Source organism: Amphibacillus sediminis NBRC 103570 (assembly GCF_001552275.1).
GTDB lineage: Bacteria > Bacillota > Bacilli > Bacillales > Amphibacillaceae > Amphibacillus_B > Amphibacillus_B sediminis.
Genome location: NZ_BCQW01000023.1, coordinates 1 through 46,741, shown reverse-complemented (window position 1 = coordinate 46,741; position 46,741 = coordinate 1). Strand labels below are relative to the sequence as shown.

Annotated in this window: 35 protein-coding genes, 1 pseudogene and 1 riboswitch; of the genes and pseudogenes, 29 read left to right on the top strand and 7 right to left on the bottom strand. The window is 37.9% G+C overall.

The window, feature by feature from the left end:
- Together ASE01S_RS12490 and ASE01S_RS12485 are read left to right on the top strand one after the other, a co-directional pair.
- Window positions 1-910, top strand: a 910-nt coding sequence (locus ASE01S_RS12490) for an immunoglobulin-like domain-containing protein (protein ID WP_217995658.1), incomplete at its 5' end; no start/stop codon positions are given.
- A 421-nt stretch (window positions 911-1,331) separates the two neighbouring features.
- Window positions 1,332-1,721, top strand: a complete 390-nt coding sequence (locus ASE01S_RS12485; RefSeq protein WP_067842887.1) for a VOC family protein — start codon at window positions 1,332-1,334, stop codon at window positions 1,719-1,721.
- Window positions 1,722-2,128: 407 nt separating this feature from the next.
- On the opposite strand, the gene ASE01S_RS12480 is transcribed toward ASE01S_RS12485, so the two are convergent.
- Window positions 2,129-2,917, bottom strand: a complete 789-nt coding sequence (locus ASE01S_RS12480; RefSeq protein WP_067842884.1) for an SDR family oxidoreductase — start codon at window positions 2,915-2,917, stop codon at window positions 2,129-2,131.
- Between the two features lie 234 nt (window positions 2,918-3,151).
- Window positions 3,152-3,255: riboswitch (SAM riboswitch) on the top strand.
- Between the two features lie 345 nt (window positions 3,256-3,600).
- On the opposite strand from ASE01S_RS12480, the pseudogene ASE01S_RS12475 reads away from it, so the two are divergent.
- The 4 genes and pseudogenes from ASE01S_RS12475 to ASE01S_RS12460 all read left to right on the top strand — a co-directional run.
- Window positions 3,601-4,884, top strand: a pseudogene (locus tag ASE01S_RS12475) (O-acetylhomoserine aminocarboxypropyltransferase/cysteine synthase family protein); the annotation flags it as partial.
- 342 nt (window positions 4,885-5,226) lie between these two features.
- Window positions 5,227-6,813 carry a PTS transporter subunit EIIC gene (locus ASE01S_RS12470; RefSeq protein ID WP_067842878.1) on the top strand — a complete coding sequence of 529 codons (1,587 nt, stop codon included), beginning with the start codon at window positions 5,227-5,229 and terminating at the stop codon, window positions 6,811-6,813.
- Entirely contained in the window at window positions 6,800-8,122 is a 1,323-nt protein-coding gene (locus ASE01S_RS12465) for a 6-phospho-alpha-glucosidase (RefSeq protein WP_067842875.1), read from the top strand. The genes ASE01S_RS12470 and ASE01S_RS12465 overlap by 14 nt, the downstream gene beginning before the upstream one ends.
- A 90-nt stretch (window positions 8,123-8,212) precedes the next feature.
- A complete protein-coding gene (locus ASE01S_RS12460) occupies window positions 8,213-9,352 on the top strand; it encodes a glycerate kinase family protein (protein ID WP_067842872.1) in 1,140 nt (379 codons plus the stop codon).
- On the opposite strand, the gene ASE01S_RS12455 is transcribed toward ASE01S_RS12460, so the two are convergent.
- Window positions 9,321-10,058 carry a MurR/RpiR family transcriptional regulator gene (locus ASE01S_RS12455; RefSeq protein WP_067842869.1) on the bottom strand — a complete coding sequence of 246 codons (738 nt, stop codon included), beginning with the start codon at window positions 10,056-10,058 and terminating at the stop codon, window positions 9,321-9,323. The genes ASE01S_RS12460 and ASE01S_RS12455 overlap by 32 nt on opposite strands.
- Before the next feature lie 1,017 nt (window positions 10,059-11,075).
- On the opposite strand from ASE01S_RS12455, the gene ASE01S_RS12450 reads away from it, so the two are divergent.
- The 6 genes from ASE01S_RS12450 to ASE01S_RS12425 all read left to right on the top strand — a co-directional run bounded on the left by ASE01S_RS12450 (window position 11,076) and on the right by ASE01S_RS12425 (window position 18,623).
- Entirely contained in the window at window positions 11,076-12,365 is a 1,290-nt protein-coding gene (locus ASE01S_RS12450; protein WP_067842866.1) for a sugar ABC transporter substrate-binding protein, read from the top strand.
- Between the two features lie 65 nt (window positions 12,366-12,430).
- Window positions 12,431-13,744, top strand: coding sequence for a sugar ABC transporter permease (locus ASE01S_RS12445; RefSeq protein WP_281176909.1), 1,314 nt, complete (start codon window positions 12,431-12,433; stop codon window positions 13,742-13,744).
- Between the two features lie 56 nt (window positions 13,745-13,800).
- Window positions 13,801-14,604, top strand: a complete 804-nt coding sequence (locus ASE01S_RS12440; protein ID WP_373277957.1) for a sugar ABC transporter permease — start codon at window positions 13,801-13,803, stop codon at window positions 14,602-14,604.
- A gap of 564 nt (window positions 14,605-15,168) precedes the next feature.
- A complete protein-coding gene (locus ASE01S_RS12435) occupies window positions 15,169-16,926 on the top strand; it encodes a glycoside hydrolase family 13 protein (RefSeq protein WP_067842861.1) in 1,758 nt (585 codons plus the stop codon).
- 491 nt (window positions 16,927-17,417) lie between these two features.
- Window positions 17,418-18,302: a 5'-3' exonuclease gene (locus tag ASE01S_RS12430; RefSeq protein WP_067842859.1), complete on the top strand. Its 885-nt coding sequence runs from the start codon at window positions 17,418-17,420 to the stop codon at window positions 18,300-18,302.
- A gap of 12 nt (window positions 18,303-18,314) precedes the next feature.
- Complete coding sequence (locus tag ASE01S_RS12425; RefSeq protein WP_067842857.1) at window positions 18,315-18,623, top strand: DUF898 family protein; 309 nt, start codon at window positions 18,315-18,317, stop codon at window positions 18,621-18,623.
- A 357-nt stretch (window positions 18,624-18,980) separates the two neighbouring features.
- Here the strand turns inward: ASE01S_RS12425 and ASE01S_RS12420 are convergent, their stop codons facing one another.
- Entirely contained in the window at window positions 18,981-20,927 is a 1,947-nt protein-coding gene (locus ASE01S_RS12420) for an FtsX-like permease family protein (RefSeq protein WP_067842855.1), read from the bottom strand.
- Window positions 20,917-21,678, bottom strand: a complete 762-nt coding sequence (locus ASE01S_RS12415) for an ABC transporter ATP-binding protein (RefSeq protein ID WP_067842852.1) — start codon at window positions 21,676-21,678, stop codon at window positions 20,917-20,919. The genes ASE01S_RS12420 and ASE01S_RS12415 overlap by 11 nt, the downstream gene beginning before the upstream one ends.
- 518 nt (window positions 21,679-22,196) lie before the next feature.
- Between ASE01S_RS12415 and ASE01S_RS12410 the strand changes: the two genes are divergently transcribed.
- Both ASE01S_RS12410 and ASE01S_RS12405 read left to right on the top strand, forming a co-directional pair.
- Entirely contained in the window at window positions 22,197-22,685 is a 489-nt protein-coding gene (locus ASE01S_RS12410) for a hypothetical protein (RefSeq protein ID WP_067842849.1), read from the top strand.
- Between the two features lie 105 nt (window positions 22,686-22,790).
- Window positions 22,791-23,732: a hypothetical protein gene (locus ASE01S_RS12405; protein ID WP_067842847.1), complete on the top strand. Its 942-nt coding sequence runs from the start codon at window positions 22,791-22,793 to the stop codon at window positions 23,730-23,732.
- A 393-nt stretch (window positions 23,733-24,125) separates the two neighbouring features.
- Here the strand turns inward: ASE01S_RS12405 and ASE01S_RS12400 are convergent, their stop codons facing one another.
- Window positions 24,126-25,115, bottom strand: coding sequence for a sensor histidine kinase (locus ASE01S_RS12400; RefSeq protein WP_067842844.1), 990 nt, complete (start codon window positions 25,113-25,115; stop codon window positions 24,126-24,128).
- The gene (locus ASE01S_RS12395; protein ID WP_067842842.1) at window positions 25,108-25,803 is read right to left on the bottom strand and encodes a response regulator transcription factor; all 696 of its coding nucleotides are present in this window, start codon (window positions 25,801-25,803) and stop codon (window positions 25,108-25,110) included. Before ASE01S_RS12395 ends, ASE01S_RS12400 begins: the two co-directional genes overlap by 8 nt.
- Before the next feature lie 137 nt (window positions 25,804-25,940).
- On the opposite strand from ASE01S_RS12395, the gene ASE01S_RS12390 reads away from it, so the two are divergent.
- Complete coding sequence (locus ASE01S_RS12390) at window positions 25,941-26,732, top strand: sulfite exporter TauE/SafE family protein (RefSeq protein ID WP_067842839.1); 792 nt, start codon at window positions 25,941-25,943, stop codon at window positions 26,730-26,732.
- A gap of 313 nt (window positions 26,733-27,045) precedes the next feature.
- On the opposite strand, the gene ASE01S_RS12385 is transcribed toward ASE01S_RS12390, so the two are convergent.
- Complete coding sequence (locus ASE01S_RS12385) at window positions 27,046-27,540, bottom strand: GNAT family N-acetyltransferase (protein ID WP_157065215.1); 495 nt, start codon at window positions 27,538-27,540, stop codon at window positions 27,046-27,048.
- Window positions 27,541-27,935: 395 nt separating this feature from the next.
- Between ASE01S_RS12385 and ASE01S_RS12380 the strand changes: the two genes are divergently transcribed.
- The 14 genes from ASE01S_RS12380 to ASE01S_RS12320 form a co-directional block, all read left to right on the top strand.
- Window positions 27,936-28,655, top strand: a complete 720-nt coding sequence (locus ASE01S_RS12380; RefSeq protein WP_067842832.1) for a GntR family transcriptional regulator — start codon at window positions 27,936-27,938, stop codon at window positions 28,653-28,655.
- A gap of 640 nt (window positions 28,656-29,295) precedes the next feature.
- Window positions 29,296-31,308 (top strand): cache domain-containing protein, encoded by a 2,013-nt coding sequence (locus ASE01S_RS12375; protein WP_245630377.1) that lies wholly within the window; start codon window positions 29,296-29,298, stop codon window positions 31,306-31,308.
- Window positions 31,274-31,666 (top strand): helix-turn-helix domain-containing protein, encoded by a 393-nt coding sequence (locus ASE01S_RS16230; protein WP_245630376.1) that lies wholly within the window; start codon window positions 31,274-31,276, stop codon window positions 31,664-31,666. The genes ASE01S_RS12375 and ASE01S_RS16230 overlap by 35 nt, the downstream gene beginning before the upstream one ends.
- Before the next feature lie 765 nt (window positions 31,667-32,431).
- Window positions 32,432-34,018: a PTS transporter subunit EIIC gene (locus tag ASE01S_RS12370; RefSeq protein WP_067842829.1), complete on the top strand. Its 1,587-nt coding sequence runs from the start codon at window positions 32,432-32,434 to the stop codon at window positions 34,016-34,018.
- 74 nt (window positions 34,019-34,092) lie between these two features.
- On the top strand, window positions 34,093-35,475 hold the full coding sequence (locus ASE01S_RS12365; protein WP_067842826.1) for a sulfatase family protein: 1,383 nt from the start codon (window positions 34,093-34,095) through the stop codon (window positions 35,473-35,475).
- Window positions 35,476-35,511: 36 nt separating this feature from the next.
- Window positions 35,512-36,249, top strand: coding sequence for an N-acetylmannosamine-6-phosphate 2-epimerase (locus ASE01S_RS12360; RefSeq protein ID WP_067842892.1), 738 nt, complete (start codon window positions 35,512-35,514; stop codon window positions 36,247-36,249).
- 361 nt (window positions 36,250-36,610) lie between these two features.
- Window positions 36,611-37,864, top strand: a complete 1,254-nt coding sequence (locus ASE01S_RS12355) for an anaerobic sulfatase maturase (RefSeq protein ID WP_157065213.1) — start codon at window positions 36,611-36,613, stop codon at window positions 37,862-37,864.
- A gap of 359 nt (window positions 37,865-38,223) precedes the next feature.
- Window positions 38,224-39,156 (top strand): MBL fold metallo-hydrolase, encoded by a 933-nt coding sequence (locus ASE01S_RS12350; protein WP_067842819.1) that lies wholly within the window; start codon window positions 38,224-38,226, stop codon window positions 39,154-39,156.
- Window positions 39,157-39,298: 142 nt separating this feature from the next.
- Entirely contained in the window at window positions 39,299-39,961 is a 663-nt protein-coding gene (locus ASE01S_RS12345; protein WP_067842816.1) for a reverse transcriptase-like protein, read from the top strand.
- Window positions 39,962-40,327: 366 nt separating this feature from the next.
- Window positions 40,328-40,519 carry a hypothetical protein gene (locus tag ASE01S_RS12340; RefSeq protein ID WP_067842814.1) on the top strand — a complete coding sequence of 64 codons (192 nt, stop codon included), beginning with the start codon at window positions 40,328-40,330 and terminating at the stop codon, window positions 40,517-40,519.
- A gap of 256 nt (window positions 40,520-40,775) precedes the next feature.
- Window positions 40,776-44,351 carry an endo-1,4-beta-xylanase gene (locus tag ASE01S_RS12335; protein WP_067842811.1) on the top strand — a complete coding sequence of 1,192 codons (3,576 nt, stop codon included), beginning with the start codon at window positions 40,776-40,778 and terminating at the stop codon, window positions 44,349-44,351.
- A gap of 209 nt (window positions 44,352-44,560) precedes the next feature.
- The gene (locus ASE01S_RS12330; protein WP_067842808.1) at window positions 44,561-45,169 is read left to right on the top strand and encodes a TetR/AcrR family transcriptional regulator; all 609 of its coding nucleotides are present in this window, start codon (window positions 44,561-44,563) and stop codon (window positions 45,167-45,169) included.
- 18 nt (window positions 45,170-45,187) lie between these two features.
- A complete protein-coding gene (locus tag ASE01S_RS12325) occupies window positions 45,188-46,042 on the top strand; it encodes an ABC transporter ATP-binding protein (RefSeq protein ID WP_067842804.1) in 855 nt (284 codons plus the stop codon).
- On the top strand, window positions 46,039-46,741 hold a 703-nt coding region (locus ASE01S_RS12320; RefSeq protein WP_067842801.1), incomplete at its 3' end, for a fluoroquinolone export ABC transporter permease subunit. The genes ASE01S_RS12325 and ASE01S_RS12320, both read left to right, overlap by 4 nt.

Genomic DNA, 46,741 nt, shown 5'->3' with positions numbered 1-46,741 from the left:
CAGTTTGATGAAATGGTTTATGATTGTATTTCTTGTTTTGCTTATAGCTTGTGACCAAGATACGACTACTAGCAGCGATATTCGCACGGATTGGGAAGCTGGCAGTGGTGAACTATCTGATCATATTGGCTCTTCAGATGTTGACCTATTTTTAAGCATTCCATTCTCTCAAGAATTCTTTTATGATCAGCAACAGCTTGCTGAATTAACAGGCTATCAAGCTCCAACTGGTGAGTGGTTTGCTCATAATGGACAAGGTATGCTCGGTTATACTATTTCTAATGGGAACTTATTACCTGGTGCTTTCATCGAGTTAGGCTTTCATCTGGATCAGGAAGAGAAGCTCCAGTTTAACCATAAGGTTAGAATACAGTTAGTGGAATTAGACTCAACCTTAGAACCGATTGAGATTATTGATGAAAAGCTAATTGAAGTTGAGCAAATTGAACCATCGTATACTACGCTTTACCAGAGTCAATTACCTGAACAGGAAAACAAGATCTATTTGTTAAGTGCTGAAATTTTAGCGGAGAATGGGAAGGTTGAAGATACGTTATTAGGTCTAATGCTTGTTCCTGCCCAAGAATTAAATGCCCAACTCTCATTAGATCAGGCTAGCTATCAATCAGATGAGCAAGCTAAATTGCAGATTGAAAACTTTGGTCCAACTACAATTTTTTTAGGTATGCATTATCAAATCGAACAAAAAATAGATGATAAATGGTGGGAAGTCCCCCTTGACTTAGCTTTTATAGAGATTGCAATTATTCTATCCCCTGGTGATAAGCATGAGCAAATTATTGAATTAACGGATCTTGGTCCAGGTCATTACCGTGTTGTTAAACAAATAAGTGCAGAAGGTATTGCAGATCTCACTACTTTACTTGGAGCAGAATTTACTATTGAATAGTTATTTATTAGAGGCTTTAAAATAAATGCAGTGAATAGCAACGAATAAAAGAGATTTTTCCAGTCAGGGGTTTTAACCATGGACAGCTATCCATAACGATGCTCTGACTGGAAAATAGCATGGAAAGGCATTTCATGAAAGTTGTCTTAGTCTGGTTGGATTTAGCTAACTTAAGCTCATGCTCCTTCATATCGTATCTAACTTTTTCCTTCACTTTATCAAAGTTATCCAATTCTAATTTATCCCCCATCTTGCTTTAAATAGGTTATAATCGTGTTAGGTGAGTTAATAAGTTAATATACAGAATAAAATATAGTGGTAGTATTTAATTCAACAATGAATTTCTTTGGGATAGACAGCTTCAAAGTATTAGTTAGTAATTCAAAGAAAAACGACGGTGTTTAAGAAAGGGGGGAAAATGATGACGATCGTCCGTCCTTTTCTCATGTTTACTGGACAAGCTGAGGAGGCGATGCGCTTATATGTGAATGGTTTTAATGATGCGGAAATTAATGAACTACATCGCTATGCTCATAGTGAGGAAGGTGATCAAGCTAAAGTTCAACAAGGCGTTATTACCATTCATGGTCAGCAAATTTTTTTTACAGATAGTATAGTTAAGCATCAATTTGATTTTACCCCATCAGTTTCATTGTTTGTAAAATTTGATACGTTAGTCGAACTTGAGTATGCGTACCAAACGCTGATTGAAAGAGGAGAGGTTTTAATGCCTTTAGATCAATACGGTTTTAGTAAAAAGTTCGTCTGGTTTAATGATCGTTTCGGTGTTTCATGGCAATTAAGCTTATAATAATAAAGAGCTGTTCCAATCTGAAATTGGGATCAGCTCTTTACTTGTTTTATCGCGGTGTAACTGGCTGGGGCTGCGATTACTCGCCCCATCGAAGGGCTTTTGTAAGACTACCACTACAAGAAATAAGGGAACACGTTATGTCTAAGTGGGAGATCCAACAGCCAGTAACGGCCCGATTGGTTCAACTATCGTTCAGTGGGGGAGAGAGAAAGCTGACTAAGTTCACGACGTCGTGTCGCAACGTCTGTACGAGCATATTCTATGCGTCGAACCCCCCACTGAACGAAGTTTCACTTGATTAAGTGTGGTACATCCTGATTGGATTATTTTTTTCTTTTTACTGGGGTTGCATTTATTCCAATATTTTAGTCTATGCCATTTGAAGGGCGACCTTTAAACACGTATTAAAGTAAAGTTGAAGCACCGTCAATAAATACTTCAGTGCCAGAGATATGGCTAGAAGCGTCTGATGCTAAAAAATAAACAAGCTCTGCAACCTGATCTGGAGTTCCTGGCTTATGTTCTAATGGCTGAGACCCTTCTGGGTAGATAACAGGTATTCTGACTTTTTTTAAATTTTCTTCCTCTTTAAAAGTATTTTCTCCGATGTTGGTTTCAATGGCACCAGGACAAATAATATTAACACGAATTTTATAATGAGATAGCTCTAGTGCTGCCATTTTACCAAGTGCCATTTGCCCAGCTTTACTTGCGCTATAGGCAGACATACCAACTGCCGAAAATTTACGATTCCCATTTATCGAACTGGTAATGATTATACTTCCACCAGCTTTCTTCATATGAGGAACGGCGTACTTTGTGGTTAAGAATGTTCCCTTTAAGTTAGTATGTAGAGTCATATCCCATTCATCTGGGGTAATATCCTCAATTGGAGCCACCTTCCCATTGATACCGGCATTGGCAAAGACAATATCAAGCCTGCCAAATTCCTCGACAACTTTATCGATAGCAGATTTGATCCGATCTGGATTCTTGATATCGGCTTCTGCTAATACGACTTGACTCCCTAATTGCTCTAACTCGCCCTTTAATGCCTCGGCTTTATCTTCCTTTAAATCAATTAAACCTACTTTTGCCCCCTCTTGGGCTAGCTTAATCGCACTTGCGCGGCCAATCCCTGAACTTGCCCCTGTAATGATTGCCACCCTACCGTTTAAGGTGGATTTCGTCATATCATCGACTCCTTTAAACATGTGTTATTTTATCTATACCCACTTCGTGATAAAGTAATCCCTCAAAGTCAAAAGCGTCTTGGTATATGTGCTTCCAGAACTTATCTAGCTTATCTCGATAAATTCCCGATGGGAATATATGGTTTACCAAAGGCCTTTACAGGTGGAGATAAAATAAGGACTAGACAGAATGAATATCTATGTTATAATCAGTTTAATCTAAATATTTAGACAATTTTATCACGAGTGGACGAGAGAACTGGCTCTGTGACTCCACGGCAACCTACTATTTGGTAAGGTGCCCCAACCAGCAAAGCTTAGGCTTTGGATGATGAAGCAAATTAGCATTCGGAAACCTGCTTTCATCATTGGTGAAGCAGGTTTTTTTGTCGTAGAAGAGGCAGTCTTAAATCGGGAAGAGAAGGGAATGTAGTTAGATTGTCGGATCAACGGTTCAACTGATTGTCTAAAAGCCACCGAGCTATACGGATCATGCCATCAATAGCTCTAAATTTAAGCCTGGATTTATTGGATCAACAGACAAGAGCAAGCTCGACAGCTCTTATAAAAGTCGTAGTCGTTAAATATTTTTATTTCATATCTCTCAGATTGGCAAGGTCCTGCAAAAGAATGGAAGAACGAGCTGTTGTTTTGATAAATTAAAAAATTTAGGAGGAAAGTACATGACAAACCAACAAAATAGCTATGCGATTGAAACTCTTGCATTACATGGAGGACAATCACCAGACCCAACAACTGGGTCAAGAGCAGTCCCTATCTATCAGACTACTTCATACGTATTTGATGATACGGAGCATGCTGAACGATTATTTGCGTTAGCGGAGCCGGGTAATATTTATTCACGAATCGGAAATCCAACCGTCGATGTATTTGAAAAGCGTGTCGCTTTATTAGAAGAAGGAGAAGCGGCCGTTGCTACTTCATCAGGAATGGCAGCGATTACGTTGGCTATTTTAAATATAGCCTCAGCAGGAGATGAAATTGTCGCGGCAACGAATCTTTATGGTGGAACTTATAATTTATTTTCAGTTACTCTACCGCGATATGGGATTAAAGTGAAATTTGTTGATCCTAACGATCCAGAACAAATTGCGACTGCTATTACGGAGAAGACAAAAGGGGTTTTTGCTGAGATTATTAGCAACCCGAATTTACATGTCCTTGATGTTGAGCAGATTGCTAAGGTCGCACATAATCATGGTATCCCACTAATCGTTGATAATACATTTGCAACACCTTATTTAGTTAAGCCGATTTTACTCGGTGCTGATATCGTCATCCATTCTGCTACCAAATGGATCGGAGGTCACGGAACAACGATTGGGGGAGTAATTATTGACGGTGGTCGATTTGATTGGCAATCTGGAAAATTTCCAACCTTTACCGAGCCGGATCTTAGTTATAATGGCATTCGCTATGCTAATGATTTCGGAGCACTTGCCTTTATTACGAAGCTAAGAGTACAACTATTACGTGACTTTGGTGCAGCACTGAGTCCTTATAATGCTTTTCAATTAATTCAAGGACTTGAAACATTACATTTGCGTGTTCAGCGACATAATGAGAATGCTGCTCAGCTCGCTGTCTACCTTACAAATCATCCAGCGGTTGATTGGGTCGACTATCCGGGACTTAATAACCATCCATCCCATCAGTTAGCTAAACAGGTATTGAACGGTGGCTTTGGATCTATTATTGCCTTTGGCATCAAAGGCGGCCGTGATGCTGGCCGTAGGTTAATCGACAATGTTAGCTTGTGGTCCCATGTGGCCAATGTCGGTGATGCCAAATCATTGATTATTCACCCTGCCACTACGACACACCAACAGTTATCTAAACAAGAGCTAGAAGCTATGGGAGTACGAGAGGAACTGGTTAGATTGTCTGTAGGCCTTGAGGCGATTGATGATTTAATCGATGACTTAGACCAGGCATTAATTAAGGCACAAGCCTAGACCCTAAAGTTTTAGGCCTTATCAGTTATTGAATCAAGTTCAATAAGTATGTCAGAATACTTACTATTCAAGGAAACGGACATGTGGCAATAGAGCCATGTGTCCGTTTATTGTGCCTGCCATTTAAGGCCCAAAGCCTTTATCAATTATGGGTTGCACACATCTTACATGCCTAAAACACTCGATTCACAAAATGTAAACGTGTACAATAACACACGTTTGTGTACAGGTCGTAAATGGTTCATTTTGTTTGTAATCCGGTAGCATCTATTGTAATCGGTTTCGGACTCTATTATATTTGATGGTGCAAAGAGATAAGGGAGGTTTAGTTAAATGAAAGATTTTTTGCAAAAATTAGGTAAATCATTAATGATGCCGATTTCAATTATTGCAGCGGCAGGTATTTTCTTGGGGTTGGGATCTGTACTACAAAATCCTGACATCGTTGGTGAGACGTTTGTTTCATTCACCGTTGTCCAAAATATTATCGGTTTTATTCGTGCGTTGGCTGGTGCACTATTTGGTAATTTACCTATCTTATTTGCAGTATCGATTGCCATTGGTATGGCTAGAAAAGAAAAGCCAACAGCAGCATTCTCAGCCGTTATCGGATTTATCCTTTTCCACATCACATTGAACTATATTCTAGCACTTAACGGCATTACTGCTGAGACCACTTCCGTTGATTATTTAGTAGGGACTGGCTTATCTCAATTGGAAGCAACACAGCTCGCTTCTCAATACGAGACAGTACTTGGGATTTTCACATTAAGAATGAATGTATTTGGAGGCATTCTGGCTGGTGCATTAGTAGCTGCACTACACAATCGCTACTATAATATCGAGTTACCGATGGCGATTAGCTTTTTTGGTGGTAAACGATTTATCCCAATCATCACAACAGTCGTTACCCCTGTGCTTGGTTTAATTATGTATTATGTATGGCCATTCCTTGGGATGGCAATTGAAAGTACAGGTCATGTCATTGCTAACTCTGGTGCAATTGGGACATTCATATTTGGATTCTTAGAACGTTTACTTGTTCCAACTGGCTTACATCATATTCTTAATCAGCTTGTTCGCTTTACACCAATTGGTGGAGTGACCATGATCGATGGCGAACAAGTTGTAGGAGCATTAAATATATTCAACACGGCATTAGCACAGGATATTCTTGATTTTGATTTAATGGCTACAGCCACACGCTTCTTAGCGCAAGGAAAGGTTCCATTTATGGTCTTTGGTTTACCTGCAGCAACATTTGCTATGATCAAAACGGCTAGAAGTGGTGAGCAAAAACGAGTCAAAGGATTACTTTTTGCAGCAGCGTTAGCGTCATTTACAACAGGTATAACAGAACCAATAGAGTTTTCTTTTATCTTCGTATCACCGATTTTATTCGTATTTCATGCGTTTATGGCTGGATTATCGTTTATGCTCATGGATTTATTTAACGTTGTCATTGGTAATGTTCAAGGTGGGGTCATTGACCTCGGTGTCTTTGGTGTTCTACAAGGAATTGAAACACGTTGGTACTTTGCTGTTCTTGTAGGTATCGGTTACGCCTTTGCCTATTACTATGTTTTCAAAACTGTTATTTTGAAAAAGAATGTTCAAACACCTGGACGTGAAAAGCTAGATGAGGGTCATGATGTTGTCATTCACGATGATGGTCATTTAGGTGAAACCATTGTCAAAGCATTAGGTGGGGTTGATAACATTGAGGAAATTGAAAATTGCTTCACCCGTCTCCGTCTCGTTGTTAAAGATGCCAATATTGCAGATGAACAAGCATTAAAGAATACCGGAGCTGCCGGTGTGGTCAAAATTGATGATACTCACCTACAGGTGATTTACGGCCCACAAGTAGAAGGGATTGCCCAAAAAGTAAAAGGAGTGGCAGGAAATGAAGAGAAATAATATTGTATTAGTTGGCGGAGGGTCAACATGGACACCAGGGATATTAAAAGCGATGACGACACATTTAGATCAATTTGCATTAAATCGTGTGGTCTTATATGATATCGATGCCGAGCGTCAAAATGTTATTGGCGAATTTGCTAAAATTTTATTTAAAGAGGAAGCGCCAGAAGTAGAAGTTGAATACACAACTGATAAAGAGATCGCTTATAAGGATGTTGATTTTGTTTTTTGTCAAATGCGCACAGGTGGCTTCGACATGCGCGAAAAGGATGAAAAAATTCCGTTAAGCTTAGGGGTGATTGGTCAAGAAACATGTGGCCCTGGTGGCTTCGCTTATGGACTTCGCTCTATCCGTGATATGGTTGAAATGGTGAAAGATGTGCGTCGCCTAAGTCCAGATGCTTGGATATTAAACTACACCAACCCAGCTGCTATTGTCGCTTTAGCATTAGACCGCTTGTTCCCAGATGATAAACGTATTTTAAATATATGCGACCAACCTGTTAATTTGATGCGTTCATATGCTAAGCTAATCGATTATGATGTAAATAAGCTTGAACCAACATATTTTGGCTTAAATCACTTTGGCTGGTTCACTGCGATTTATGATCAAGAGGGAAATGACGTTGCGCCTAAAATTAAAGAAATTGTTGCTAACGGCGGGTTTCGACCTGTAGATGCTGAGCAACGCGATCAATCTTGGCTAGATACCTATGCCATGGTAGAGGATATGCTCCGGGACTTCCCTGATTATTTACCAAACACTTATTTGCAGTACTATCTCTATCCTGACTATAAATTATCAAAGCTTGATCCAAATTTTACCCGCACAGATGAAGTGAGAGCAGGACGTGAGAAAAAAGTTTTTGCTGAATGTGCTCGTATTGTTGAAAATGGGACAGCTGCTGACTCTAGTGTCGTTCATAATGATGCCCATGGTGATATGATGGTTGAGGTAGCTGCCTCAATTGCCAACAATCTACGGAAAACGTATATTGTGATTGTTCGGAATGACGGAATTGTAGCTAACTTACCAGATGATGTCATGATTGAGGTGGCGTCATCGCTAGGTAAAAATGGACCTGCCCCTTATTCAGTAGGACAAATTGATACCTTCTATAAAGGTTTAATTGAGGGGCAACATGCCTTTGAAAGATTAACTGTTGAAGCTTATATTGAAGGCTCCTATACCAAAGCGCTTCAGGCGTTAACTTTAAACCGAACAGTTGTTGACGCAAAGAAGGCTAGACAAGTACTCGATGCTTTAATTGAAGCAAACAAGGATTATTGGCCTGAGCTTAAATAGCCGTGCTAAATGAGAGAGTGGAAGCAGGACTGACCTGCTTTTGCTTTTTTTGTTATCATGTTTTTAACGAAATACAAAAGGAGAATGAACATGGATGTTTTAGTGGCAATGGATTCCTTTAAAGGATCAATGACAAGTGATGAGGCTAATGCTGCCGTCCAGTTAGCTATTGGAGCTCAACATAAAGTGACAACCTATCCGATTGCAGATGGTGGTGAGGGAACGGTTGCTGCTTTTGTCCAATTACTAGATGGTGAGACAGTAACAGAAACCATTACTGGACCGGACGGATCTCAAATAGAAGGGAAATATGGTTGGATTCAAGATGAAAAACTAGCCATTATTGAGGTAGCCGAAGGAGCTGGTATAACTAAAGTAAAGCCAGAAACGCTTAATCCCTATTTCCATACCAGCTTTGGTGTAGGTGAGCAAATAAAGTCTGCTCTAGATAAAGGTGCACAGGAAATGATCATTGGATTAGGTGGGAGTGCTACTGTAGACGGAGGAGTGGGCTTGCTTCAAGCATTAGGTGTCAAATTTTTAGATCAAAATGGAGCTGAGCTTGACCTGCTTCCGATCCAACTTAATCAAATCAAATCAATTGACAAAAGTCAGCTTGATCCACGCTTGTATAAAGTTAAAATTACGATTGCCTCAGATGTCTCTAATCCATTGTTAGGTGAACAGGGGGCTACGTATATATTTGGTCCACAAAAAGGCTTAGCAAGTCAAACTTTAGCGGCATATGAGCAATCTCTTTCCCAATATGCGCAGCTCGTAAACACAATAACACAGACACATTGTCAGGATGAACCAGGTGCAGGAGCCGCGGGTGGAATTGGCTTTGCGTTCTATTCTTTTTTTGAAACTCGGTTTCAAAGTGGTTTTTCTCTTCTTGCTGAACGGGGAAAATTAGCAGAAAAAATAGCTAAAGCTGATTTAGTTATAACGGGTGAAGGAAAATTTGATTCTCAATCATTAAATGGAAAGGTACCGATTGGGATTAGCGGTTTAGCTCAATCTTGTCACAAGCCTACCATTGTATTTGCAGGTAGTGTTGAAGAAGGTTTAACGGCAATGCCAGAGCGAAATATTATGGCAATTATTCCGATTATTGATCAGCCAATGGATCTAACTCAGGCAATAAAAAATGGTCCGCAGCTACTACATCAAGCAGCCAAGCGCACCATGCTTCTCATTATGTGTGGTATTTCTTTAAATACTCATTAAATAGCAGGTTGATCAAGTAATGAATACTAAAACGATCAGCCGCATCGATACCACTAACTCGAACCTCAGTGGTGAAACCATAGAGTTGGAATGTCGTACGTTTGGCTAGTGGATTGTTGGAAAACCCTGTTATGCTTAGCGTTTTGGCACCAGCTACATTAGCAATCGTAGTAGCCTCTAAAATATTGTCAGTTGTGCCACTTATACTAATCGCAATTGCCAAATCCTTGTCTGTTAACAAACTTGCGTTATGTTTCATCACGTGAGGATCGACAAAGATTTGGCTATTTTTCCCGACTAATTGTAGCCTAGCATCAAGCTCCTGTGCCGGGAAACGAGAAAGCCCCACTGCAAAAAATAGTATTTTATTAGCATGATGAATACAATCGACGAGATGGTCGATTAACTCTGTATTAACTAATTGTTTTGTTTTTATAATCTGTTCATCAAGTGATGTTACCTCGACAAAGTCCGTTTTAGTTTGTATCGAAGCATAGAGCCCCTCTTTAAAATCAGTAAAGCCTTTAAAATCCAATTTTTGACAAAGTCGAATAATAGTATTAGGGGCAGTAAAGTTATCCTTCGCAGCTTCTCGAATCGTCAAATCTTTAATTTCACTTGAACGTTCTAATAAATAATCTAAGATGGACTGTTCTGTTTCGTTTAAGCGGTGTTGATTTTCTTTTAGTCGATCGTAAAAATACATCCATACCACACCCTTTCAACTCTACACCAATAAAAGAATTTTATCATAAGTTGACGGCGGTTTCATAGAGAAAGATTCATCTTGTGAGTGGTTAGCTCGGTTAAGCCAATGCCAATAAGTAAGTTTGAACGGAAAATAGCCTCGGTCAACACCAAAGAAACATCGAATAAATCTTATATCTTTACCACCTTCATTCAGCAGCAGAAGTCTCTTACTTCTAGATAAGTGGTAAGGCGAATGACTAATTCTCTTTCATTCAGGGGGGTAAACCTGGTTGAATCAAGTTAAAGCCTCCGGCGGATGCTACAGATTTTCAGTGCAATTTTATCGAACGAAGTACAATAAAATCTGGTTACAAATTCGCCAAGGTACATTTGAGATAAAGAGAAGGGACTAATTTTAAATGTTTACTATAATCAAGCGTTCTTAATTAAATAATAACGATACTGAATTGTGACAAACTTCTTTTAAACAGACATATTTAGGTCACACTTTTCATAGAATAGAGAAAACGTTTGCGCTGAATTTTGCCTAGTTATTTGAGTATGTTAGGTAAAAACGAGCAAAAACGATGATTAAATCAAATGTAAAAGTCGTTGCATGTTTCAAAGTAATGACATTGTTCCTAATATGAAGAAGACGATAATTTTTAGTAATCAGTTACAAATTAGTGCAAACGTTTTACAAAAATGTAGCTATAATCAGACAAAAAATTCAGAAAATAACCGAAGCGATTTTCGGTCAGGATGGAATGTGGTAGATAGATTAATTTGTTCATAAATGTCTTGATATAACAATAATTAAATCGATTTCATAGAATTTATTTTTTTTTGAAAAAAAGGTTGTCAGATCGTTAGAACTGGTAGTATAATGGAATCAATAAATAGTGCAAGCGATTTCACTTTATTAACTTGTGCTGTTTAGTGCAATCGTTTGTCTTTGTGGTTGATCATTAAGTTTTTACAGACAAATGTTTTGCACCTTTTATTCGTTTAAATTTTGGAGGGGGAAATAAACATGGTAAAGCGTAAATCGATCTGGTTTAATGCACTTTTAATGTCGGTGTTAATGTTTTTCTTAGTTGCCTGTGGTGGAGGAGACTCAACCGAGGACGTCGATACGTCTTCAGAAAGTGACGGTGATGAACAAGTAACAGAAGAAGGAGTTCCTGAAAAGCCGGATTTCTTAAAGGTTTGGGTTAATGATGAAGAACGTCAGTTAGATGCCTATGAGCAAATTTTTAGTAATTTTACAGATGAATATGGTATTGAGGTTGAATTAATCCCGTATTCTATGCTTGATCAGTTAGATGGGATTAGCTTAGATGGTCCATCGGGACAAGGACCAGACTTGTTTTTTCAACCGCATGACCGAATTGGAGATGTACATCTTCAAGGGGTAGCCGCTGAATTGGAGTTCACTGAAGAACAACAAGCCCGTTTAGCAGGATATAATGAGAGTGCACTGACCTCACTGAGCTATGATGGTATTCAGTATGGTATCCCAGCTGTAGTTGAAACCTATGCTCTATTCATTAATACGGATTTAGTTGATCAGGCACCTGAAACTTATGAAGAGCTGATTGAAACAGCTAAAGCGATCACAAATGGTGATACTTATGGATTCCTTGTCAACCCAGTTGATTATTACTTTATGTATCCTTTTATTACGAAAGATGGTGCCTACACCTTTGGTCAGGATGCAGATGGAGTCTATGATCCTGAGGACATTGGACTTAATGTTGAGGGGGCTGTATCTGCTGGAGAAGATATTCAATCATGGTTTGACCAAGGACTTATGCCACAGGGCTTGACGATTGATATCGTCAACGGTTTATTCATGGATGGTCAGGCTGCTATGGTTGTAAATGGGCCGTGGGCAATCCAAGACTACCTTGATGCTTTAGGTGATAGCTTAGAAGTCGTACCATTCCCAACTTATAATGGTGAACGCTTAAATACTCATTCAGGTAATAAGGGTTGGCTAGTAAATTATTATACTGAGAATCAGTATTGGGCAACTGAGCTTGCACTCTATATAACCAATGAAGAAAGCTCAAAAATAATTTTTGAGGATACTGGAGAATTACCAGCACATACATCTGTTGTGATTGATGATGAGTTTATGAATGCATTTTTTGAGCAAACATTATCGGCACATCCAATGCCAAACATTCCTGAAATGTCACAAATCTGGACCCCGATGGAGGAAGCATTAACCTTTATTTCTCAGGGCGACGATGTTCAGGAAGTGTTAGATGAAGCAGTCCATAATATAAGTGAGAATATTGCGATAATGGGACAGTAATGTTTTGGAGAAGGGATTAAAAAGTATTGATCCCTTCTCTTTTAGAGGAGGGAAAGGCATTGGCTATAAAGAAAAAACAAGCAAGTGTACAGAAGCATGAAGGGCCATCACATAGCAACCATAATCCAAAGCTTGCTATGCTACTCTCGATCATTCCGGGCTTTGGTCAAATTTATAATAAGCGCTATGTTAAGGGTACGCTCATTTTTATTTTATTTACAGCCTTTTTAATCGTTTTATTTGACTATTTGCAAACCGGACTTCAAGGTTTAATTTCATTAGGTGAAGTAGAGAGACAAGATGATTCAAGGCTATTTCTAAGCCATGGTATCCTGGCTTTGATTTTGTCTGTATTCTTTATTATCTTTTATGTGATTAATATCCAAGATGCTCGTCACGATGCAGTTAAGATTCGTAATGGCTGGAGAGTTACGGGGATTATGGATGGGTTTAGAAATGCGTGGGATACGGGATTTCCTTATGTACTAGTTGGTCCTGGCTTATTACTACTGATTTTTGTAGTATTGTTCCCGTTATTATTTATGGGTTTTTTAGCTTTTACCAATTATACTTTATACAACTCCCCACCAAGGAGCTTGTTGGATTGGGTTGGTTTCCAGAACTTTATTAATCTCTTTACGATTGATGAGTGGCGGAATACATTTGTTAATGTGCTTTCCTGGACGATCGTATGGACATTAGTGGCTACAACTTTATCTATTGCTGTGGCGATGTTCTTGGCCATATTAACGAATGACAAGCGAATTAGATTTAAGAAATTTATTCGAACCATCTTTATTTTGCCATGGGCTGTGCCTGGGTTTGTTACGATTATCATTTTTTCTGCATTGTTTAATGATAATTTTGGTGCAATAAATGCAGATATCATCGAGCCTTTATTTGGGACCACGATTCCATGGTTAACGAATGCCACCTGGACCAAAATAGCTTTAATTATGATTCAAGTCTGGCTTGGTTTCCCCTATATATATGCATTATTTACTGGGGTATTACAGGGGATTTCAAATGATTGGTACGAAGCCGCAGAGATGGACGGAGCTACGCGTTGGCAAAAGTTTCGTAACATTACGTTTCCGCATCTCATGTTTGCGACTGGACCGCTATTAATTACACAGTATACCTTTAACTTTAACAACTTTAATATTATCTTTTTATTCAATGGAGGAGGACCGCCAGTTAGAGGGCAAACAGCTGGGGCAACCGATATTTTACTTTCTTGGATTTACAATTTAACTTTTTCAAATTCTCAATTTAGTATGGCTGCAGCCATATCCATTATTTTAGGTATTATTGTAGCGACATTTGCCTTTTTCCAATTCCGTCGCTCACGTTCCTTTAAAGAGGAGGAGACATACTAATGACAGGAAAAAAACCGATTAGTCGAAAAACAAAAAATATTATTGAGTTAACGATCATGTACTTAATTATCGGGATAGTGTTTGTCATTATTGCTTATCCTCTACTTTGGGCATTTGGAATGTCCTTGAATCCAAGTTCCAATCTGTACGGTGCATCTATTATTCCTGAAAATTGGTCTTTTACCCACTATCAATGGTTATTTACGGATCCGAGAAGTAACTATTTGATTTGGTATCGTAATACCTTGATTGTTGCATTTTCTGTGTCTCTGATCGGAACACTACTCGTCGGCTTAACGGCCTATGCCTTTTCACGTTATCGCTTTAAAGGTAGAACTTATGGAATCTATGCTTTCTTGCTTCTGCAAATGTTTCCCGTTTTAATGGCGATGGTTTCTCTATATATATTACTGAATACGATCAATTTACTAGATACCTTACTTGGCTTGATTATTATCTATGTAGGTGGCAATATCCCGATGAACGCTTTTCTAGTTAAAGGTTATTTTGATACATTACCTCGAGAGCTAGATGAGTCAGCTAAGATGGATGGGGCAGGTCACTTTAGAATTTTCTTTCAGATTCTTTTACCACTTGCCAAGCCGATTTTAGCGGTTGTTGCTTTGTTTAATTTCATGAATCCATTTATGGATTATATTCTGCCACGGATCGTTTTAAGAAGTCCAGAAAACTATACTTTGGCTTTAGGGCTTTTCAATTTTGTCAATGATCAATTTTCTAATAACTTTACTCGCTTTGCTGCCGGCGCTATCTTAATAGCCATACCGATTGCAACTGTATACTTATTCCTACAAAAGTATCTGATTTCTGGGTTAGCTTCAGGTGCTACAAAGGGTTAGTATATTAAACGATCTGGAAAAATAGCAGATGGCTCCAGCTTGTTGACAAATTCCCTTTTTGGGGAAGGTCAACAAGCTACTTTGATGAATGGGTCAGCTGATAGATTTAGAGGGAAAGTACTTTCATAAGTATATTTAAGTTATTCGTATAACACGGTATATTTATTCTAATTAATTAAACTTCTACGTATATAAGTGTTATAAACGGTCAAATTAATGACTTCAGAATGTTCTAATCTAGTGGCTATTAGCTGTTGACTTTTCAAATAATATTATCTAAAATAAACTCATAAAAGATAAAGGCAATGTAACTCTAGGGTTCAACCTCGTTTATTAAAATGTGGTTGGACCCTTTTTGCATTTATAGGAAAGGAGCTTGGTGATGATTAGGAGATGATTGAGCAGATGATAGAGAGGACATTAGCCTTGATAGGACTAGATAATCAAATTTGTTTTAGATCGTCTAGGATGATTTTGGAACGACTAACTTAATCGAATCATGAAAACTGGACGATCGATGGTTTTAAAAACAAACGGTTGCACTAAATGAAGGAGAGGATAGTAATGATTAAAGAAGCGATTTATCATAAGCCTGTTAACCAATATGCATACAGCTATGACAAAAACCATTTGCATATTATGCTTCAAGCCAAACGAGCTGATCTTGAAAGTGTTCAATTAATCTTTGGTGATCCTTATGATTTTAATGGGAGTCAGTGGAATTACCACTTAAAAAGCATGAAGAAATCAGGATCATCGCAAAGTTTAGATTATTGGAAAATAGAAATTGAGCCTGCTTTTCGTCGTATGCGTTATGGTTTTCTCTGTCAAGATAAGAATGGGGGAGTTAGTTATTTTACCGAAAAGGGACACACTGACGAGCTACCAGAGCAGATAGGTGCTTACTTTTGCTTTCCTTATTTACATGAGGTAGATATCTTTACTGCCCCAAGCTGGGTAAAAGATACGATCTGGTATCAGATTTTCCCAGAGCGGTTTGCTAATGGGAATCCAACCTGGAATCCAACTGGAACCTTATCATGGGGAGAGCATAAACCTACTCCTGACAATTTTTTTGGTGGTGATCTCCAAGGGGTCATTGATCACTTAGATTATTTAGTTGAATTGGGAATCACAGGAATTTATTTTTGTCCAATTTTTAAAGCTAGCTCCAATCATAAATATGATACGATTGACTATTTCGAGCTTGATCCGCAATTTGGAGATAAGCAAACCCTTCGTAAACTCGTCCGAGACTGTCATAAACGCGGGATCAGAGTCATGCTTGATGCTGTTTTTAATCATAGCGGCTTTGAGTTTACCCCGTTTCAGGATGTGCTAAAACACGGACAAAAGTCAAAATACAAAGATTGGTTCCATATCTGGGATTTTCCAATTCAAACAAGCCCGCACCCGAATTATGATGCATTTGGATTTGTTGCTAGTATGCCTAAATTAAACACAACGAATCCAGAAGTGAAAGACTATTTACTAAGAGTAGGACGCTATTGGATTGAGGAATTTGATATTGATGGCTGGCGGCTTGATGTGGCAAATGAAATCGATCATACTTTTTGGCGAGCATTTCGCAATGAGATGAAATCGATAAAGCCGGATCTATATATCCTTGGTGAGATATGGCATGATTCCATGAAATGGCTTCAAGGAGATCAATTTGATGCTGTCATGAATTATCCACTTAGAGAAAGTATCATTGATTTTTTTGCTGCCGGGGCGATTCGAGCCGATCAGTTTGACGATCGCCTAACAGATCTACTCCATATGTATCCAGACAATGTTCAAAAGGTTCTATTCAATTTACTGGATAGCCATGATACAGATCGAGTCTTGACATTAGCTAACGGAAATAAAGATCGAGTTAAATTAATGTATGTATTCCTGCTTTCATTTATTGGCACACCATGTCTCTATTATGGAGATGAAATCGGTATGGCTGGTGGAGGAGATCCGGAGTGTCGAGCATGTATGGAGTGGGACCGAGAAAAACAAGATTTAGAGCTGTTTACGTTTGTTCAGAATTTAATACGGATTAGAAAAGAAGAACCTGCCTTCGGCTCAGACGCTGCGTTTAAGATGATCCAAGCAGATGCAGAAAAAAATCTCCTTGTTTATGAAAAAAAGAACAGCAAAGCTCATTTGGTATTCATCATCAATAATAATGATTTCGAGCAAAAGCTTAATATAGTTGAAATGGCTGGAAAGCAAACAAGAGCATTATTTAATGAGCCAGCAGTAAACTTACATGAAGATGGAACGATTAAATTACCGCCATATGGCTTTCAATGCTATCAACTCCTTTAAAGATCGGAGAGCCTAAAAAAAGAAAAGCGGACTGAAGAAAAATATGATCACCAAATTAAGAAACCAAATCTAACTGAATTCAACTCAGTTATGATTTGGTTTTTCTTGGCACGATAAGGAAGTATAGCTTTTCTATCAGACTAAAGGAAACGAAAGCCTTCGTCAGAGGACTTGACGATAAGCGGAATTTTTCTAAACTAGCTTTCTCTGCCTTATTAAAAAGCAAAGGTTATTCGTATTCCAAGAAAAACAGGTATGGTTACCGTTGATTAAAAAGAACGTGTCTTGTCGATATGCGTTTGCCGTTAGCTGAAACCACTGTAAGCTTTTTAATGGTATACTAGGTTTATAGAGTTATTTGAATGATACCAAGTTATAGGGGATAGCTCACTTGGGGACTTGTTTTTTACTACTCCGTATTAACTGGTATGCGCTTCTGAATGGATAGCTTTTTGAACACCGATGATATCTAAATTTAAAGGGGTTTTAACATGGGAGAAAAAAATTTACTTATAATTGATGGGTTTAACCTATTAAGTCGCGCCTATTTCGCTACAGCATATAATAAGACAGAGGATCAGCTAACGCGAAATCGATCAGGGCAGTACATTAATGCGTTACGCGTTTTTTTTCAAAAGTTATATAACTTAATTAATGAGCATCATGTTAATCATGTAGCGATTGCTTGGGATATTAAACGTGAAGAAACGGAACGCCGTCAAAAATATGATTTCTATAAAGCAAGTCGTAATGAACTGCCAATGCCATTGATACAGCAATATGAAACACTAACAATGATCCTTGAACAGCTAGGTATTGTACAATTGACCATTCCACCACATGAGGCTGATGATGTGATTGGATCATTAGCGAAAAAGTGGTCGGAAAAGCCATTAGGTCATTGTTATATATACAGTAATGATAAGGATTTATTACAATTGTTAAATGAGCACACCACACAAATTATCGCTCAAAAAAGAAATGAGATGCTTTACACCGTCAATCACTTTAAAGCTGATTATCAAATTGAGACTCATCAATGGATTGATGTTAAAGCATTATTGGGGGACACGAGTGATAATATTCCCGGTGTAGCAGGTATAGGGCAAAAGTCAGCTCTGCCATTGATTCAACACTATCAATCTATCGAAAACCTTTATCAAACACTACCGAATATTGATGCTAAGTTCAATCGTTGTCGAAAGAAGTTGATTGCTGGCGAATTATCTGCTAAAATAAGCAAAGATCTGGCAACAATTAACTGTGATATCGGACTTTTTGTTGATTTTGAGTTAGAGCAATTATACTATTCTCCTAAGTCTAATTACGTTAATGATGTGTTGGCAGAACTCGATATTAGAATACGTATGAGTTAAAGGAGTGAAGGAATGGAAAAGCAATCTTATTTTGATGGTGGATTATTTGAGTATATTGGCTGGGTGATCGTAGGAGCGTTTGTAACGGTGATTACTCTTGGGATCTGCTATCCATGGTCATTAGTTGTACGCTATCGTTGGAAAATTAATCACACTGTGGTTGAAGGGAGACGCCTGAAATTTAATGGTACAGCAACTGGTCTGTTCGGAAATTGGATTAAATGGTGGCTGCTGACAATTGTAACATTAGGAATATATGGTTTCTGGTTATTTATTAAGCTAGAACAATGGAAGGTTAAGCATACAACATTCGTAGATTAATAAAAAATAAGGCTGGGACATAACTAAATAATGAAAATGAGTATCCGAATATTCTGAACTAAGCGTAGGTAAAACACATAGACTCCTGTGGAAACATGTTTTTTCGGTGGGACGAGTAACCCAGTCCCACACGAGCTGGGATCCACCGTGTCAAGTGTACTTCCTTACACAGATAGCCGAAGCCGTGCCCACGGCTAGGGAGACACTGAATTTATGAAGAGATGTCTCCATTGTGCTGGCAAGTGAAAGCGAAGTGTTTTGCCGAAGCGCTATAAGTATTGAATCATTAATGTTCGGATTTTCCTTATCTAATTACTCTTTTGTCCAGCCTCATTTTTGTTCTAGTTAGCTTTGGCTTTAATTTTTATAGGATAGTGCGTGATGAATGACTTGGCGATAATAGGCTACGGATAGTAAGCCAAAGCAAGAATACAGGGCTGTATAAAGAACCATCACGGCTAACATCGGTGTCCAAAGCTCTGTGCCAAAGAAGAACCAACCAGATTGGACCGCAAAGTAGCTATGAGATAATCCTAATATTAAAGGAATGCCAAAATTGAAAAATTGTTTTGCGATAATACCTTTAGTTAAATCTGCCTCAGTGAAGCCGAGTTTACGTAAAATCGTGTAGTTGCCCTTCTCCAGTTCACTTTCATCCATTTGTTTAAAATAAAGAATGCAGCCTGATGTGATCAGAAAAGTCAGGCCTAAAAAACCAACGATAAACATGATTAGTCCCATGCTTTGCTTTTGTTCCTGACTAAAGCTGATACGGGATAATGCTTGAGATCCAAATTCATTTGAGACCGTGGTCAAATGTTGATTCGCTTGTTCAAGTTGATCACGGTCAGTTATTTCTATGCCGATGAAGACACTTTGGTCATTGTCTAATTGGTTTGCCAGTTGCTCAAAGGTATCCGCCGTTACAATGGCAGTTGGCAATCCGCCACTTGTTAATGTATAAGGTAAGATAGTATCTTTAATCATTCCGGTAAATTCCTGAGAAATTGTTGTCTCCTTGGTAAGCCAAACTAATTCTCCTTCGTTTTTAAACGCTAACATAGATTGGGTTATTGGACTATCACCAACCATCTTTACTTCTCCCTGATCAACCTCCATATGCTCGACTACTTCTTCAGATACAACTGGTACAATAAATGATGAATCAAATTCATTTAGCAGATCAAGAGGTGTGGTTAGAATACCATCAATATCTGCCTCAACATAAATAACCTCTCTGACTATTCGCTCGTAGTCGATCCCCTCTTGTGTCAAGACAGTCGAAAATTGCTCTGCTGCTTGCTCGGTGGTAAAAGCAAAATCTGTAACAACATTTTGTTCAGCATTTTTATCGGCGGAATAATAAGTAATATAGCTTAGTGAGAGCAGACCGATCGCAAGTGCTGAAACGGTCGTGATAATCGTTAGTAAGAGCGAATTTGATTTCATTCTAAACATAAGTGAAGACAGACCTAGAACATGTTTAATGGATAAGTAACCTTTTTTATGTTTACGGATTAGATTTAAGATAAAGCTGACGGATCCTTTGAAAAAGAAATAGGTGCCGATAATTACACTAGTTAAAATAAATGTCATGGCTAGAAACAATTTATCCATTGTGGCAAAGGCACCATCGAATAGTCGTTGAGACACAAAGTAGCCAATAATGATTAAGCTTAAGCCGATCATCCCGATGATCATATTAAGGACAGAAATTCGACGGAGTTGATTTTCAGTTGACCTTAGCACATGAAACAAGCTTAATATTGTCTGCTTTCGAATAAAAAAGTAATTGGTTAATGCGATTAGAACAAAGACAATGGTAAAAACAATCAACGTTTGACTAAGGGCTTGTGGTGCAAATCTTAACTTGGCAAGATAATCGACATTAGTTATTTTAATTAAGATCATCATAACTAGCTTGGAAAAAACAAATCCAATCCCAATCCCAACAACGAGTGAACTAAAATAAATCACACTGTTTTCTATTGTTAAAATACCGAAAATACGGTCCTTTGTTAAACCAATTAACTGAAACAGTCCAATCTCACTACTACGACGTTTTATAAAAATTCGATTTGCATACAGCAAAAATATAGCAACGATGGCAAAGAGTAAAACAGAGGCTGATCGAATTGCAGCAGCACCTTTGATTGAACCACTCACTTCATTTAGTGCTGGATCGTATTGAAGCGTGACGAAAGAAAAGTAAAGAGAAACACTAAATATCAAAGCAAGTACATATAAATAATAATGGCGGATATTCTGTTTTAAGCTTTGAATGATTAACCGTTTAAGCGTCATGATGCACCCCACCTAACACAGCTTGGGTTTTCATAATATCTTGATAAAAGTCATTTCGGGATTGATCACCTTTATTGAGTTGTGTGTAAACCCGACCATCCTTTATAAAAATAACACGCTTTGAAAAGCTTGCCGCCGTCATATCGTGTGTCACCATCACAATGGTTGTTTGTCTGTTTTGATTTAATTGACCTAGTTTATCCAATAAATCTGAAGCTGACTTTGAATCAAGTGCACCAGTAGGTTCATCGGCAAAGATGATGCTAGGCTGATGAATAAAGGCACGTGCGGCGGATGTCCGTTGTTTTTGACCACCAGAAATCTGACTCGGGTAATGGTTGGCGATTGATGTCAATCCAAGCTCTGTGGCAATCGACTGAAATCGATTTTGTGCTTCTTTTTTTGATAACCCCATAATCGATAAAGGAAGAAGAATGTTTTCCTTTACTGTTAAAGTATCCAATAGATTATACTCTTGAAAAATAAAACCAAGGTGCTGTTTGCGGAATTCTGCTAGCTGTCTTTCTTTTAGCTTGGTCATTTCTTTTCCTTCAATCTTGATTGAGCCTTGACTAAGCTTGTCAATTGAGGAGAGCACATTTAATAATGTCGTTTTCCCTGAACCGGATGGTCCCATAATACTAACAAACTCACCAGATTCAATGGCTAAATCAATGCCCTTTAAGACAGCTTGTTTATTAAATTTATTACCATAGCTTTTGTGAATTTGGGTCGCTTCTAATATATTCATATTTTGCTCTCTCCTTCATTGGTCATAAGCTTATTATAGGTTGATTAAGTGGACTTTGCGTTTGATTGGTCTTACAAATTGACCAAGCATGTGACGTTTTTGTCACATGCTTGTGAGAGTGAGTCCTATATGAGTGTATGTGAGTAGTAAGGACTTAAAATAAGTTAACCTATCATCGCACCTAGATCATAACAGAGTTGAGTCCCTTAACTATATCTTTTCCATAGACCTAAGATTAATAAAGGAGCCATAGCACTTAGAGTTCATGCTTAACAAGTACACGCTAATCAATCTATGGTTCTTTTATTTTTAAGTGTATGGTTTATACTTATCAATCTTTAAAGACGATCATAATTTCAAAAAGGTGACGATAAGACCTTCTCAATTCTATTTATTATTATTTATTTTGAAAAATTAGGTATTTTAATTTACTTATACTGGTATTATTGTTATTCTGAGTACAGAATAGTACATAAAATATTTCACATCACTTTATCATAGGGAGGAGGTGTTTAATTTTGAAAAAATTATGTTTACTGTTTCTGGTCATCTCAATCTTTATTAGTCTCCCTTCGACAGCTCTTTTTGCTTCTGAACTAGAAGTAAAGGTCGGTGATTCCTTCTTCCTGAATGGAGAAGAGGTTCATTTAGTTGATGAAGATGTTGATGAGTCCTATGAAGAATCAGAAGGATTTAGTTTATTTGCTAAAGCAGGTCAAAGGCGTTCCTCAACTAAAACCTATAAACCATTATTCTCAGCCAGATATTCCATTTCAAAGTCTGAAGCAGATTATCAACAAAACTCAATAGGTGTGAGAGGACGTATCTTTGATAAGGATGGTGGCCTACTTAAATCTAAATCAGATTCACAAAAGCACTCAACTATAGCAAGTGTTAAAGTGGAAGATCCCACGAATCCGATGAAATCTAAATTGGCTGTTGGAAACCACACATATAAAAGAGATGGTTTTAAAGATACGTATCCCGAAACAAAATCTAATTGGTAGCATTAAGATACGTTTCTCGTAACAAAATCTAATTGGTAACATTAATTAAGGTAGTAAGACCTTTATTACTACCTTTTTTTATTTCGAGTTGGGAGTTGGTTAATCGTGAATATAAGCCCAAAAAAACTAGCCTATTTTCTAGTTGTTTTGATCATCTGTGTTTTTTCTTTAAGCTATATCTACAGAGTGAACAAACAGGATCTTTCAAATGCTGAACCATATACACAGGAAAGAGAAGAAGTGGGATTGTCAATCAGTGATCGGTCTGGTGCATTTTTGTTCGATGAAGAACTTCTTGAAGTATCGGATGGACGTGTGGCATTAACCGTTTGGCTGGAACATACAAAGAAAGAAGCCGAGGAGTATGGGCTAATTGTATTGCAAAATTTTATCCAAACTCCTTTTTACATAGACGGTATTCATATTGACCACATTTTTGAATTTGAGGCTGAATCCCATTCGGAAAATGAACTACAAATAGACGTCCCAATTAATGAGGAAACTTTAGAACTTGCGATTATTATAGTCAGAAAACCAAATAATATGATTGAGGGTTATCAATTAGAAACTGCCTTGCAATTGGAACAAGTATTTGTAAAGAGGTATATAATAAAGGATCAACCGAATTATAATAAAGAAAGAATGCTAACGGTCGCTGAACCTGATAAGGTTATACAAGATGATCTTGATCCTGATTTATTTATTAGTTCACAATCGGTTGATCTCACACCATTTTCTTCGATCAGTGAAGATGATAAGTTTTACATGCATGTTGGAAACAGTTTATTATCAGAGGAACCCATTGATTATATAATCGTTGGCTTCAAAGATTGGATCCAATACCCATTTATTGACAACGACAAGGCTCTTTATGTTCCGGAAAATTGTTCAGGCGAGAGAAAAGTTTTTGAGTTAATAACGCCTTTAGTGGAGGAAAAGGAAACAATTCAGTTTATTGCCTTTCCATACCCCTATGAAATATGGGATGGTCGATTTTATGTGAAAGCTCAGGGATCATTTAGGATAGTTGCTGAGCCCTCAGACTAGTGTACTGGAATTACTGGGGAATTTTATACTTAGTCATATAACCAAACTTAGTAATGTATAATCCATTAAGATGGATCATGTACATTACTTTTTTTATCACAGATAACCGCCGTAAAACGTCCACCTCAAAATTGGAGAGCAGAGCTAAATCTGTTTAGGCGGGAGATAACGGATGTAATGTCCAGATTTACTCAACTGCCAATCAATGGGAGAAGAACGGTAAACGCCCACTGATTGAATGTACTATGATGATATTCATTTCGCTGATCAACTGATTAAGCGTGTTGGCAAGACTTTTCAACACAATATTGCAATCAAATCATACACAACGTTGCAGCTGAAAATTCTCTTTAATTATTTCCTTACAAATTAACCAAGCATGTGACGTTTTTGTCACATGCTTGTGAGAGCGAGCCATGCATTTTTACTAGGGAAGGTTAGGATAAAGGATGTTCCTTTGCCGAGGTTCGAGTTAACCTCAATCTGAATATGGAGCGATGCGGCAATTTTCTTAGCTAAATAGAGTCCCATCCCAGTTGAAGCCTGATCCTGATGATGTGAAGTAGAGGTAAAGCCTTTATCAAATATTCGTGGCAGATCCTTAGCTGCAATCCCACGTCCGTAATCAGAAATTTCCAGTTTGACTTGATTAGCCTTAGAATAAGAATGAATGCTAATATCATGATTATTACTATATTTGATCGCATTGGTGATAAATTGTCTTAACAAAAAAGCAAGCCATTTACTATCACTCGTTACATGAGTCGCAGCTAATTTAAGGTCAAAACCAATTCCTTTTTGCTTACACCATGTGTAAAGTGGTTTAATCTCTGCTGAAATGATGTCATTTAAAAAGATATTTTCAATAAATAAATCGTTTTCGATAAATGGCATTCGTTTTTGATGAAGTTGTTGGTCTAAAAGTAAGTAGACACGAAGCCACTGATAACGTAAGCTTTCTTTTATGCTAGGATCCTCGATTCGTTCAATTATTAATTGCATGGCCGTCATCGGCGTTTTAACTTCATGGATCCAACGCAGCATCTCATCTTTTTCTTGTTCAAGCCATACTTCACTATTGGCAATCATGTCTTCTGTCGAAAGTTGCTTGGCTTCGATGAAATCATGCACGATTTTTTCCAATGGTGAATTTGGATCGCTTAACTGCTCATCGCTTTCCTTAAGCGCCCGGTAGAAGGGAGCCTCCTTGCGGTACCGAATAGAAATGAAGGCGATAAACAATAAGCTTGATAGCAAATTAAGATAAAGCATTCCTTTTACGGATAGAGTAGGATCTAAGACGGCAATAAAAAAGCCAAGCAACTGCATGCTTACGAAGAAGAACAACCAGCTACGTCGTTCAATTAAATAGGTTCTAATCATATTTAATCTCCTCTTCTAAAGCGATATAGCCGTGTCCAACTTTTGTTTGAATATATTGTCCCAGTCCTAGCTCATCAAGCTTTTTTCTTAACCGGTTCACATTAACGGTTAATGTATTGTCACTAATAAAGCGACTGTCTTGCCATAAAGCCTCCATCAATTGATCACGACTAACAATCTTGTTTTTATGTTCAATTAAAACCTTTAAAATAAAGGCTTCGTTCTTAGTCAGCTCAATCTGCTCGTTGTCTTTTGCTATTGTATTTTTCTCTAGGTCTATCGTTGAACCACACCAGCTTTTAAGCTGGATGACATCATTATTATAATTATAAACGCGGCGCAAAATTGCCTGAATCTTTGCAATTAAAACATCAAAATTAAATGGTTTTTGAATATAATCATCAGCTCCTAGCTGCATCGACATTACCATATCTGTTGGATGATCTCTAGAGGAAAGGAAAATAATCGGGACACTTGAATGTGAACGAATCATCCGACACCAATGAAAGCCATCGAATTTTGGTAATTGGATATCAATAATGACTAAATCAGGTGCTATCGATGAGAACTGTTGCATAACTTGGTCATAGTGATCAATGGTATAAACAGAATAAGACCACGCAGATAAACGGGTTTTGATTTCCTGGCATAGCGTTTGATCATCTTCAATTAGTAGGATTTTAAACATAATCACTCACCGCACTTTTCTCTTTATTCTGTTCCATTGTACCTGACTTTATATCATTGGACTAGGGCTGAATCACACCTGACTAAAACGACGGTAACATGCTATACTAAATAGATTGTTGACAAGGGGGACTGTTAATGTTTGTTATCTATCTTTTAATTGGATTTTTAGCTACTTTTGCTGGTGCCATGGCGGGTTTAAGCGGTGGTGTCATCCTTAAACCTGTGCTGGACTTCTTTGGTCACTATGATTTGGCTAGTATTGGTGTCTTATCAGGGGCCTGTGTATTGGCTATGTCGAGTGTATCGTTAATTAGCTCGAACAAACAGGGACAACAAGTTAAACGTGTTCAAAGCTTTTTAATTGCCATAGGTTCAGTTATCGGTGGAACGTTAGGTAAAAGTATCTTTAATCGTATTTTTACAAGTGTACAATTATCTCAACATGTCGGCTGGATTCAGTCGTCTTTGTTGATTGTCATTTTAGTAATTATTTTTATTTTTATTAAATACCGGCAAAACTTTAAAACCTATCAGATTAAACATCCACTCGTGATTCTCATGGTTGGCTTGACTTTGGGGCTAGCTGCTGCATTTCTAGGGATTGGCGGCGGACCATTAAATGTTGCGATTTTGAGTTGGTTATTTTCAATGGATGCCAAAGCTGCTGCACTTAACTCCATCTTTATTATTTTCTTCGCCCAACTATCCGGGATGCTTGTCGTGTTTTTTACAACGGATGTTTCTGACTATCATTTAACGATGCTCCCAGTTATGATCGTTGGGGGAATAACAGGTGGTTTACTAGGTTCACGGCTAAGGATTTGGTTAACGGTGAGACATGTAGAGCTAATTTTTAACACCCTTATTGTCGGAATTATTTTTCTTAATGCTTATAATCTTTTGGTGTATGCGGGGCTAGCTAATTAATGATAGCTCGTGTTATAGAAGATGAGAATACTCCAGCTTACTTAATAGGGTAGAGTATTCTCGTCTATTAACGTTAAAATCATCAGAATAACGACTGGAGATATAGTAAAGTAAACCCGAATATAATTGAGGAAAATAAGACATTGATCCATGAGCAGATCAAATATCTGAAATTTGTTGAAATATATCAAGCTATTTTGTTCATGGTTTGTCTATGTTGAAGCCTTCATCTCCTGAGGCGATAGCAGCTCTAGTTTTCATGTAGAGCTGAGCTGAATGTTTTACCATAGTTTCAATATTAATGATTACTAATCTAGCCCAATCCACGTTCATTCAATGGCTTGATCAATACAAGTTCATCTCTAATAGGGATACCATCATAACCAATTAAGGGTATCTCTGGTTTTAACGCTCTTGCTTTCTCAACGGCATGATTGATAATTTTGGAGATAAAAAAACCTCTTTTTTGATAAAACTTTAATGCTAATAGGTTATCGTTAGTTGTTATAACTTTAATGCGTGTACACTTCTTCTTCATTGCAAGCTTTTCTACTTCTTGAACTAAGGCTGTACCTTTTCCTTTACCTTTATCAACACTATCTAATGATATGATCTCACATTCGTTAGTTCTCATTATGTAAGTGATCAAGCCGATTATTTCGACTTCTTCGTTTACAACTGCAAAGCCATCTAGGGTACTACAATCATAAACTCCACTGGAAATAACCATTTCTGGACTTCCCCAATGAAGCTTGAAAAATTCTATCATCTTATTTTTGGGTAAATTCTCAATGGCATAGATTTTCAACATCAATCACCTCAATGGTTGTTAAGCTGCTCTTGTCTAGCTGAACAAATCAATAACGATTAGCTTATCTTCATGGATGCTAGGTTTGCAATCAATAGATTGCCTTTAATTATCAAGTCTTTGATCGTGCCTGTATTAATGCTGGTTGGCTTAACTAAGCTATTGTCTTTTGCTAATAAGCTCATTATAAAGTGCTCGTTTATCTAAAGCAAATGATCGATGGTTTACTTAACTAAAAGACCATTAAACCTGGCATTATTTTGCAAGTTCTTGCTTAATTTTTTGTTCACTATTTCGATACATAGAGACCTAAAATATTCAGACTGAACATGGATAACATTTGTTATAATAAATCTAGACAGTTTGAATACATTTTGATTTGGAGGTTTGGGGTAATGGCAAAACCAAAAAAAATCCCTAAATATAAAATAATAGAAGATTATATTCTACAAAAAATAAAAGGCGGGGAATATCAAAAAGGTAGTCCAATTGAAACTGAGCAGGAATTAATTGATAAGTTTAAGGTCAGTCGTGTAACAGTTCGGCAGGCGACCAATAACTTAGTTGCTAAAGGTTTCTTATCTAGAAGTCAGGGAAGTGGAACCTTTGTCACGAATCAAAAAGTTGTGGAAAGGTCAACAAATATTAAAAGCTTTACAGAGGAAATGCGTGAATCAGGCAAGCAAGCTTCTACCGAAATTATTGAATTCAAGGTTACTCCGGCCAATGACGATATTGCTAAAAAGCTATCGATTAACAAAGGTGAACCCATTTATTTTATTAAACGACTTAGAAAAGCAGATGACGTGCCAATGATGCTAGAGACGAACTATATGGACGTAAAGGTCTATCCGAATCTTTCTTATGATAAAATGAGCAAGTCGAAATATCGCTTTATAGAAGAGTCAACACAAGAAACCATCGATCACTCGCATCACATTGTTGTCCCAATTATGCCTTCGGAAGAAGTGGTGAAGTATTTTGGTTGTGATCCTTCTACACCGGTGCTGAAGGTGTTGAATTCAACGTATTTATCAAATGGTCAACTCCTTGACTATACTGAGCTGATTTTAAACGGTGATGAATATCAATATCAATCTGTTAGGGGTAAATAGGAAAAAGCAAGCTGGCTTTGATCAGGCTTGCTTTTTTTATGTAACATCTCTAACCAGTCTATCATTGGACTATAGGTAATGATGTATCATTTATGACAAAGAGAATCAATATTGATCGTTTACTAAGGTATCTAGGTAAACTATCATATTAATGGGGTTTAAGAGGATGCTTAAAAATCCCTAAAGGATAAGTGTCGCATCTCATGGTTGGTTGTGTTCGTGCTACTTGTGTAAAATGGCTATGATCCGTTTGCTGATGACTGACCAGGATGCTTCTCATTCGTCGCTGTAACAAATACTTTTAGGGAGGACTTGCAAGATGAATATTAAGTATAAATAGACAAAACAGTAAATAAATTATAAATAAAATGATTGTATCAATATAATGTAAGCGCTTTAAAATCTTTAGCAGAAGTCTACCATTTTATCGCAGTGTAACTGGCTAGGGCTGCGATTATTCGCCCCATCGAAGGGCTTTTGTAAGCCTCCCACTACAAGAAATAAGTGAACACAATTATGTCTAAGTGGGAGATCCAACAGTCGGTAACGGCCCGATTGGTTCAACTAACGTTCAGTGGGGGTGAGAGGAAGCTGACTAAGTTCGCGACGTCGTGTCGCAACGTCTGCACGAGCACACTCTATGCGTCGAAAACCACTGAACGAAGTTTCACTTTATCGAGCTTTGCTCGATAAACTCTGGGCACAAATACGCCAAGGTGCATTTGATTTTATTAGGAAGGGGCTTGATATGAATCGACTTCCACTAATGTTACAATTGATTGTTATCCTGTTCTGCATTATGGCTATCCCAATTGCTATCTTAACCTGGTATAGTGGAGAACAAATCGTGCGGAACTCAGAAAGCGCCATTGCAGAGTCTTCTTTAGCCGAACTAAATGCCAATCGAATGCTTTCCGAAAATGCGATGAACAATTTATCTCAAAATACCGTAGCCCTTACTGGCACAAACATCTTCGATCAAATTCATTCATACAAAAGCTATTCAGAATTAAATTCAAATTTTCAGCATGTACTCGATGCGCGTCTTGTACTAAGTAAACTAATGCAATTGAAGAGCTGGGGAGATGGGGTGTACTCGATCTTTTTTTATCTAAATGAATCTGATTATGTCGTAACAACCGATAAGGGGATAACGAATTTAGAGAGATATGAATCGATTGACTGGATAGAGGATGCCCTTACTGAGCGAAGAGGGATAAGGGGCGTATGGTATCCACGTAAGCTTGATTCCGGGGTGAGTGTCATTTCCTATGTACTACCACTTAATCAACTATCCACAAATACGAGTGGGACAATTGTTGTCAATTTAATGGAAAGTGAATTTGAAAATTATTTCCGATCATCTGACACAAGTAAACAAGAGTATTTGATCATGAAAGCTAATGGTACGATAATCTCTCACAGTGATAAGAACTATCTATTAAAGGATGGCACAAATGAACCATACATAAGTGAAATATTTGAGAATAGCCTCATGGAAGGCTATATGTTCCGAGAACTTAATGGAGAACGGTTGCTTTATACTTGGTCTCGTTCCAAGAAATCAGAGTGGATAAATGTGGGGATTTATTCAGTTAGTGAGTTGATGATGACCACGCATAGCCTGCAGAGAAGTATTGTTTTGCTTACTGTTTTTATTATTTTAATAGGAATCATCTTAACGATTTTTCTGGCTATATGGTTATCCAAACCATTAAGGGATTTAGTTCAAAATTTGAGTTTGCGTACTAATTTAGGCATCAAAGGAAGGAATGAACTGGCTTTTCTAGAGATCGCGTTTAGGAAGATGCAAGAAAAAGAAGAAGATCTTCAGAGGATGTTAAATATACGAGAGCATGATTCAGATAGTCTTGCCATTCATAATTTACTGCAAGGTGAATGGTCTTCACGTGTGACTGAAATGTTTCCTGCCACTTGCTTTCTTGTTGCGGTTACCTCAATTGATCAATATAGGCACTATCTTAACAAATATAATCCTGAAACTCGCAGTTACCATATTTATCTTTTTACCTCGGCATGTGATCGATTGTTTCCAGATCATATCGTGGCACGATGTATCAATCAAGGAGATGGTTGTTTTGTTATCGTCATCAATTATGATCGATCTGAAACGAGTGAGATCGATTCCGAAATTCATACTGCACTAAAAAAAATAATGAACAGAGCGGAGCAAATTTTGACTCATACTGTGACGATCGGCGTTAGTAGCCCCAAAGCGGCTACGGAAAGGGTGTCTGTTTGCTTTGATGAGGCACTAGAGGTCATCAAGCACCGTATGATTAAAGGAAGCGGTGGCATAACTTATTGGAGTGAGAAAAAAGATTATGATAAAAAATATATCTATCCGCTCAATAGCGAGAGGCGTATACTCAATTTTATCGATAATGGTGACCTCAATCGTATCATTAAAGAATTGGAAGTAATCAGTCATGAGATTCGTTCAGCTGAGTATGTTTCCTATGATAATATTTTATTTATTTACCATCAGCTAGTAGGGATTTGTATTAAACATCTTAGAGAAAATAATATCAGTACAGAAAGAATTTTTGCAGGTAGAATTAATATTTATACTTCGCTCGCTTCGATTGATACATTAGATGAGCTTGAAAATTGCCTTCGCTATTTTTTTTGAAGGTATGATGCAATATCTTAAGAAACAAAAGATCCAGTCTAATGATTATGGTGAGCGTATCCTCAACTACTTAGATCGGCATTATTGTGAAGAAATTGATTTTGAAGAGATGGCAGAGGATATTGGCATCAGCTACTCATATATGCGAAAAATCATTTACGAAATGACGGGTCAAAGTTTAATCGAGCACCTTAATCTTCGTAGAATAGAGAAAGCCAAACAAATGCTTGCAGAATCAAATTTAACGATTGCACAAATTGCATCTGAAGTAGGTTATAATAATCCGCAAAGTTTAAACAGATTTTTCCGGAAGTTCGAAGGTATGACTCCGAGTAACTATAAGCAGGTTAAGCTTTGAACGATCTCCATGTAAATTCTTCCTGACGAATTTACATGTTGGGGATTTTATGCATACCAGTTAGCCACTTGTTGTAAAGTTAGTCCGTAGTTTTGATGGTTAAAACCATCTTATTTGTATGCTCGATTCTAACCGCCTAGCTTTTTGCTTGGTTTTCGTTATTCAGCTTGACGAGGTGTGGGGACGAGTTGAGCATTGAGGGGTTTCGGGTCTATCACAGCCCACTATCCTCTGTTTTTAAGGAGCAATCTGCACAAATCAAGACTAAGCCATTCGTTTATCGCAGTGTAACTGGCTGGGGCTGCGATTACTCGCCCCATCGAAGGGCTTTTGTAAGACTCCCCCTTCAAGAAATAAGGGAACACGTCATGTCTAGGTGGGAGATCCAACAGCCAGTAACGGCCTGCTTGGCTCAACTGACGTTTAATGTGGGAGAGAGGAAGCTGACTAAGTTCGCGGCATCGTGGCTCCACGTCTGCACGAGCACATCGGATGCGTCGAAACCCCCACTGAACAAAGTTTCTCTTCATGTATTGTCATTTAATTAAATGATAATACATTTTAATCCTCGTAAATAAACATATTTTTCGATATTTAATTTTTAGAAAAATAAAATATTTAAAAATTTGTATTTACATATTAATAAAAACATGATAACCTATTTATGAAAACGATAACAATTAAGCGCGCAAAAATTGATCTAGTTTTCACGTATTCAATTACCCTTATGCAGACATAATATAAGCTAGAAAGGAAGGGTTAATGATGAAAGATAAACTTGTTGAGTTTGGTCAGAGGTTAGGAAAGGCTATCTTATTACCTGTTGCTGTCCTACCAGTAGCCGGATTGTTACTAGGGGTCTCTGCTGCATTGTCAGGCGATGCGGTTATCCAAGCCTATCCATTTTTAGATAATACGGTGCTTCAAGCCATCCTAAGTATTATGAACGCAGCGGGATCAGGTGTTTTTAATGCATTGCCGTTAATTTTTGCTATTGGGATTGCAGTGGGTCTCGCACGTAGAGAGAAGGGTTCTGCTGGCTTAGCTAGTGTGATCGGGTATTTTGTTTTAATTATTACCATTAATGCTTTATTAGATATTACAGGACAATTAGCAAGTGGAGATATGGATCCACGTCTGGTTGGGCAAGGCGCTCAGTTTGGGATTATGACTCTGCAAATGGGTGTTTTTGGTGGCATTTTAGCTGGGATTATTACCGGCCTTGTCCATAATCGCTTTTATAATATTAAATTACCTGAGTTCTTGGCTTTCTTTGGCGGCTCTCGTTTTGTTCCGATTTTAAACACATTTATTTTTCTTATCGTCGGTGCGGTGATGTTCATTGTTTGGCCGTTTATTGGTCAAGCTATTTCGAACTTTGGCGAATTCGCGACAGGCTTAGGAACATTAGGAGCTTTTTTATATGGATTAATGCTAAGAACGCTCTATTTATTCGGTTTGCATCATGTCTTTTATTTACCATTCTGGACAACAGCAGCAGGTGGTACGTTAGAGGTAGGTGGCGTTGTGTATGAAGGATTTCAAAATATCTTTTTAGCACAGCTGTCAGATCCGAATACAACTCAGTTTTTTGGCAATATTGCACTATTTAATAGTGGGCGTTATTTTCACATGATGGCAGGGATGATTGGGATTGTTTTAGCGATGTATCGTTCAATTCCAGCTGGTCCCAAAAGAAAAGCTACCTCAGGATTCTTAATTTCAATTGGGTTAACTGCCTTTATTACTGGAGTAACTGAACCGATATCCTTTGCACTATTGTTTGCCTCTCCGATTTTATTTGTTGCCGAAGCTATTTTATTTGCATTAACTTTTGTTTTGGCAAGCTTGTTCAATATTACAATTGGTTCAACATTTTCTGCTGGACTCGTTGAATTCTTATTGTTCGGTGTTTTCCAAGGTAATGATAAGACCAATTATTTATGGGTTATTCTTTTGTCCATTCCAGTCTTGTTTGTCTATTACTTTGTATTTAAGACACTAATCATTAAATTAAAAGCCAAAACACCAGGTCGTGATGATGAGGAAATTACCGATGAGGAGAAAAAGCATCACGTTCAATATGAATCTGGACAAGCTCAACAGATTATTGAAGGATTAGGTGGGTTTGACAATATTACAGATATTGATAATTGCGCCACAAGACTCCGTGTATCTGTTAAGAAACCAGATCAGATTAATGCTGACCTGTTAAAGGAAACGGGTGCAATGAATACGGTCGTAAGAGGTAAAGCCATTCAAGTTATTTACGGTCCTAAGGTAAATGTGATTCGCAATGATATTGATGAATATGTTGATCAACAAAATATTGAGCACTTGAAACAAAAATAACTCAGTACAGGAGTCGTTCTATTAAATGATTCAAGATAGGGCACTTCTGTCCTTTTAGTAAGGGGTGCAAGCTTTTGAAGAAAAATATTATTTATATTCATACACATGATAGTGGAAAAGTGCTAAGTCCATACGGATATAATGTACCAACCCAAGCGTTAGAGAGTTTTACTAAAGATGCGACTATATTCCGTGAAGCCTATTGTGTGGGTCCAACCTGTTCCCCAAGTCGAGCTGGTTTATTAACAGGGATGTACCCGCACAGCAATGGAATGTATGGTTTATCACAACGTGGCTTTAAGCTCCATGATTATAATCAACACCTCGTCAATTTTTTGAAGAAAAATGATTATTATACGGTTTTATCAGGTATCCAACATGAAGCGGGTAGCTACATTGATCACGAACAAGGAGCAAAAGTCATTGGTTATCACGAGGATATCAGTGCGGATAATACAAATTTGAAGGAAGAAGAATTAGTAGAATGGGATTATCAAAATGCGCTTAATGTTAAAGAGTGGCTAGAAAATTACAATAATGATCAACCTTTCTTTTTATCCTATGGTCTCTTTTCTACACATCGTAAGTTTCCAAGTGAAAGTCATAAAAATAAGCAATCAATTGATGCTAAGTATGTGATGCCGCCAGATCCACTAGCTAAGGAACGTGCTGTACGCGAGGATTATACCGGCTATTTAAAATCAGCAACATGGTTCGATGAATCATTTAAGCTTGTCATTGAAGCGATCAAGCAATCAGGCTATTATGATCAATCAATTATAATCTTCACAACCGATCATGGTATCGCATTTCCTTTTAGTAAATGTAGTTTATTTGATACAGGTATTGGTGTTTCGTTGATCATGCGTGTACCAAATAGCCAAATGATTGGTGAAGAAATTGAAGGCTTAGTTTCACAGATCGATGTTTTTCCTACACTGTGTGATTTAGTTGGCTTAGCTAAGCCTGACTACTTACAAGGTGAGTCATTTGCTAAGATGTTTGAACAAGAGGATTTATCAGGACGAGAATTTGTGTTTTCAGAGATTAATTATCATACCTCGTATGAACCGGCCCGGAGTGTCAGAACAAAAAGGTATAAGTTTATAAAATACTATGATCAATCTTATCTAAAGGTTAATCGAACCAATATTGATAATTCAATAAGTAAGGCGTTTTATCAAGAGCATGACTTAGAACAAGTCACTAAGCCTGAAGAGGCCCTTTATGATTTATTTTACGACCCGAGTGAAAAAAATAATGTCATCAATGACCCTCAATATCAAGAAATAGCTGAAACACTTAGAACTAAATTGTTAGAGCATCAGCAACAAACCAATGATCCTTTACTAGAAGGCCATTTCAAAGTTCAAGAAGAATGGAAAGTAAATAAAAAAGAAGACTATAATCCTAGCTCGAAAAATCCCAATGACTTTATGCAACCGGGCGAAATATAGTTTACCCGAGTGTAAATAAGGAAGAGGTGAATGATGATGGACAAGTTATCAGTTAGACAACAAGAGATTTTAAAGCAGTTAGAAGGAGGCTTAATCGTCTCCTGTCAAGCAAAAAAGGATGATCCCATTTATTTGCCGGGCATTATTGAAAAAATGGCGGAGTCAGCAATCTGGGGAGGAGCAGCTGGCCTAAGGCTAGACAAGCCGGAAAATATTAAGGCAGTAAGACCACTTACCAATTTGCCGATTATCGGACTTTGGAAGCAGCACGATCCATCTTCACCCGTTTTTATTACCCCGACACTTGAGGCTGCTAAAGCTGTTATTGAAGCGGGTGCTGATATTGTAGCTGTTGATGCAACTGATCGAATGAATCGATCAGGTTCTAAAGCCTATCAGTTAATCGAGCAAATTAAACAACACTACCCTGAAATACTGGTACTTGCTGATATTCGAAATGATCAAGACGCTCGATTAGCAATTGAGGCAGGTGCAGAGTTAGTCGCTCCAACATTGTATCGCTTTGATCCGGAAGCGAAGTCAACCGAGCATCCAGATTTTAAAATGCTTGCCCGTATTGTTAAAGCGGTAAAAGGACAAGCTCATGTCCTAATGGAGGGTAAAATCCATACACCGGAAGAAGCAATTGAGAGTATGTATCTAGGTGCATATGCAGTGGTTGTTGGCAGTGCAATTACTAGACCGCATTTAACTACATTAAGGTTTACCCAAAAGCTGAACCGGTATGACAAAGATATGCCTCTCTATTATTAAGTGATAGGAGTGCTACGAAGCAGGCAAGAGAAATTGCTCAACTATTAAAGGCTTAGTCCTTACACACTCACATTTGTTTATTCTATTTTGGTTATCTTGTTGTTTGTAAATATCGCCATACTGTTAAACTTTTCGGTTGAAGAAACGTATGGCGATATTTCTTGTTCGTAGGTTTTTCTAAGGGTGTTCAAAAATCACCGAATGATAAGCTGCGCATTTCATTGTTGGCTAGTGCTTGCGCTACTCGTGTATCTAAAGGCATACACTCCGTTGCTCATCCGTCGCCGCCTCGAACTGCTTGCTTCTAATCCGGCTCTTTTGAACGCGTTAGCTCGTTACTTATTAAGAAAGGATGATTATCATGACTCAAACGCTTGGTCATGTTCCGAAGCGGATTGCCAGTATCATGTGGAAAACGGTATCGGAGTCTTGTAATCTAGCTTGTGATTATTGCTATTACAGTACTTGTCAGGGCAGAGTAGCTAAGTTGACCACAATAGATGACGATATCCTTGAAAAATGTATTAAAGAGTATATGGAGATCAATAGAGGTCTGGCCACTTTTGTATGGCAAGGTGGGGAGCCGTTAATGGCTGGTCTTGATTTTTTTCAGCGGGTCATACATATACAGAAAAAATTTCGAAGCAAATATAGTCAAGCTACAAATGCGGTTCAAACTAATGGAACTTTAATTAATCGTAACTGGGCAAGATTTTTTGCTAAAGAACGTTTTTTAGTGGGTGTTAGCATAGATGGTCCAGAAGAATTAAACCAGAGACGGGTTACACGCTCAGGAAGAGCAAGTTTCGATTTAACCATGCGGGGGATTGAGTATCTTCGTGAGCAACATGTGGACTTTAACATTTTAACGGTTATCCATGAAGGCAATGTCAACCAAGCTGAAGCACTTATGTCATTTTACCAGAAACAGGGTTTCCCTTATATTCAATTGATTCCGTGCATGGATTTTCAGGCTCAGCAAATTGATCAACCAGGGATGTTCACCATTACCCCTGAACAGTATGGTGATTTTCTATGTCAGGCCTTTGATTATTGGTATAATGATGGTCAGCCCCAGCAATCAATTCGGATTTTTGACAATTTACTAGCCGTTTATTTGAATCAAACGGCAGAGCATTGCATCCATCTCGAAAACTGCCCTACAACGATCATCTTAGAGTCAAATGGTGATGCCTATCCTTGCGATTTTTATATGGATAAGTCTTTCTGTCTTGGCAACATTAAAGTCAATACATTAGCCGAGCTCATTCAGCATCCACATATGAATAAATTTGCTAGCTTAAAGGCTAACTTACCAGAACAATGCCACTCATGTGAATTTCTTAAATTCTGTCATGGCGGCTGTCCCCGTAATCGACTAGACGCTAGTAAAGATCAGCAGACAGAGTATTTTTGTCAAAGCTATCAACAGCTTTACCGCTATGCTGATAAACGCATGAAACAATTAGCAATGCAAATGAAACGTGACAAGCTACTTGCCTTAGTGGCATCGGGTTATCCCTTACCAGCTAATACAGAGCCATGTCTGTGTGGTAGTAGCCAAAGCTTTGAGGATTGTTGCCAAACTTTAATTGGGCAGGTCTTGACAAAATAGTATCACTAATAATTTTAAAGGTTCGTAAATGGATGAGTTAGAATAAGATTTCCAACCAGACATTAGCTAAGATTTTCTAGTTGAAGTAGCGTCGATATGACTATGTATGAGGTGATTACCGGTAACGGTTTAGGCACAGCTCAATGGTTATGTCGACGTTTTTAGCTTTTGCCAAACGTGGGCTCTAATGCTAATGACCATATATTAGGATTAGAGCGTATCATCTTAAAGCATAATTAGTCAGAATTTGTTCAAATTAACAAAATAAGATGGTAAGTAGCATGGTTATAACTTTCCTTTTGATATGCTTTTTTGGTAAGCTTATGGTAATAGGTAGCTTTTAAAGGAGGAGTTAAAACATGTCCCATTTAATTGATCTCATTGATTTAAATGATTTAAATTTAAAAGAACGTACAGGTTCCTACCTCTTACATGCTAAAAAACTTACGCTAATTGAGACTAGTGCTAGTCCATCTATCCCTTATCTACTACGGGGGCTAGAAAAACTAAATATTAATCCTGTTGATATTGAGTATATCATTGTCACACATATTCACCTTGATCATGCGGGAGGTGTTGGGCTCTTACTTGAATCCTGTCCGAATGCTAAGGTAGTCGTCCATCCGCGAGGAGCTCGACATCTTAATGATCCTAGTCGGTTAATTCAAGGGGCTAAGGCTGTTTATGGCGAGTGCTTTGATCAATTATTTGACCCGGTTTTACCTGTACCAACTGAGCGGATTATAACAAAAGCAGATCGAGAGACGCTGGAAATTGACGTAGACCGAGTGCTAACCTTTTATGACACGCCTGGCCATGCAAAGCATCATTTCTCTATTCACGATAATCAAACGAATAGTATGTTCACTGGTGATACACTTGGGATTTTATATCCGATTTCGATGACAAATGGGACAGAGCTGATTCTTCCTTCTACATCACCGAATCAATTTAATCCGAATGATATGCTAGCCTCGATGAAACGAATTCGTGATTTAAATGTTGAGACTATCTATTTTGGTCATTATGGAAAATCTGATTACCCGGATCATGTTTATCATCAATTATCCCAATGGTTAAATCGATATTTAAGAATCAGTGAGGCGATAATTAGTGCACACCCTGAACGCGATGATAATACGCTAGCCGAGGCTATCGCTGAAGCCTTATTTAATCGAGTAGAAGTTGAATCAGATATTAGTGATCCAAATGTATTTGATTATATAAAATTCGACTTAAACATATGTGCGCAAGGGATCGTTGATTATTATACTAAATTAAAGCAAAGTTGATTGTTGTGTTCAAAAGGGCGAAATCAGAAGTGAGCAGATCAAGGCGAAGAGAGTAACGGATGTCTTGAGATCTGCACGTATCTCAAGCACCAGCCAATCATGCACCATTATTCATTGAACGTTACCAATAAGGAATGATGTTATGGAAGTGACCATTCATGTTAAATATTGCACGCCAAAGGGTACTGAAGCTGACTTCCAATCAGCAGCTTTACCTATCAATCAAGCGATAGAAATGGCGCAAGGTTTTCAGACAACTGGACGCGTTATGTCGCTTTATCTTAAAAATCAGCTTGGTCAAGAGTTATCGCTGAAGGAATTGATTAGCTATCAAGCCGAAATAAAGCAAGAACCTCACAATATTACCATCTATTTCGATGGTGGCTTTGATCTGGATCTTAAGCTAGCCGGGCTAGGATTTTCTATCTATTACGATCAGAACGATCGCCGCTATCGATTGCGTAAAAATGCTCGAGTAACAGAAATAACATCAAATAATGAGGCTGAATATGCGGCTCTAGAATTAGCACTGAAGGAATTAGCAGCCCTGGAAGTACACCACCAAACGATTCGTATTCGCGGGGATTCACAAGTGGTGATTAATCAGCTAACTGGGCAATGGGCTAGTTTAGATCAGACCTTAAATAAATGGGCTGACCGTATAGACCATTTGTTAGCGAAGTCAGGCTTATGTGCAAATTACGAATTGATTGATCGAAACACAAATCGAGAAGCCGATCGGCTTGCATCACAAGCATTAAAGGATGTAGCCATTGATGCATTAATTGAACTCAAAGCGGAATAAACAAACAAAAAACTCAAGTGACTTCACTTGGGTTTTTTGTTTATAGAAAAAGTATTTTTTACTTGATGCAGTAATGTTGTATGTCTCTTATACAAAGCGTTCTAAAATAATGATCTGTGTTATTTTTTGAAAAACCGTAACATATTTTCGGCAATTCTCGTCTGAATATCGATTTTATTAAGATAAGGATAAAGCCGCATAATTGTTAGTCATATAAGGTGTATCCATGATTTGGAGTCATCGTGGCAGAGGGAGGGGAGTGTTTTTGAGCGAAGATAGAAAGGAAGTGCTTTCTGTTTTGATCAAGGACATAATAGTTTTGGTTATCTCACTCATGTTCGAAATGAAGTCGAGTATGAATTGGTGATGTTTGGAGAGATATTTTCTCCATATATTAGTGATCTTAAACTAATCTTGAATAGTGAAAGCCAAGATGTAAACATCATAGAATTTTCACAAGCTAACAAGATATGGTATAGTGTTGTAACTGTTGAACAAGATCCCCCTTACGATATAGAAATACGAGCGATTGATGTCGAGGGTAATACCATTCCGTAATAAAAGTTCTCAAATGAAAATAGCTTAATATGATTTAAAACCAGTATGTCGAATCATGCTGGTTTTTTAAACGATTCTTAACTTTTTCTGGGTTAATAAAAAAAACTTATACTTTTTAAGGGTTTTTATTAAAAAGATAGGGTTACTTTAAATGTAAGCGTTTTATAAAATGGGAAGGGCTATGAAATTGAATGAGGAAGGGAGGAAGGGACCACGTATTTATTCCTTATTTTAAAAATAAATTAGGAGGTTTCACATGACGAAAAATCGGTTGAAAGACTTTGTTGTTAAGTTGTTTATTATTTTGCTTTTTATCCCGCAAGGATTATCAATTCAAGACATTAAAGCAGCAAAAGAACCTACACAAACTTTAGCACAAAATAATTTTACCGAAATCGTAACACATTACCATGAAACCTTTGAATCAGGTCTAGGTGCGATTCAACCAACGGGTGATGCACAGGTAGACTTGGTTTCTGAACAGAATTTTATCGGAAATGACAATGGCGAAGCAATTTTGATTAGTGAAAGGACAAGTACGGGAGATGGCGTTCGACTTAACTTTAACGATATAGGAATTGAAGAGGGGGAGACCTATCAGATTACAATTATTGGCTTTGTAGACGCAGATCAAGATGTTTCTGATCATGCTCAGGTCTATCTTGAAGCGGTCCCAAGCCCTAACTTAGTTGCGAAGACTCATTTTATATCGGGAGAACCTTTTATCCTAACTGGTCAATATAGAGCTGATCGGAATGAGGATACCATGTTACAGCTTAATACCAATCAAGCTGGACAAGCAGTTTCTTTCTATTTAGGGTCTGTGCTTATTACTGAAGTGACCACAGACGATCAGACAGGTGGAGTAGACCAAGAGCACTCACATACTGAGCCATTTACTATCATTGATTTTGAAGATCAATCCACTGGTGGATTTGAACCTAGAGCACAGACAGAAATACTAACCGTAACAGATGAAGCCAATCATACAGAAGGCGGATCGTATGCTTTAAAAATAGAAGGAAGAACAGAGAATTGGCATGGTCCTTCATTAAGGGTGGATCCATTCATTGAACAAGGACAGGAGTATTATATTTCCGCTTGGGTCAAACTGATTTCCCCTATTTCGGCAGAGCTACAGCTGTCAACACAGATTGGTAGTGGAAATAATGCTAGCTATAATAACATTCAATCTAAAGTAGTTCGGGAAGCGGATGGTTGGGTTCAATTAGAAGGAAGCTATCGTTATCATAGTACTGGCGATGAATATGTGACGATTTATATTGAAAGTCCAGACAGTAGTTCAGCTTCTTTCTATCTTGATGACATTACTTTCAAACGGATCGAATCTGAAGGAATAGAGATTGATCCAGACTTACCCCCAATTAAAGAGGTTTACCAAGATTATTTCTTAATTGGTAACGCTGTCTCGCTTAATCAATTTGAAGGGGCTACACTTGAACAATTAAATTTGCACTATAACCTTGTTACAGCGGAAAATGCGATGAAACCAGCATATGTTTATAATGACGATAGAGAAATTGATTTTACGTCATCAGATGCTTTAGTTGATCGTGCCTTGGCAGAGGGTATGCAAGTACATGGACATGTTTTAATTTGGCATCAACAGTCTCCTGAATGGCTACACACTGATGAAAATGGTCAACCTTTAAGTCGAGAGGAGGCATTGGCAAACTTGCGCCTTCACGTTAAGACGGTGGTAGAGCATTATGGAGAAAAAGTAATGTCTTGGGATGTGGTCAATGAAGCGATCAATGATAACCCCCAAAATCCATCAAATTGGCGTGGGGCTCTACGACAATCTGGATGGTATCGAGCAATTGGAGAAGATTATCTAGCTGAGGCCTTTAGAGCTGCCAGAGAAGTTATTGATGAGAATGACTGGAATATTAAGCTTTATTACAACGATTATAATGATGATAACCAAAATAAAGCTGAAGCTATTTATCACATGGTAAAAGAAATTAATGAAAGTTATGCAGCCGAACATAACGGAGAACGACTTATCGATGGGATTGGTATGCAAGGGCATTATAATTTACATACAAATCCTGAAAATGTAAGACGGTCACTAGAAAAATTTATTTCCCTTGATGTAGAGGTTGGTATAACTGAACTTGATGTAACAGCAGGCGAGGATTATCTCCTAACAGAGGAACAAGCCATTGCACAGGGGTATTTATACGCGCAATTGTTCAAGCTTTATCGAGAACATGCTGAACATATCTCACGTGTTACTTTCTGGGGATTAAATGATGCAAGTAGTTGGAGAGCCTCACGAAATCCACAATTATTTGATCGAAACCTGCAACCTAAACCAGCTTACTATGCAGTTATTGATCCAGATCAATTTATTGAGGATCATAAGCCTGAGAAACAAGAGCCTAATCATGGCATAGCTATCTTTGGCACACCAATTATTGATGGGAACATGGATGATATTTGGCTAGAGGCACCAGCGTTACCTATTAATCATTATCAAATGGCATGGCAAGGAGCAAATGGAACAGCAAGAGTACTTTGGGATGATGAGCACCTTTATGTATTCATGGAGGTTAACGATTTAGAGCTTGATAAATCAAGTGAAAACCCATGGGAGCAAGATTCAATTGAAGTATTTATTGATGAGAATAATGCCAAAACAACCTTCTATCAAGATGATGATGGCCAATATCGTGTGAATTTTGACAATGAAATCTCATTTAATCCAGTTGATATTGAAGCTGGGTTTGAATCGGCAACTCAAGTGACCGAGAATGGCTATCAGGTTGAAGTGAAAATTCCATTCAGAACGATCAACGCTAATCATGGCACGACGATTGGTTTCGATATGCAAATTAATGATGCTCGTGACGGAGCTCGCCAAAGTATTGCAACATGGAATGATATAACAGGAAATGCGTTTCAAGATACCTCAGTATTTGGGGTGTTAACACTGGCTCATTCACTTGATGAGGAAGAAGAGCTTACGATTGATCAAAACGAACGCGTAATGGTAGGTGCTGGACAAAAAATACGGATAAAACAGACGCAAATATCTATTGATATGCCAACAGATTTACCGAAAGGAACCGAAATTTTAGTAAAAGTTTTGAACCAAGTTACAACACCTAGATCTACGTCAGGTAGAAAATTAACAAAAGCGGGTGATGTCGTAGAAATCAGGATGATCTATCCTAAGGACTCACAAGATTATATCGGCACGTTTAACCTGACTTTAGGCTACCAGGATCAATATGATACGGCAGCTGTCTATTACTTAAATGATGAAACAGATCGATGGCAGTGGCAAGGTGGTAAAAAGAATAGTGAGGACAACACGATTATCCTAAATGTATCCGGGTTTTCGAGCTACGGTGTGTTTGCCGATATCGACACTGAAAGTAAAATTTCGGAGCTAAAAGAAATGCTAGCGGTAATAATAAATAGAATTGAACAATTAAAAGGGGTCGGAGCAGATGTTGCCGAGCTTGAAAAATTATTGGCACAGCTTGAGATTGACATTAAGCAACTAACGATTAATGATTCTGACAGGGAGTCTCTGGTTACCGATTTATTACAAAGAATGGCCGAGCTTGAAGCAAAGGTGGCTGAACAAGAGCACAAAATGGAAAGCTCAACACCAGAGAACAATGATCAGCATTTAGATGATCCATCGACAGGAACAACGGATAAAAATGACCAGAATCAAACAGGCTACCGGTTACCAAATACCGCGACAACTCTTTATCATTTTCTGATATCAGGGGTCTCTATTCTCTTAGTGGGTGCTGTGCTACTTATTCTTCACAAAAGAAAAGCTAAAGGATGATGACGAGGACAAAAAATGTGAGTATATAGTTAGCAGTAAGGTACACTAACGACAGAGGGCATTCAAGTGATCATATCGTTGAATATGGGTTAAAGTCCAAGCCTAGTCATTTTATTATTGACTAGGCATCATTTTATTGACTTTATATGAATATATGAATAAAATAAAAATATATTCATATAAATTATTTGATAAATTGGAGGGATTTGATGACACCGAGGGGTTTTTCTGATTTGGAGCTTGAACAGATTAAAAAAAAATTAATGACGGCAGCACGCGATTATTTTCAAAGGGTAGGATTGAAAAAAACAAGTATTAAAGAGTTAACAGAGGCAGCCAATATTGCACAGGGCTCTTTTTATAAATTCTTCCCTTCAAAGGAAGTACTCTATTTTAAATTAATTGAGCAGGATGAACATGAGATTCATCAGCAGTTAAATCAGGCCTTTGCTAACATTAATGAAATAAATGCGGCTAGCTTTTCTGAAATGATCCAGCAAGCGATTCAATTAATAGATGCCTATCCACTTGTCAAGCAAACACTATTTTCAGGTCAGCTTGAAGAACTTATTCGTCACCTGCCTGATCAGGCGATTCAGGAGCATTTGCAGCATGATACACTTAGCTTTGCGCCGATGTTTACACAATGGCAGGCAGAAGGAAAGCTTAGGAGAGATATAACGGTTGATGTCGCTATCGCATCCTTACGTGCGGTCATCCTAATGCTTGCGCACAAACAGGAAGTTGGAGCGGCTGTTTTTGATGATGTGATTAAATTATTAGTTAGCGGTTTAGCGGAAAGAATTTTTGTCCAATAAAGAAAGGAGGGGTCATAGATGATTGAGGTTGAACATTTATCATACACTTACCCTCGAATGGAAAATCAAGCATTAAAGCAGATTCATCTATCAGTTAAAAAAGGAGAGATATTAGGTGTTCTAGGACCTTCGGGTGCTGGGAAAAGTACATTACAAAAGGTATTGCTTGGCGTGCTGCACGGCTACCAAGGTACAGTTAAAGTAATGGGAATAGAAGCTAATCAATTTGACTCGAATTTCTATCAACGAATGGGTGTGTCGTTTGAGGTGCCTAATTTCTATCAAAAATTCACAGCGCTTGAAAACCTCAACTTTTTTCGTTCTTTTTATAAAAATAAAGATATTGATCTGATATCCATGCTAGAAACCGTTGATTTACTTGAAGCAAGAAATAAAAAGGTTAGTGATTTTTCTAAAGGAATGAAGATGAGGCTTAGTATTTGTCGAGCGTTTCTACACGATCCTGAATTAGTTTTTTTAGATGAACCAACAGCCGGATTGGATCCGCTCAATATAAAAAAAGTACGAACCTTCATTAAGCAAAAACAAGCAGAAGGCAAGACGATTATATTAAACACACATAACATGCAGGTGGCGGAGCAGTTGTGTGATCGTGTTGCTTTTATTATTGATGGCGAAATAAAGCAGATTGTTAGGCCTAATGAAATAATCATGAATCGCAATCAACGACGGTTAACTGTCACCTATCTTAATCAAGGACAACAAGAAAAAGTAGTGTTTCCTATGACTAGACTCGATCAAAATAATGCTTTTCAAGCCCTATTAAAACAGGACACAATTTTAAAAATGGAGACCGAACAACCAAGTCTTGAAGATCTCTTTATTGACATTACCGGGAGGTCACTAACATGATTGTCTCTTTATTAAAGCAGGATATTCGGTTCCAATTTCGTCACGGCTTTTACTATGCTTATTTGCTCGTGACGGTTATTTACATTGTATTACTACTTGCATTGCCAGAATCGATTCAATCTTATTTAACTACTCTTATTATTTTTTCAGATCCGGCAACATTAGGTTTTTTCTTTATTGGTGCTATTCTATTACTTGAACGTCATCAACAATTACTTACTTATCTGTTTGTTACACCCGTTCGTTTGATACCTTTTCTTCTAGCTAAATTGCTATCGCTTTTTCTGATTAGCGTTTTAACAAGCATAATCATAGTGATGGTGGTAATGGGGTTAGCCGTGTCCTACTGGCAGCTCGCCTTAGCCTTACTGCTTACCAGTGTTTTCTTTACCATGTGTGGGATCTTTATCGCTGTTCGTACACAAAGCCTGAATGCCTTTTTAGTGCGAGCTATCTTAGTGATGATCGTCCTCTATCTTCCTTTGGTAAGCTACTTTGAGCTATGGTCGCACCCACTTATGCAGATATTTCCCGTCTATTCTTCACTTTTTCTACTACGTGGTGCCATTCAAGGCGGTCTTAACTTAAGCGATACGCCGTTTTGGCTTCATACAGGTATGCTTATGATTTGGAATGCGATTCTTTTTTATTTAACCTATCAAAGGTTTAAACGATCGATTATTGCTAGTCAAGGAGATG

Coding starts and splice junctions, on each gene's coding strand:
- ASE01S_RS12355 (WP_157065213.1), top strand. CDS start 36,611: ATGACTCAAACGCTTGGTCATGTTCCGAAGCGGATTGCCAGTATCATG.
- ASE01S_RS12440 (WP_373277957.1), top strand. CDS start 13,801: ATGTACTTAATTATCGGGATAGTGTTTGTCATTATTGCTTATCCTCTA.
- ASE01S_RS12430 (WP_067842859.1), top strand. CDS start 17,418: ATGGGAGAAAAAAATTTACTTATAATTGATGGGTTTAACCTATTAAGT.
- ASE01S_RS12415 (WP_067842852.1), bottom strand. CDS start 21,678: ATGAATATATTAGAAGCGACCCAAATTCACAAAAGCTATGGTAATAAA.
- ASE01S_RS12470 (WP_067842878.1), top strand. CDS start 5,227: ATGAAAGATTTTTTGCAAAAATTAGGTAAATCATTAATGATGCCGATT.
- ASE01S_RS12435 (WP_067842861.1), top strand. CDS start 15,169: ATGATTAAAGAAGCGATTTATCATAAGCCTGTTAACCAATATGCATAC.
- ASE01S_RS12400 (WP_067842844.1), bottom strand. CDS start 25,115: ATGATTAGAACCTATTTAATTGAACGACGTAGCTGGTTGTTCTTCTTC.
- ASE01S_RS12360 (WP_067842892.1), top strand. CDS start 35,512: ATGGACAAGTTATCAGTTAGACAACAAGAGATTTTAAAGCAGTTAGAA.
- ASE01S_RS12455 (WP_067842869.1), bottom strand. CDS start 10,058: ATGTATTTTTACGATCGACTAAAAGAAAATCAACACCGCTTAAACGAA.
- ASE01S_RS12345 (WP_067842816.1), top strand. CDS start 39,299: ATGGAAGTGACCATTCATGTTAAATATTGCACGCCAAAGGGTACTGAA.
- ASE01S_RS12325 (WP_067842804.1), top strand. CDS start 45,188: ATGATTGAGGTTGAACATTTATCATACACTTACCCTCGAATGGAAAAT.
- ASE01S_RS12460 (WP_067842872.1), top strand. CDS start 8,213: ATGGATGTTTTAGTGGCAATGGATTCCTTTAAAGGATCAATGACAAGT.
- ASE01S_RS12485 (WP_067842887.1), top strand. CDS start 1,332: ATGACGATCGTCCGTCCTTTTCTCATGTTTACTGGACAAGCTGAGGAG.
- ASE01S_RS12480 (WP_067842884.1), bottom strand. CDS start 2,917: ATGACGAAATCCACCTTAAACGGTAGGGTGGCAATCATTACAGGGGCA.
- ASE01S_RS12420 (WP_067842855.1), bottom strand. CDS start 20,927: ATGACGCTTAAACGGTTAATCATTCAAAGCTTAAAACAGAATATCCGC.
- ASE01S_RS12350 (WP_067842819.1), top strand. CDS start 38,224: ATGTCCCATTTAATTGATCTCATTGATTTAAATGATTTAAATTTAAAA.
- ASE01S_RS12425 (WP_067842857.1), top strand. CDS start 18,315: ATGGAAAAGCAATCTTATTTTGATGGTGGATTATTTGAGTATATTGGC.
- ASE01S_RS12370 (WP_067842829.1), top strand. CDS start 32,432: ATGAAAGATAAACTTGTTGAGTTTGGTCAGAGGTTAGGAAAGGCTATC.
- ASE01S_RS16230 (WP_245630376.1), top strand. CDS start 31,274: ATGAGCTTGAAAATTGCCTTCGCTATTTTTTTTGAAGGTATGATGCAA.
- ASE01S_RS12335 (WP_067842811.1), top strand. CDS start 40,776: ATGACGAAAAATCGGTTGAAAGACTTTGTTGTTAAGTTGTTTATTATT.
- ASE01S_RS12340 (WP_067842814.1), top strand. CDS start 40,328: ATGTTTGGAGAGATATTTTCTCCATATATTAGTGATCTTAAACTAATC.
- ASE01S_RS12395 (WP_067842842.1), bottom strand. CDS start 25,803: ATGTTTAAAATCCTACTAATTGAAGATGATCAAACGCTATGCCAGGAA.
- ASE01S_RS12330 (WP_067842808.1), top strand. CDS start 44,561: ATGACACCGAGGGGTTTTTCTGATTTGGAGCTTGAACAGATTAAAAAA.
- ASE01S_RS12390 (WP_067842839.1), top strand. CDS start 25,941: ATGTTTGTTATCTATCTTTTAATTGGATTTTTAGCTACTTTTGCTGGT.
- ASE01S_RS12450 (WP_067842866.1), top strand. CDS start 11,076: ATGGTAAAGCGTAAATCGATCTGGTTTAATGCACTTTTAATGTCGGTG.
- ASE01S_RS12465 (WP_067842875.1), top strand. CDS start 6,800: ATGAAGAGAAATAATATTGTATTAGTTGGCGGAGGGTCAACATGGACA.
- ASE01S_RS12375 (WP_245630377.1), top strand. CDS start 29,296: ATGCGTCGAAAACCACTGAACGAAGTTTCACTTTATCGAGCTTTGCTC.
- ASE01S_RS12380 (WP_067842832.1), top strand. CDS start 27,936: ATGGCAAAACCAAAAAAAATCCCTAAATATAAAATAATAGAAGATTAT.